The 57,671-nt window shown below is 47.4% G+C and carries 51 protein-coding genes (1 of these 51 running past the window's edge); 28 read left to right on the top strand and 23 right to left on the bottom strand.

Annotated features, from left to right (window positions below):
* The 5 genes from QT996_RS15730 to QT996_RS15710 all read left to right on the top strand — a co-directional run.
* A protein-coding gene (locus tag QT996_RS15730; RefSeq protein WP_333047637.1) for a dynamin family protein crosses the window boundary here: on the top strand, positions 1 to 246 show its 3' portion. The gene continues 2,190 nt to the left of window position 1, outside the view; 246 of the gene's 2,436 nt are visible here — the last part of the coding sequence; its start codon lies beyond the left edge, outside the window; it ends in the stop codon at positions 244 to 246.
* Between the two features lie 204 nt (positions 247 to 450).
* On the top strand, positions 451 to 879 hold the full coding sequence (locus tag QT996_RS15725) for a KGK domain-containing protein (protein ID WP_333047636.1): 429 nt from the start codon (positions 451 to 453) through the stop codon (positions 877 to 879).
* A 40-nt stretch (positions 880 to 919) separates the two neighbouring features.
* Positions 920 to 1,165: an HNH endonuclease gene (locus QT996_RS15720; RefSeq protein WP_015179287.1), complete on the top strand. Its 246-nt coding sequence runs from the start codon at positions 920 to 922 to the stop codon at positions 1,163 to 1,165.
* 91 nt (positions 1,166 to 1,256) lie between these two features.
* A complete protein-coding gene (locus QT996_RS15715; protein WP_333047634.1) occupies positions 1,257 to 1,493 on the top strand; it encodes a toxin-antitoxin (TA) system antitoxin in 237 nt (78 codons plus the stop codon).
* On the top strand, positions 1,490 to 1,876 hold the full coding sequence (locus QT996_RS15710; protein WP_333047633.1) for a type II toxin-antitoxin system VapC family toxin: 387 nt from the start codon (positions 1,490 to 1,492) through the stop codon (positions 1,874 to 1,876). Before QT996_RS15715 ends, QT996_RS15710 begins: the two co-directional genes overlap by 4 nt.
* 2 nt (positions 1,877 to 1,878) lie before the next feature.
* Here the strand turns inward: QT996_RS15710 and QT996_RS15705 are convergent, their stop codons facing one another.
* Positions 1,879 to 5,691: a glycoside hydrolase family 2 TIM barrel-domain containing protein gene (locus QT996_RS15705; RefSeq protein ID WP_333047632.1), complete on the bottom strand. Its 3,813-nt coding sequence runs from the start codon at positions 5,689 to 5,691 to the stop codon at positions 1,879 to 1,881.
* Between the two features lie 229 nt (positions 5,692 to 5,920).
* Here QT996_RS15705 and QT996_RS15700 point away from each other — a divergent pair, with 229 nt between their 5' ends.
* The 4 genes from QT996_RS15700 to QT996_RS15685 all read left to right on the top strand — a co-directional run bounded on the left by QT996_RS15700 (position 5,921) and on the right by QT996_RS15685 (position 17,537).
* On the top strand, positions 5,921 to 11,431 hold the full coding sequence (locus QT996_RS15700) for a PAS domain S-box protein (protein WP_333047631.1): 5,511 nt from the start codon (positions 5,921 to 5,923) through the stop codon (positions 11,429 to 11,431).
* Between the two features lie 300 nt (positions 11,432 to 11,731).
* Positions 11,732 to 11,944 (top strand): hypothetical protein, encoded by a 213-nt coding sequence (locus QT996_RS15695; protein ID WP_333047630.1) that lies wholly within the window; start codon positions 11,732 to 11,734, stop codon positions 11,942 to 11,944.
* Between the two features lie 32 nt (positions 11,945 to 11,976).
* Positions 11,977 to 16,107 carry an ATP-binding protein gene (locus QT996_RS15690; protein ID WP_333047629.1) on the top strand — a complete coding sequence of 1,377 codons (4,131 nt, stop codon included), beginning with the start codon at positions 11,977 to 11,979 and terminating at the stop codon, positions 16,105 to 16,107.
* A gap of 107 nt (positions 16,108 to 16,214) precedes the next feature.
* Entirely contained in the window at positions 16,215 to 17,537 is a 1,323-nt protein-coding gene (locus QT996_RS15685) for a response regulator (protein WP_333047628.1), read from the top strand.
* 145 nt (positions 17,538 to 17,682) lie between these two features.
* Here QT996_RS15685 and QT996_RS15680 read toward each other — a convergent pair whose 3' ends face one another.
* Both QT996_RS15680 and QT996_RS15675 read right to left on the bottom strand, forming a co-directional pair.
* Positions 17,683 to 18,222 carry a GIY-YIG nuclease family protein gene (locus QT996_RS15680; RefSeq protein WP_333047627.1) on the bottom strand — a complete coding sequence of 180 codons (540 nt, stop codon included), beginning with the start codon at positions 18,220 to 18,222 and terminating at the stop codon, positions 17,683 to 17,685.
* A gap of 59 nt (positions 18,223 to 18,281) precedes the next feature.
* Positions 18,282 to 18,608, bottom strand: a complete 327-nt coding sequence (locus tag QT996_RS15675) for a hypothetical protein (RefSeq protein WP_333047626.1) — start codon at positions 18,606 to 18,608, stop codon at positions 18,282 to 18,284.
* Positions 18,609 to 18,981: 373 nt separating this feature from the next.
* On the opposite strand from QT996_RS15675, the gene QT996_RS15670 reads away from it, so the two are divergent.
* The gene (locus tag QT996_RS15670; RefSeq protein WP_333047625.1) at positions 18,982 to 19,782 is read left to right on the top strand and encodes a hypothetical protein; all 801 of its coding nucleotides are present in this window, start codon (positions 18,982 to 18,984) and stop codon (positions 19,780 to 19,782) included.
* 93 nt (positions 19,783 to 19,875) lie between these two features.
* On the opposite strand, the gene QT996_RS15665 is transcribed toward QT996_RS15670, so the two are convergent.
* Together QT996_RS15665 and QT996_RS15660 are read right to left on the bottom strand one after the other, a co-directional pair.
* Positions 19,876 to 20,739, bottom strand: a complete 864-nt coding sequence (locus QT996_RS15665) for a sulfite exporter TauE/SafE family protein (RefSeq protein WP_333047624.1) — start codon at positions 20,737 to 20,739, stop codon at positions 19,876 to 19,878.
* Positions 20,740 to 20,805: 66 nt separating this feature from the next.
* A complete protein-coding gene (locus tag QT996_RS15660) occupies positions 20,806 to 21,648 on the bottom strand; it encodes a pentapeptide repeat-containing protein (protein WP_333047652.1) in 843 nt (280 codons plus the stop codon).
* Positions 21,649 to 21,935: 287 nt separating this feature from the next.
* Here QT996_RS15660 and ilvD point away from each other — a divergent pair, with 287 nt between their 5' ends.
* Positions 21,936 to 23,621, top strand: coding sequence for a dihydroxy-acid dehydratase (gene ilvD / locus QT996_RS15655; RefSeq protein ID WP_333047623.1), 1,686 nt, complete (start codon positions 21,936 to 21,938; stop codon positions 23,619 to 23,621).
* Positions 23,622 to 23,738: 117 nt separating this feature from the next.
* On the opposite strand, the gene QT996_RS15650 is transcribed toward ilvD, so the two are convergent.
* The gene (locus QT996_RS15650) at positions 23,739 to 24,269 is read right to left on the bottom strand and encodes a hypothetical protein (protein WP_333047622.1); all 531 of its coding nucleotides are present in this window, start codon (positions 24,267 to 24,269) and stop codon (positions 23,739 to 23,741) included.
* Between the two features lie 239 nt (positions 24,270 to 24,508).
* Complete coding sequence (locus QT996_RS15645; protein ID WP_333047620.1) at positions 24,509 to 26,440, bottom strand: ATP-binding protein; 1,932 nt, start codon at positions 26,438 to 26,440, stop codon at positions 24,509 to 24,511.
* A gap of 335 nt (positions 26,441 to 26,775) precedes the next feature.
* On the opposite strand from QT996_RS15645, the gene QT996_RS15640 reads away from it, so the two are divergent.
* The 3 genes from QT996_RS15640 (at position 26,776) to QT996_RS15630 (ending at position 29,842) form a co-directional block, all read left to right on the top strand.
* A complete protein-coding gene (locus QT996_RS15640; protein WP_333047619.1) occupies positions 26,776 to 26,940 on the top strand; it encodes a hypothetical protein in 165 nt (54 codons plus the stop codon).
* A gap of 93 nt (positions 26,941 to 27,033) precedes the next feature.
* Positions 27,034 to 28,677: a GTP-binding protein gene (locus QT996_RS15635; RefSeq protein WP_333047618.1), complete on the top strand. Its 1,644-nt coding sequence runs from the start codon at positions 27,034 to 27,036 to the stop codon at positions 28,675 to 28,677.
* A 235-nt stretch (positions 28,678 to 28,912) separates the two neighbouring features.
* Complete coding sequence (locus QT996_RS15630; RefSeq protein WP_333047617.1) at positions 28,913 to 29,842, top strand: phosphoribulokinase; 930 nt, start codon at positions 28,913 to 28,915, stop codon at positions 29,840 to 29,842.
* A gap of 110 nt (positions 29,843 to 29,952) precedes the next feature.
* On the opposite strand, the gene QT996_RS15625 is transcribed toward QT996_RS15630, so the two are convergent.
* Both QT996_RS15625 and QT996_RS15620 read right to left on the bottom strand, forming a co-directional pair.
* The gene (locus QT996_RS15625) at positions 29,953 to 30,465 is read right to left on the bottom strand and encodes an ARC6/PARC6 family protein (protein ID WP_333047616.1); all 513 of its coding nucleotides are present in this window, start codon (positions 30,463 to 30,465) and stop codon (positions 29,953 to 29,955) included.
* A 154-nt stretch (positions 30,466 to 30,619) separates the two neighbouring features.
* Positions 30,620 to 30,826: a hypothetical protein gene (locus QT996_RS15620; RefSeq protein ID WP_333047615.1), complete on the bottom strand. Its 207-nt coding sequence runs from the start codon at positions 30,824 to 30,826 to the stop codon at positions 30,620 to 30,622.
* Between the two features lie 110 nt (positions 30,827 to 30,936).
* On the opposite strand from QT996_RS15620, the gene QT996_RS15615 reads away from it, so the two are divergent.
* On the top strand, positions 30,937 to 31,917 hold the full coding sequence (locus tag QT996_RS15615) for an ABC transporter ATP-binding protein (protein ID WP_333047614.1): 981 nt from the start codon (positions 30,937 to 30,939) through the stop codon (positions 31,915 to 31,917).
* Between the two features lie 200 nt (positions 31,918 to 32,117).
* On the opposite strand, the gene QT996_RS15610 is transcribed toward QT996_RS15615, so the two are convergent.
* Both QT996_RS15610 and QT996_RS15605 read right to left on the bottom strand, forming a co-directional pair.
* Positions 32,118 to 32,357 carry a hypothetical protein gene (locus QT996_RS15610; RefSeq protein ID WP_333047613.1) on the bottom strand — a complete coding sequence of 80 codons (240 nt, stop codon included), beginning with the start codon at positions 32,355 to 32,357 and terminating at the stop codon, positions 32,118 to 32,120.
* Between the two features lie 3 nt (positions 32,358 to 32,360).
* Positions 32,361 to 33,377, bottom strand: a complete 1,017-nt coding sequence (locus tag QT996_RS15605; RefSeq protein WP_333047612.1) for an adenosine kinase — start codon at positions 33,375 to 33,377, stop codon at positions 32,361 to 32,363.
* Positions 33,378 to 33,522: 145 nt separating this feature from the next.
* Between QT996_RS15605 and QT996_RS15600 the strand changes: the two genes are divergently transcribed.
* The 4 genes from QT996_RS15600 (at position 33,523) to QT996_RS15585 (ending at position 36,881) form a co-directional block, all read left to right on the top strand.
* Positions 33,523 to 35,088 carry an AAA family ATPase gene (locus QT996_RS15600; RefSeq protein ID WP_333047611.1) on the top strand — a complete coding sequence of 522 codons (1,566 nt, stop codon included), beginning with the start codon at positions 33,523 to 33,525 and terminating at the stop codon, positions 35,086 to 35,088.
* An 86-nt stretch (positions 35,089 to 35,174) separates the two neighbouring features.
* Complete coding sequence (locus tag QT996_RS15595; RefSeq protein WP_333047610.1) at positions 35,175 to 35,501, top strand: hypothetical protein; 327 nt, start codon at positions 35,175 to 35,177, stop codon at positions 35,499 to 35,501.
* Between the two features lie 210 nt (positions 35,502 to 35,711).
* Positions 35,712 to 36,506 carry a YdcF family protein gene (locus QT996_RS15590; protein WP_333047609.1) on the top strand — a complete coding sequence of 265 codons (795 nt, stop codon included), beginning with the start codon at positions 35,712 to 35,714 and terminating at the stop codon, positions 36,504 to 36,506.
* A gap of 141 nt (positions 36,507 to 36,647) precedes the next feature.
* Positions 36,648 to 36,881 (top strand): hypothetical protein, encoded by a 234-nt coding sequence (locus tag QT996_RS15585; protein WP_333047608.1) that lies wholly within the window; start codon positions 36,648 to 36,650, stop codon positions 36,879 to 36,881.
* A 283-nt stretch (positions 36,882 to 37,164) separates the two neighbouring features.
* Here QT996_RS15585 and QT996_RS15580 read toward each other — a convergent pair whose 3' ends face one another.
* A complete protein-coding gene (locus QT996_RS15580; RefSeq protein WP_333047607.1) occupies positions 37,165 to 37,398 on the bottom strand; it encodes a ferredoxin-thioredoxin reductase variable chain in 234 nt (77 codons plus the stop codon).
* Between the two features lie 273 nt (positions 37,399 to 37,671).
* Entirely contained in the window at positions 37,672 to 40,443 is a 2,772-nt protein-coding gene (locus QT996_RS15575) for a DUF3536 domain-containing protein (RefSeq protein WP_333047606.1), read from the bottom strand.
* 551 nt (positions 40,444 to 40,994) lie between these two features.
* Here QT996_RS15575 and QT996_RS15570 point away from each other — a divergent pair.
* From QT996_RS15570 to QT996_RS15545, 6 genes are all read left to right on the top strand, one after another.
* On the top strand, positions 40,995 to 41,213 hold the full coding sequence (locus QT996_RS15570) for a hypothetical protein (protein WP_333047605.1): 219 nt from the start codon (positions 40,995 to 40,997) through the stop codon (positions 41,211 to 41,213).
* Complete coding sequence (locus QT996_RS15565; RefSeq protein WP_333047604.1) at positions 41,203 to 41,346, top strand: nucleotidyltransferase domain-containing protein; 144 nt, start codon at positions 41,203 to 41,205, stop codon at positions 41,344 to 41,346. Before QT996_RS15570 ends, QT996_RS15565 begins: the two co-directional genes overlap by 11 nt.
* A 109-nt stretch (positions 41,347 to 41,455) precedes the next feature.
* Positions 41,456 to 41,716: a DUF4160 domain-containing protein gene (locus QT996_RS15560; protein ID WP_333047603.1), complete on the top strand. Its 261-nt coding sequence runs from the start codon at positions 41,456 to 41,458 to the stop codon at positions 41,714 to 41,716.
* A gap of 3 nt (positions 41,717 to 41,719) precedes the next feature.
* Positions 41,720 to 42,001: a DUF2442 domain-containing protein gene (locus tag QT996_RS15555; protein ID WP_333047601.1), complete on the top strand. Its 282-nt coding sequence runs from the start codon at positions 41,720 to 41,722 to the stop codon at positions 41,999 to 42,001.
* Between the two features lie 55 nt (positions 42,002 to 42,056).
* The gene (locus tag QT996_RS15550; RefSeq protein ID WP_333047600.1) at positions 42,057 to 42,554 is read left to right on the top strand and encodes a DUF4365 domain-containing protein; all 498 of its coding nucleotides are present in this window, start codon (positions 42,057 to 42,059) and stop codon (positions 42,552 to 42,554) included.
* A complete protein-coding gene (locus QT996_RS15545) occupies positions 42,551 to 43,093 on the top strand; it encodes a hypothetical protein (RefSeq protein WP_333047599.1) in 543 nt (180 codons plus the stop codon). Before QT996_RS15550 ends, QT996_RS15545 begins: the two co-directional genes overlap by 4 nt.
* 27 nt (positions 43,094 to 43,120) lie before the next feature.
* On the opposite strand, the gene QT996_RS15540 is transcribed toward QT996_RS15545, so the two are convergent.
* The 7 genes from QT996_RS15540 to QT996_RS15510 all read right to left on the bottom strand — a co-directional run bounded on the left by QT996_RS15540 (position 43,121) and on the right by QT996_RS15510 (position 48,979).
* Positions 43,121 to 43,936: an alpha/beta hydrolase gene (locus tag QT996_RS15540; RefSeq protein ID WP_333047597.1), complete on the bottom strand. Its 816-nt coding sequence runs from the start codon at positions 43,934 to 43,936 to the stop codon at positions 43,121 to 43,123.
* A 32-nt stretch (positions 43,937 to 43,968) separates the two neighbouring features.
* Entirely contained in the window at positions 43,969 to 45,168 is a 1,200-nt protein-coding gene (locus tag QT996_RS15535) for an FAD-dependent monooxygenase (protein ID WP_333047596.1), read from the bottom strand.
* Positions 45,169 to 45,712: 544 nt separating this feature from the next.
* Positions 45,713 to 46,054: a hypothetical protein gene (locus tag QT996_RS15530; protein WP_333047594.1), complete on the bottom strand. Its 342-nt coding sequence runs from the start codon at positions 46,052 to 46,054 to the stop codon at positions 45,713 to 45,715.
* Positions 46,054 to 46,413 (bottom strand): hypothetical protein, encoded by a 360-nt coding sequence (locus tag QT996_RS15525; RefSeq protein WP_333047592.1) that lies wholly within the window; start codon positions 46,411 to 46,413, stop codon positions 46,054 to 46,056. The genes QT996_RS15530 and QT996_RS15525 overlap by 1 nt, the downstream gene beginning before the upstream one ends.
* Before the next feature lies 1 nt (position 46,414).
* Positions 46,415 to 47,629 carry a divalent metal cation transporter gene (locus tag QT996_RS15520; RefSeq protein WP_333047590.1) on the bottom strand — a complete coding sequence of 405 codons (1,215 nt, stop codon included), beginning with the start codon at positions 47,627 to 47,629 and terminating at the stop codon, positions 46,415 to 46,417.
* Complete coding sequence (locus QT996_RS15515; RefSeq protein ID WP_333047589.1) at positions 47,626 to 48,021, bottom strand: hypothetical protein; 396 nt, start codon at positions 48,019 to 48,021, stop codon at positions 47,626 to 47,628. Before QT996_RS15515 ends, QT996_RS15520 begins: the two co-directional genes overlap by 4 nt.
* A 163-nt stretch (positions 48,022 to 48,184) precedes the next feature.
* Positions 48,185 to 48,979 carry an SDR family oxidoreductase gene (locus QT996_RS15510; RefSeq protein ID WP_333047587.1) on the bottom strand — a complete coding sequence of 265 codons (795 nt, stop codon included), beginning with the start codon at positions 48,977 to 48,979 and terminating at the stop codon, positions 48,185 to 48,187.
* A gap of 312 nt (positions 48,980 to 49,291) precedes the next feature.
* On the opposite strand from QT996_RS15510, the gene cax reads away from it, so the two are divergent.
* Together cax and QT996_RS15500 are read left to right on the top strand one after the other, a co-directional pair.
* On the top strand, positions 49,292 to 50,413 hold the full coding sequence (gene cax / locus QT996_RS15505; RefSeq protein ID WP_333047585.1) for a calcium/proton exchanger: 1,122 nt from the start codon (positions 49,292 to 49,294) through the stop codon (positions 50,411 to 50,413).
* 1,099 nt (positions 50,414 to 51,512) lie between these two features.
* Positions 51,513 to 53,579 carry a serine/threonine-protein kinase gene (locus QT996_RS15500; protein WP_333047583.1) on the top strand — a complete coding sequence of 689 codons (2,067 nt, stop codon included), beginning with the start codon at positions 51,513 to 51,515 and terminating at the stop codon, positions 53,577 to 53,579.
* Between the two features lie 105 nt (positions 53,580 to 53,684).
* On the opposite strand, the gene QT996_RS15495 is transcribed toward QT996_RS15500, so the two are convergent.
* The 3 genes from QT996_RS15495 to QT996_RS15485 all read right to left on the bottom strand — a co-directional run bounded on the left by QT996_RS15495 (position 53,685) and on the right by QT996_RS15485 (position 56,667).
* A complete protein-coding gene (locus QT996_RS15495; protein WP_333047581.1) occupies positions 53,685 to 54,236 on the bottom strand; it encodes a GUN4 domain-containing protein in 552 nt (183 codons plus the stop codon).
* A gap of 45 nt (positions 54,237 to 54,281) precedes the next feature.
* Complete coding sequence (locus QT996_RS15490; RefSeq protein WP_333047579.1) at positions 54,282 to 55,955, bottom strand: calcium-binding protein; 1,674 nt, start codon at positions 55,953 to 55,955, stop codon at positions 54,282 to 54,284.
* A 79-nt stretch (positions 55,956 to 56,034) separates the two neighbouring features.
* A complete protein-coding gene (locus QT996_RS15485) occupies positions 56,035 to 56,667 on the bottom strand; it encodes a transaldolase family protein (protein ID WP_333047577.1) in 633 nt (210 codons plus the stop codon).
* A 437-nt stretch (positions 56,668 to 57,104) separates the two neighbouring features.
* Here QT996_RS15485 and QT996_RS15480 point away from each other — a divergent pair, with 437 nt between their 5' ends.
* Positions 57,105 to 57,332 (top strand): hypothetical protein, encoded by a 228-nt coding sequence (locus tag QT996_RS15480; protein ID WP_333047575.1) that lies wholly within the window; start codon positions 57,105 to 57,107, stop codon positions 57,330 to 57,332.
* The last annotated feature ends 339 nt before the right edge of the window (positions 57,333 to 57,671 follow it).

Here is a 57,671-nt window from a genome sequence, read left to right as displayed (position 1 = left end):
AAGCAAGCTGATGATATTTTGCAGAAATACAGTCAAGCCCGCGATTATTTGGAGCAAACTTTAGCACAGGAAGCGGAGGAGAAAATTGCCCGCAACCAGCGGCTGCAAGGGGAGAATGAAGAAAAGATCGAAAAGTACGATCGGGCGGTTTCTGGGATTAATAGTTGTTTGCAGGCGATGAAGTTGCACGAGCATTTGTTGCCTGTAATTGCACAAAATGATAGCGTTTCGGTGGATGGTGAATGATTGCAATTTTGGCGATCGGAAATCGGCGATCGGAAATCGCAGCTACACAGACAAAACCCGCCGATGCGGGTTGAAGACATTCTTAGTGCGCGGAAGCGGACATCGTTTGTATAGCCACCAATTCTATTCGCCGGGATTCTTGTCAAAAATGAGGCAATACCCGATAATCGTTAATAGAGTATTTTGAAAAAATCAACCATAAATATGCAACAACATATCTTTCTAGAAAATTACGAAGATGATGATGTTTGTTCCTTTGACTCTACGATGTTCAAAGTAGGTAGGCTTAGGCAAGTAATGAACTCAGCAATTTCTCTTCAGCTAGAATCTGCACTTGAGGAGGCATTCAAAACTCAAGGATTACAAATCAATACCACTAAATATGATACGCAGTTAAGGTGTAGAGTTGAACAAAAATGGCTTGGTAGCGGTATAGGCTGTGAAACCTTAAAAATAGGGGGCAAAGGCTGGCAAAAAGGTAAAGTTAAAATCAGAGTCAGTGTAGAATTTTGCCCCGACGAACCAGAATTAAAAGAAACACCAGAAAACAACGAGTCAGAAGCTAGCCAACCAGAATCCCCCCTCGATGATTTGCGTCGCCAATTTCTCAATCAAGAAAACTCACCCAGCTAGTCCATCAAACATTCGCGTTCATCTGCGGTTAAAAATCATCATGTCTAAAACCCCCAGAATTCCCATTCCCCCAGAAGTCAGAAAATATGTATTTACTCGCAATAAATACCAATGCCAAAGCTGCGGCCAAACCAAACTAGAAACCCAACTGACGATCGATCATATCATCCCCCTAGCCCGCGGCGGCAGCAACGACATCAGCAACTTGCAAACCCTCTGCGGCACCTGCAACCAAAAGAAAACCGACAAACTAGATCCCCGCTTCCGCCGTCACTTTGACCTTTGATTTTTAACAGTATAATAAAATCAGCAATTTAACATTGAAATTGCTAACCTCTGTTCGATCGCACTTTTAATCCCTAGCTTGGATAACTGCAATGGTGACAAAAACAGTTGACGTGCAAGAAGCACAGACAAATTTAAAAGAGTTATTATCTCTAGCACTTAAAGGCATAGAGGTTGTTCTCACAGAAGGTGGTATTCCCCTTGTCCGTTTAGCGCCGATAGCCTCCCCAACTAAGCAGCGTATAGCGGGATTGCACGCAGGATCGACCTGGACAAGCGACGATTTTGATGAACCATTACCCGACGAATTTTGGACAGGGAATCTATGAAATTACTGCTGGATACTCATACATTTATTTGGTGGGATAGTTCCCCCCAAAAGCTTTCAGCAAAGGCTTTGGCCTTGTGCCAAAATCCAGAAAATATTTTGCTTTTAAGCATTGGCAGCATTTGGGAAATGCAAATCAAGCTTCAACTGGGGAAGCTGAGTCTCAATCTGCCTTTACCAGAACTTATAGAAAGTCAGCAACTGACTAATAATATAGAAGTTTTACCTATTAATTTAACTCATCTTTTCACCTTGGATACCCTACCCAACCATCACAAAGATCCGTTCGATCGCCTGTTGATTTCTCAAGCAATTGTAGAAAACGCTGTGCTGGTGAGTGGCGATTCCATACTAGCCAACTATCCCGTAAAAATAGAGTGGTAAGTCTACCATCGATAATACCGATAAGGATCGTCCCCATTATCAAAATCTGTCTTGTAATCCCAGTGATAAAACTCCCGACTCGAACCGTTAAACACAGATTCATCCGCCTTAAAACTCGCCCCTAAATTAGCCAAAATCTGAGCAGTTGCCCTGGTTTGCCGCCAGCGAGTAAAACGCAAATAAGTCTTAGTATCAGCATTCAAACTGTCCGGTTCAATCTGAGAGAAAATCGCCACACCTTTGCCCACTTGTACCCGACTTAACAAACCGTCAGCGCCGATTTCTCCCCCAGACTTAATCAACCAAGTATCATAAAAAGAGCGCGATCGCAAATCTGAGGCGCTAATCCCCTTCACCTCATCCCAACTCGGAACCGCCAGCGAACCGCCGAAATCCTGCGCTTGCTGCAAACCCACGCCCAAACCCGCAGCAGGCACTTGACGCGGCAAGAAAAATGCCTTCCCGCCAGCATTCAAATAACCGCGTAAATCTGCATCTTTCAGATTCGCTTGTGTCCCCACAATTGCCAAACCAACATCATTAGAAAGCGAACTAGCGCGCTGATAAATTACCCCCAAACTGTCCAACTTTTGGGCATCTCCATCTCCCCCAATTAAAACCACTTGATCCGGTTTTCCAAGTACCGGATAATTCATCCCGTAACTCACAATTTGTTGTACTAGCTGCGCCGCCCCAGCATCTACAGAATAATGGTCTTCCAAATCCAACTCGTTTAAAATCAGCCGCCCTTTTCCGTAATCCAATTCCATCAGCGGCGAATAAGCTAAATCAAACTCAGATTCCAAAATGGGGCGCCAACCGCTGCGGTGCGGCTTCTCAATTGAAGCGCTACTGACACCGCCGCGATTTCCCCAACGCCAGCCGTACCAAGGTTTATTTGCCGGGTTCAAATTAGGGCCAGTTTGGATCGTATCTGGATAAGGTTCAACCAGAGTGCTTTCCCCCACCCAATCCCGCAAATCTTCACTGTCTAAACCGCTAATTGCCGGGTGGTTGCTGTCAACTGGATAAGCGCGGCGGCTGACGTGGGCAGCAACCCGGAAACCCGTATTTTTCAGCCATTCCCGGCGCTGAGGAAACACAATTGCTTTGCCGCCATTTCGTACAAAACTTTCTAAACTTCCCGGCAACTTTTCCCCACTCGAAAACGCTTCCCTACCGATAATTAATAGCGATGAAACTTGCGAACCATTCCACGGTACAAGCTGATGACCTAACTGTTTTAACATTGCCGAGGTTTTGCCCGCTGGATCGAAAATTGCAACCGAATCTTTGATGTTAGATTGTTTGGGAAAAACGCGGAAAGCAAATGTATCAGAATGCGATCGCTCGCCCACCCGTGCCGTCAAGCGAATTTCGCCCTCAGCCTTGCTAGAAATGGTATTTGGCAATTTTACGTCTATTGGGAAAAACAGCGTTTCTGCCGACTCAATCGTCCCTTTTTGCTCGCCTTTTTTTACTTCTTTCCCACCCACCAAAACTCGCCAATTAAACGCAAATTCTTGCCTCGCCCGCGTATCGTTAAGTAACACTACTTGCTTTGCCAGTTTTCCGCCCACAAACAAATTGTGATCTTTCGCAGTAAAAACCGGGTTAGCACCAGCAATCCAAGCCAAAGTCGAGCTATTATTATTCATAATTGCCTCGCCCCCAGGATGAACAGTGTAAGCTTCGGGCTGCAAATAATTCAAAAGATTATTAGAGACTTGCTTCAAATAAACTCCCCGACGACCCGGTTGAAATGCCCCAATATCCACCTTTTTTCTGCCAGCTTCGGAAATTTCCCAACCATGTCCGTCATTCCAAGGAATCATCCCCCCAGACATTCCAAAAGTCCGCCAACTCCGCCAAGTATTTGTGCTGAATAACTGCTGCAACTTTTGAAAAGCGGGTGCAAAATCTAACTCTTTTTTTAAATGCCAGCTTTGATACTCCTGACCCTTGACAAATTGCTCGCGAATTTTAGATTTATAAGCGGCAGTTTCCAAATCGTAAGCCTGCTTGCCAAAATAAATTGCCGCAAACTCAGTCATCCAAGGTTCGCTGAGAATCGCCTGACCAAAACCTTTGCGGTTCCGCATCATCGTTGCGTGCAGAGGAGTGCCAAACTCGACGGCCATGTAGGGCATGTCCCCGGTTTTGCTCCACTCAGAAATCCACTCTTCCCGTTCTTGCAAGGGAATCATATTTAAATAAGAATTCAGCGCATAAACATCGCCGAAGTTTGCGCCTTGGTGTACCATCACAGGTCTAGTTGGGTCTGCCGATTTAATCGCAGCTATAGCGTCATTTCCTAGGGGAGTGTTCACCCGCAAACGCTCGTTTTCGGAGGGACTGAGAGTTCCTTCTACTTTTCTTTTGCCGATGCGACGGGGATTTTGGTCGTCAGCGTTGCCGAAAAAATTAGGACTTGTCGCCCACATTAATACTGATGGATGATTGCGGTAGCGGCGCATTTCAGTCACCATTCGGTCTTTCCAGCGGCTTTTCCACAGGGGGTTCTTCCACTTGCCGTTCAAAGCGAGACGACTAATGTCTAAAGCGGGAGCCATAATTGGAAAACCTTTGAGGTCTGCTCTTTCCGAAAATAACTCTCGGAAGTGCCACGTACCCCGTTCGTCGTGATTCCAAGGCCACATTTCTGTTATGTTAAAACCTGCTTTTACGTAGCCATCAATTAGCCTGTCAGAAACTTCTAGTATCCCGCCTTCCCAAGACTCGGAGTGTAAGTTGGGTCGCAGCCGAATTTCTGTTCCGTTTAAGAAAAATTTGCGCCCTTCTATCCAAAATTCGCGGAAGCCAAAAGGTTGGTCGTATTGCGTGTCAATGCCGCTGCCTTTTACTTGTAATTGCAGGGTGTAAAGGTTTGGTTGCCCGACATCCCAAAGACTGGGATTTGGCCAATTCCACTGAACTTGTACGGTTTGAATTGGTTTAGCTTTAACGTTGGCACTTGCGGTGAAATTTTGTTGTACTTTGCCTTTTTCGTCGAGCATTCGCGCGATTAATTCAACTTGACCGTTTTGGGCAACGTCTTTGAGTTCAACATCTAATTTAACTTGCTTTTTTCTGGTGGAAGTTTGGACGAATACGTCGCTAATTAGCGGGCCTGGGGGAACGCTCAGAAGTCGCACTTCGCCGATGATTCCCCGCGATTGCAATTTGGATTTTTCTGTGTAGATTTCTGTGGGGCCCATGATGACGGCTTTTTCCTTTTCATCGGATACTGCCACGACTAAAATAGATAGGGTGTTTTGACCGGGTTTTGCGGCTTTGGTAATTTCAATAGTGCCGTAGGGCCATGGGATTTGACCGCAGTTAATGCCGTTGATAAAGATGACTGCATCGGTGCTGACTCTGGCTAAGTCGATAAATATGCGGCGGTTTGTCCAGTCGCCGGGAATGTCTATATTTCTCTGATACCAAGCTTTTGATAGTTGTTGGCTGTTGAAGTTTTCCCACTCTTTGCCCCTGCCGCGAGTGATGATTCCGGGTACGGATTCCTTTTTTTCTTTTTGCCAGTCTCCGGGTACTTGGATGGAACCCCAACTTGGAGAGACGGGGGGGTTTTGGAGGTTGCCAACTGCGGGCACAAATTGCCAAGTTCCGTTGAGATAGATTTGGGATCGTTTGTTGTCGATCGCCCCGACGGCCGCGATGGTAAGATTGGGGAAGCCGATCGATATCGCTGAGTTGCTGGCAAAGTTAAAATTTTGAACCGCGTAACCTATGAATCCGAAGACGGTGGCGGCTGCGAAAAATAATCCGATAATTTTGGCCAGCTTGTGATTCACTCGCTTATTGCTCCCAGAAATTAGATAATCTAATTTGTCCCTGGATCTATGATAGCAGTTGTTCCAGCACCAATCCCGCAGCCAATCTGTCTCTGGGAAGATGGCATCCGGCAGACAACTGTGGTTTTGTAAATAAAAAATAGATACTTAGTTTTAAGTTAGTTTTCACAGGGTTGTTTCATCGACATCAGCAATAGTGCGATCGCGCCATCGCTACAGGTCAACAAAAATGAGTCGCTTTCAGGTCTGGCCCTTACCTATTAAATCTTATAGTATTGCTACCTTTAGTGCCGGCATGGCTTTACTGCTGACAACTCTGTTACTGTTGGCACTCACGGCAACTCCTACAATCTTCTTACTTTTTGGGCCCGCAATGTTTAGCGCTTGGTATTCTGGCTTAAAGTCCACAGAAAAAAGACTAGAAATAGAACGTAAGATTATTTCAAAAGCAATTGAGACGACTGCTTGCTTGATTGTAGTTCTCGACAGCCAAGGACGGATTGTCCGGTTTAACCAAGCTTGCGAAAAAACTACAGGCTACTCGACAGCAGAAGTGATCAATAAATATGTTTGGGATTTGTTCTTAATTTCCGAAGAAATAGAGCCAGTTAAAACAGTTTTTGCTAAGCTGAAGGTCGAAAATTTTCATAGCGAATATCAAAACTATTGGCGCACTAAAAATGGGGATAAGCGCTTAATTTCTTGGTCTAATACTGTGAGCCTAGATGGCGAAGGCTTGGTGGAATATGTGATAGCAACTGGCATCGATATTACTGACCGCAAAGAAGCAGAAATAGCCCTGGCATTATCCTACACTAAGCTAGAAAGCCGCGTCAAACAGCGAACAGCAGAACTGACAGTAGCTAAAGAAGCGCTGCAAGCTCAAGAAGAACGATTTCGCTGTTTAAGTTCCTGTTCGCCAGTCGGCATTTTTATGGCAGATTTTGAGGGGCGCTACACCTATGCAAACCCTCGCTGTCAGGCTATTTGCGGCTTGAGTTTACCAGAACTTTTAGGAGAAGGTTGGGAAAATTGCATTCACCCGGAAGACTGCGATCGCGTATTGGCCCGATGGTGGGATTATACTCGGCAAGGTGGGGAATATGCGATCGAGTATCGCCTGCAAACACCAGAGGGGATTGTGCGCTGGATTAACGTTTGTTCCTCGCCGATGTTCTCCGACTCCGGCGAACTCATCGGGTACGTGGGCACGATGAGAGATGTCACCGAAAGACAACAAGCGCAAACAGCTTTGGCAAGCAGCGAACAGCAACTGAGAAGGCTGCTAGAAAATACGCCAGACCTCATTATCCGCACGGACAAAGAACTGCGCTATATGTATGTCAATCAAGCAGTTGAAAGAAGCCAAGCAAAACCGCTTTCATTCTTCCTGGGTAAAACCAGTCAAGAAATAGGAATGCCGCCGGAACTGTGCCAGATGTGGGATGAAAGCCTGCACAAAGTGTTAGAAACAGGTCAAGAAGAAATTATCGAATTTCAGGCTTTATCAATCAACGGCCTCCGAAGTTATCAATCCCGCGTAGTTCCCGAATTGGACAAAAATGGCGTAGCAGAATCGGCCTTAATAGTCGCCCGCGATATTACAGAAATAAAACTTGCAGAAACTCAAAGATTGCAGTTAACAATCGAGCAAACAGCGAGGGAACAAGCGGAAATAGAACAGCAGCGATCGGCATTTTTAGCAGAAGTCAGCAAAATGCTGGCTGATGCGTTTGACGGGGAAACGGCGCTGCAAAAGGTAGCAGAATTAGCAATAAATTCGATCGCAGACGGGTGCTGCATTCATTTGACCGAAACCGACTCAAAAGTGCGCCAAGTCGCTGTGGCTCACGCAGAAGCCTCTATAGTTGATAGTCTGAATAACTTGAGAATCCGCAATCCGATCGCCGACAATGCTGTTAACGGCTATCCGCTGGTAATCCGCACCGGAAAATCCGAACTACTTGCCGAAGTGGATAAGGAAATTTTAGCAGCAGTCGCCGACAATGCAGCAGAAATGGAAATATTGCGATCGCTCAATATCGGATCTCACGCTTGCGTACCGCTAAAGGCACGCGGGCGGGTAATGGGTTCCATCACTTGCTTTACCTCAAAGTTGGGCCGCCGCTACAGTACAGAAGACATGGCAATGCTAGAAGATTTAGCATATCGCGTGGCGATCGCCCTAGACAACGCCAGACTTTACGCAGAAGCGCAGCAAGCACTATCTCAAACATCGCAATCCTTCGCCTTAATTGACTCGCTGTTAGAAGCATCTCCCCTAGCGATTTGCTTTATGGATCGCGAAATGCGCTTCATCCGCATCAATCAAGTATTAGCAGAACTCAACGGTTTGCCGATAGAACAGCATCTCGGCCAAGACTTCCGGCAATTGTTGCCAGAACATGCAGCCAAATTTGCGCCGATTATTCAGCAAGTTTTAGAAACTGGCCAGCCTGTCTTAAACTTAGAAATGAGCGGCGAACCTGATGGGAAACCGGGATATTTTGGTTACTGGCTTGCCAACTACTACCCAGTGAAAAATGAAAGGGGAGAAATAATCGGAGTCGGCCTAATTATCACCGACATTACCGCAGCCAAACAAACAGAATTAGCATTGCGGGAAAGCGAAATGCGCTTCCGCAGCGTGGTAGAATCTAACATGATCGGCATCGGCTTCTGGGATGTCAGCGGCGAAGTTACGGACGCTAACGACGCTTTGCTGGAAATGATTGGATATACGAGGGAAGACTTAGTTTCAAGAGAGATCCGCTGGCTCGAACTTACGGCGCCGGAATATCTAGAACTCGATCGCATCGCCGTCGCGCAAGTCGAAGCAGAAGGAAGTTGCACACCTTTTGAAAAAGAATATCTCCGCAAAGACGGCACGCGGTTCCCAGTTTTAGTCGGTGGCGGACACTTCCAAGGGTGCAAAGACAAAGGAGCATTCTTCGTGCTCGATATCAGCGCTCGCAAACAAGCCCAAAATCAACTTCGAGAAAGCGAAATACGCATTCGCCGCCAACTAGCAGAACTCGACTTAGTTTACAACACCACACCAGTCGGGCTGTGCTTTGTAGATACCAATTTGCGCTACATCCGCATCAACGAATGCCTCGCTGCCATCAACGGCCGATCGATCGCAGATCACCTCGGGCGCACCGTTAGAGAAGCGAGTCCCGAAATCGCCGATATGGTAGAGCGGATTTACGGCCAAGTGCTGGCGACGCAAACCCCCGTGCTCGACTTGGAAGTTAAGGCCGCAACCAAGCAACAGCCGGGAGTTTGGCGGGATTGGCAAATCAGCTTTTACCCCGTGATCGATGAATCAGGAACACTGCTGGGAGTCAGCACCGTGGTTGCCGAAATCACCGATCGTAACCAAGCAAAACGGGTAATGCAGCAAAGCGAAGCCATATTCCGGCGGCTGTTCGAGTCAAATATTTTCGGAGTCGCGATCGGCGATTTTAGCGGTCGCATCGCCTACGCCAACCAATCCCTGCTCAACATGGTCGGCTACACCCGCTCAGACTTGCTCTCAGGTCAAATGCGGTGGGACAGGATGACCCCCCCCGAATACCTGCACCTCGACGCCTTAGCGGCCGGGGAACTGCGGGCTAAGGGAGTGGCAACTCCTTTCAAGAAAGAGTACATCCGCAAAGATGGCAGCCGCGTGCCGATTCTGATGGGCGGGACGACTCTGAACCCGGACGATCGCGAACCGGAAACGATCGTCGCATTCTTCATCGACTTGACCGAGATATCGCGGGTGGAAGCAGAACTCAAAAACAATCAAGAACGGCTGCAAATCGCTCAGCAAGCAGGCAAAATCGGAACTTTTGAATTGAACATCCAAACCTGCGAGGTCGCGTGTACGCCGGAGTTAGAGGCTTTGTACGGGCTGCCTGTCGGCAGTTTAGACAGCTATCAACGTTGGGCCCAAATGGTGCATCCAGACGATCGCGCTGTTACCGAAAAGCAGGTGCAGGCTGCGGTGGCCTCCGGGGAGGAATTAAACATTGAGTTCCGCATCTGCCGCCCGGACAAAAGCGTGGGCTGGATTGCTTGCAGGGCTAAGGTGTTTCAGGACGATCGCGGTTTGCCTTGGCGGATGATCGGGGTGAACGTCGATATCAGCGATCGCAAAGAAGCAGAAGCAGCGCGATCGCACATCAATCAAACTTTAGAAGCCTTGATTCAGGCTTGTCCTCTGTCAATTACCGTTTTCAGTGCCGACGACGGCACTGTGAAAATGTGGAACCCAGCCGCCGAGAGGATTTTTGGCTGGTCCGAATCAGAGGCGGTAGGTCAATTTGTGCCCAGCATTCCCCCAGACAAGCGGGAGGAATTCATGGCGAACTTGGAAGGAATTCGCGAAGGAAACCCGCTCGCCGGCATGGAAACCCAGCGCCAAAGGAAAGACGGCACTTCGATCGACCTCGCTGTGTGGGCAACTCCAGTCCGCGACAGCAACGGCAACATCCACTGTATGTCGATCGTCGCCGACATCAGCGATCGCAAGCAAGTCGAAGCACAACGCGCTCAGTTGCTCGATCGCGAACAAGCCGCGCGCGCCCAAGCAGAAGCCATCAACCGCCAGAAAGACGAGTTTCTAGCTACTCTTTCCCACGAACTCCGCACGCCTATAAATGTGATTCTGGGGTGGGCGCAGAGGCTGCGCGCCCTCCCGTACACGGAAGATGATTTAGTTTGCGGTTTGGAGGCGATCGAGCGTCAGTCGAGGGTGCAGGTGCAGCTAGTGGAAGATTTGCTCGACGTTTCCCGGATTATTCAAGGCAAGCTGGATCTGAAACCCGGCTGGTTGATCATGAGAAAGACGATCGAGGTTGCTCTGAATTCAGTTCGTTTCGCCGCCGAGGCCAAGTCTGTCAAGGTTTCCTCAGAATTTGACCCCGCAGTCGGCTTGATGTGGGGCGACGCCCAGAGGTTACAGCAGATAGTGTCGAATTTGCTGACTAACGCCGTGAAATTTACGCCTTCGGGGGGAACTGTGGAAGTGCGCTTGTCTGCGCTAGCTGTTAACGATTCCTCATCACCTAATTGCGTGCAAATTACTGTCAGCGATACCGGAAAGGGCATTTCCAAAGAGTTTCTGCCCTACGTGTTCGATCGCTTCCGACAAGCAGACGGCTCGATTACTAGGGATGACAGCGGTTTGGGACTGGGATTGGCGATCGTCCGGCACTTGGTGGAACTCCACGGCGGCACTGTGACTGCGGAAAGTCCGGGTAAAAACAAGGGTGCGACATTTACCGTGAAACTGCCGCTCAAACAGCGTCGGAGTAAGCAGCCACAGTTGAGAGGGGAAAAGAAATCCGATCAAATGCGTCCGGGTATTTTGGCAGGTTTAAAAGTGTTGGTAGTTGACGACGAACCCGACAACCGCCAGTTTTTGATTGTTGCGCTTGAACAGTTGGGGGCGACTGCGACTGCGGCTGCTTCGGCTGCGGAGGCGATCGACATTTTACAGCAGTCGCCACCGGATATTTTAGTCAGCGATATCGGTATGCCCGTTGAGGACGGCTACTCGCTGATCCGCAAAGTGCGATCGTCCGCATCCGACAAAATCAAGCGCCTGCCGGCTGTGGCGCTGACAGCTTATGCTAGCGAACAAGACCGCGATCGGGCGATCGCCGCCGGTTACAACGAACACTTAACAAAGCCGATCGAAAGCGCTCTATTCGCCGCCGTTTTAGCCAAGTTAAAAAATTTGCATTAGGGCGATCGGGTTCGATGAACGCACAAATAAGATCATTTCCGTTTGATTCGGATTTTTATGATATTAAATCTTGTAAGGGCGGCTTCACCAATAATAATTGCCCATAATCCAATACGGTTCAGATAAGACCGATTCCCCCTAGCCCCCCTTAAAAAGGGGGGGACAAGAAGTTGCTCAAAGTCCCCCAACAACCAGGGGGATTTAGGGGGATCTCCGGGGAATTAACAGTGTTAACTGAACCGTATTGACCCATAATCTACAATCTCATAAACCCGCCCCCGCTGGCTTTTCATTAACAACATGATTGCCGATACACACAAAGAAATTAGAAAAGTTATCACAGTTTATGTAAGTAAAAATCAGTCAAATGCCAAACAGCTAGAAACAGAACTGACAGAAGCAAATTTTGACAGCCGCGCCCAATCCTCGCTAGTAGTTGGTTATATTGAAGCGGGCGCAAAATTCACAGTTTTTGCGCGCCAATTGCCGGGAAAGGCACGCTACAGCAGTTAAAATACGATTGTCAGCGCAATTGGTTCACACCCATGCCCATTTATCACTTCAACCGCCTAACCGCAAAATTTTTCAGCAAACTTCCGCTGCGAACGGTTCTGATTGTTCCGTTTGTTTTGCAAACGGTGAGTGTAGTTGGGCTAGTGGGCTATCTTTCTTTCAAAAGTGGTCAGGAATCAGTCGAGGATGTGGCGCATCAGTTAATCGAACAAGTAGGAGAGCGAATTAGCGATCGCCTCACCGATAATAATGGACTGTCAGCAATCAATACCTTTTTGGCTAGGCTGCATTTCTCGGCATCGGGACAAACTTTTATTATGGATCGATCGGGCAATCTGATTGCCACATCTACACGAGAAACACCCTTGGTGACGCCAGCAAAAAAGCAACCGACGCCATTGCTAGCCACCAACAGCAAGGATGCCCGAACGCGAGATATTGCTCGACAACTCGCCAACCGATTTGACCACTTTCGCACGCTGCAAACAACCCAGCGATTTACCTTGACGAGCAAGCGCGATAGGCAGTTTGTCCGCGTCACTCCCTATCGAGATGCCCGTGGTTTGGATTGGTTAATTATCGTGGTGGTGCCAGAGTCTGATTTCATGGCTCCGATTCAAGCAAATACGCGCAATACATTGTGGTTATTGGCCGGTACACTGCCGCTGGCGATCGCGATCGGATTGTTGACTTCCCGTTGGGTAACAAAGCCAATTATGCGTTTGAATACCGCCGCCAAAAATGTTGCCAAAGGAAAATGGGATCAACCTTTAGAAATTAAACGCTTGGATGAAGTCGGAGAACTGGCCAATTCCTTCAATCTTATGGCAGCGCAACTGCAACAGGCTTTTGCAGACCAAAAATCTTTAAATGAAGCTTTAGCGCAGAGGGAGAGCCAACTCCAGCAATTTATCGAAGCCATACCTGCGGGAGTATCTATCCACGATGCCTCGGGTAAAGTCGTGTACTTCAACGAAACTGCCAAGCATTGGCTCGGCGTAGAAACTATCCCCGATGCGACTTTAGAAGAAGCAGTAGAAGTTTATCAAATGTACCGCCAAAACCAGCCGTATCCAATTGAAGAACTGCCTGCATTCCGAGCACTGCGCGGCGAAACGGTATTTCTTGAAGATATAGAACTTTATCGAGATGGGAAATTTATTCCTTTTGAGGTACGCGCCACACCCATTTTCGACGAAGGCGGAAACATTATTTATGCCATCATTACTTTTTCTAACATCGCACAGCGCAAACAATATGAAAAAATATTAACTGACTACAATCGCACTTTAGAAGCCGAAGTTGCCCAACGTACCTGGGCTTTAGCTCGTGCTAGCGAACTATTACAATATGAAATGGCAGATCGCAAATTGCTCGAACAAAAACTTTACACTTCTGCCGAGCAAGTTGTAAAAATATTTGAGTCGATAACTGATGTTGTATTGATTTTTAACCATGCAGAAAAAAGCATCCAAATTTTACCTACAAAGGGGATTTTTCAATACAACTATCAGACTAATCAGATCGACTCCATTCTCGAACAATTATTTCACGAGGAAGGCGAGGAGATTTATTTCGGTCAAGTTCGACAGGCATTGGAAACCAAACAAACTATTAGTTTTGATTACAGCCTGCGGATTAATAACAAAGAAGTTTGGTTTGCTGCTAAAATTTCGCCACTGTCCGATAGCTCCGCTGTTTGGGTAGCCCGCGATATTAGCGATCGCCAGTTTGCCGAAGCCCGACTGCTGGAAGCCCAAAAAATTGCCCGTATTGGCAGTTGGGAACACGATATCGCCACAAAAACCACTACTTGGAGCGAGGAACTATATCGCATTTACGAGCTCGATCCGACTCAAAAACCGCTGCCAACCGAACAATTAATCGAGCATTTTCATCCCGAAGATCGATCGCGCTATGTCAAAATGGTTCGCGATCAAGCTATGTCGGGGCAAAGCTTTGAAATTGATCTGCGGCTAATCCGAAGAGATGGCTCGCTCAGTTACATTGAAGTTCGAGGGAAACCGGTTTATGATAAAAAAGGCGAGTTGATCCGTTTGTTCGGCACTGTTTTGGATATTAGCGATCGCAAACAAGCGGAGTCAGCTTTGCGAGAAAGCGCCGAGAGGGAACAAGCCATCGCCCGATCGATCGAGCGCATCCGTCAATCCTTAGATATTGACACAATATTCAAAACCACCACCTCTGAACTGCGACAAACCCTAAAATGCGATCGTGTCGGTATCTATCGCTTTAATCCTGATTGGAGTGGGGAATTTGTTGCCGAATCAATGGCTCCCGGCTGGATATCACTGATGCAACAACCCGACGATTTTAATGTGCCCAACACTCTCGTCGAACACTCTCGCTGTACCGTAAAAACTATGCAAGCCGGCGGTACACCAGTGCTGGATACCTATCTACAAAAAAATCAAGGCGGTATGTACGCTAGAGGCGTTCCTTACCGCATAATTGAAGACATCTACAGCGCTGGCTTGAGTCCTTGTTACATAGAACTGTTAAAACAATTTCAAGCTAGAGCCTACGTTATTTTCCCCATATTTTGTGGCACTCAACTTTGGGGTTTGCTCGCCAGCTATCAAAATTCTGAACCCCGCACTTGGCGCGAAGCAGAAATCAATATTGGGCTGCAAATTAGCACCCAATTGGGAGTCGCCTTACAACAAGCTCAATTGCTCGAAGCCACGCAACAGCAAGCAGTACAGCTTCAACAAGCCGCCTGGGCCGCAGAAGCCGCCAACCTTGCCAAAAGCACTTTCCTGGCAAATATGAGCCACGAACTCCGCACCCCGCTAAACGCAATTCTAGGCTTCTCTCAATTGATGCAGCGCTCTACCAACCTCACTCGCGAACAACAGGAAAATATCCGCATCATCAACCGCAGCGGAGAACACTTGCTCGCTCTAATCAATCAAATATTAGATTTAGCCAAAATAGAGGCGGGACGCATTACAATCAACCCAACAGACTTTCAATTAAGCAGCCTGTTGAACGATTTGGAAGAGATGTTTCAACTCCAGGCAAGGGAGCAACAATTGCAGTTAATATTTGACTGCTCTCGCGAAGTTCCCGAATACGTGCAAACCGATCAACTTAAGTTGCGCCAAGTCTTAATCAATCTCCTCTCTAACGCCATTAAATTTACGAAACAAGGAGTAATTAGGTTAACAGTAAGTGCGGTTAGGGAGGGTGAATCTCAGCAATTACTAATGAGTAATTACCAATTACATTTTGAAATAGAAGACACTGGCTCCGGCATAGCTGCTGATGAGTTAGATAAACTTTTTCAAGCCTTTGTGCAAACCAAAACAGGAACAAAATCTCAGCAAGGAACAGGCTTGGGACTGGCTATCAGCCAACAGTTTATCAACCTGATGGGTGGCGTGATTACTGTACGCAGTGAAGTAGGGCGCGGCACCACATTCGCGTTTGATATCCCCGTCAGCGCCGTTGATGCCCCGGCGACTCAACCCGTACAGCCACTGCGTCGGGTGATAGCGCTCGAACCCAACCAGCCACGCTATCGTATTTTGATTGTGGACGATCAATCGGACAACCGCCAACTGCTGATCAAACTCCTCGCTGCCTTTAACTTTGAACTCCAAGAAGCCACCAACGGCATAGAAGCTATTGAAATGTGGTCGAGTTTTGAGCCACACTTAATTTTTATGGATATGTGGATGCCCGTGATGGATGGACATGAAGCGACCAAGCGCATTAAAGCCACTGTTAAAGGTCAAGCTACCGCAATTATTGCCGTGAGTGCCGGTAACGCCGAGGAAGCGCAAACCGTTACTGTATCAGATGATTGCGATGACTTTATCCACAAACCCTTTCGAGATACAGAAATTTTTGCCACCCTGCACAAACATCTGGGAGTGCGTTACATTTACGGTGAATCGGAGAGTGTTCCCGAGTCAACTCAAATTGAGGCTGCGACTCCAGAGACTCTAGCAGCTTTACCCGCAGATTGGCTGGCAGCTTTAGAGAAAGCCACAATTGAGTGCGATTTAGAGTTAATTCTGATCCAAATTGAGCAAATTCGCGATCGCAATGACGCTTTAGCTAGCGCTCTAGCCACATTGGCTAACGAGTTTCAGTTCAATCAAATACTAGCTCTCATCCATCCCGAACCAAAATAATAAGGATATGAGATAGGTTTGTAGTGAGTACGCGATCGTCCTCATAAAACCCGATCGGGCGATCGTACTCACTACAAACCTATAAAGGTTATTTTACCGAAATAGATATGAATTACGAACCAACTCCCGTCATAAAAGGGAATATTTTAATTGTTGATGATATTCCGGCTAATTTGCAACTTTTAGCTCAAATACTCTCGCAGCAAGGGTACAAAACACGCACCGCACCCGACGGCAAACTAGCGCTGCGGTCGATCGAATTAACTCCTCCTGACTTGATTTTGCTCGACATCATGATGCCCGGTATGGACGGCTACAAAGTCTGCGAAGTATTGAAAGCTTCTCCCACAACCAAGGATATTCCAGTTATTTTTATCAGCGCTTTGAATGAAGTATTAGATAAAGTCAAAGCATTTGAAGTTGGTGGTATAGATTATATCACAAAACCATTTCAGGAACAAGAAGTTCTCGCCCGCGTCTCAAATCAACTCGTGCAGCGCCAGTTGTTCCAACAAACACAATCCTATGCCAAGGAACTAGAACAAACCGTAACTGAACTCAAAAAGACTCAAGCTCAGTTAATACAGAAGGAAAAAATGGCTTCTTTAGGTCAGCTAGCGGCAGGAATTGCTCACGAAATCAACAATCCCGTCAGCTTTATCTACGGCAATATTTCTCTAGCGGCGGAGTATGCGCGAGATTTGCTTCGCCTCGTTGAATTGTACCGACATTACTACCCCCACCCCGTTGCAGAAATTCTCGGCGAATTGGACGAGATTCAACCCGAATTCATCGCAGAGGATTATCCAAAACTGCTGAATTCGATGACAGAGGGTGCTTCTCGGATTAGCGAAATTGTGATGTCTTTGCGGAACTTCTCCCGCCTTGGCGAACAAAAGTACAAGCCAGTGGATATTCATGAAGGCATTGACAATACTTTAGTTATTTTGCAACATCGGCTAAAGGGAGCAAACAAAGCTGGTGAGATAGAGGTCATTAAAAACTACAGCCAACTGCCAAGAGTCACCTGTTACGCCAGTGAGTTAAATCAGGTGTTCATGAATCTGCTAACTAATGCTATTGATGCCCTGGAAAATCAATCGTCCCCCCGAAAAATTACTATCAGCACTTCAGTAGGTTTTGAGTCAGAAGCTGCGCTGCACAATCACGATTCAATATTAGCCACTCAAAACAATCAATCCGTTGTGATTAACATTGCCGATAACGGTTGTGGCATGAGTGAGGAAGTGCGCCACCAGATATTTGACCCATTTTTTACTACGAAGCCTGTAGGCCGCGGTACTGGATTAGGGTTGGCAATCAGTCACGATATTGTAGTGGAAAAACATCGAGGTCAAATCAGTTGTATTTCTGCTCCGGGCCGAGGAACAGAGTTAATTTTGCAGATTCCGATATGTGTTAAATCTTAACTGTTAAAATCTTAACAGACGGAGATGATATATCAGATAGATTGTAGCCGAGCATCTGTAGGGAAACGGCAATGCCGTTTCCGGCGCGGGAATGAGGGAAACGGCAATGCAGTTTCCCTACGGTTCGCATTAAGGACTATTGTATTTACTTTAAATCGAGCAATCCGCTAGTTTTTAGCTTGGGATTAAACCGGATTTCTTCAGTTACACCGCGAGCTTTGAGGAGCGATAAAATTTCATTTTCCACCCGCCGCGCGACATTTTTCAACAATTTATCTTTGGCAATTTCATCGGCGAAGATACCTTCATAATTTGCCGTTTCTTGGGCGGTCATCACAGTTTTGGTGTCGATGGGGTCGTTCCACTTGGCAGCATCGGCACCGTTACCCTGGGGTTGGGAACCGTTTTCGGCAATCCAACTTGATCGGATGCTTTCTAGGATAGTGCGGCTGGGCTTGTCAATAGTTTGGACTTTCAGCCAGTAGCAATATTGGGTTTGGCGTACCAAATGCTGTTTGAGGCTGAGGTAAATGTCGCGAGAATAGCCGACAAATTGCAGCACTTTCTCGCTGTCAAAAATCGCGTAAACGCCGATTTTTCCCTGGACAAAATCGGGCAATTTTCCCTCGGAGTCTATGTATGGAATGAATTCTAAGCTGGCGAGAGAGTGAATGTCTTCTGTCATCCGATTTTAGATTTTAGATTTTAGATTTTAGATTAAACCACAGATTAGCCAGCCTTTACCTAACTCTTAAAAACTCGATAAACGGCACAGAGGCGGCTGGGTTTAAATATTTTGGCTTGGAACATGAAATTAGGGGGGACGTTGACGATCGCAAAATCGCTCGATTCATGATACTTTTCAAATTCAGCAGGCATTCCCTTCGGCGTCTCGCTGCTGTAAGGGACTGGCTGAAAAAGTAACTCGGCAAACTCAATGCGCGAGCACTGCAATTGTAGGGCTATTTGTTGGACAAAGCTTTCACCTGTTAATAAACCGAACAGTGCAGTTTTAGCCTCTGGTTCGAGGACAAAACTGCTATCGTAGCTTTCAATAATCTTAAGACCCATTTTCTGTATACTCCTGACAGATGGCGGTTAACGGTTATTGGTTAACTGTTGATCGATCGACTTAATCCTGAATTTTACCTGAGATTGACCGTTTTGAAGGCAGAAGGTATTCGCCAGGAGGTCAATCGATTTTAGATTTGAGATTTTAGATTAAAGAATTGAAGCCTTGACCCCAGGGATAAATTCGGGGGGCAAGTTTCATGGGATACAGGTTTTTTATTTCTCCAGGGATGAATCCGGGGGCTTGTATCCTGGATGATTTCGGTCAATAAAAATACCACAATCAGGAAATTTTGACAAATAGCCCTGATTTATTTGCCGATCGCTTTTATCATGTCCGTATCGCCATCTATCCGACTACGACTAAAAGGCTATGCAGAAGATTGAAAAAGCATCATTCCCAGCTTCCAGAAGTGCCCCGAACCAGCCGGACTGGCTAGAATTGGTAGAATACGCCTCTGTGGCTGGTTCAGCGATTGGCACGATTGCTGCTGGATTGTCTGGCCAAATTCTCTACGCTGCCGCCCCCTTAACCGCAGCACTCTCGCTGAATATCGCCAATCGCCAGCGTTTCGAGCAACAAATGCAACAAAAGGCAAATTCTGCGATTACGGACGTACAGGCCGCAGTAGAACGTCGATCGCAGCAAGTTCAGATACTACCTGGACAACCTGCGGAACTCTACACCGCTGTCTCCGACTTGCAGCAAAAACTCCTGGGCTTGGAATCCGGCGTCATCGCCGAGGTACAAGCTGCCGTAGCCTCCCTCGAACGCCAAGCCCAGGCGCTGCCGGCAGATTCTCAGGATTTCAACACGCAACTGTCGGATTTGCAGCAAAAACTCCGCATTTTGGAAAATAGCGCCCTGAGAGAGCATGATTGGGAAAATGTCAACGTCCGATTTTTATTGATGGGCGAACAGTTAACTGAAGTTAAAACTATTACGACTCAGTTACAGGAGCGATCGAACGAAGTAGACTTCGATACAATCCAAGGTTCTCTCAAGCAATTGCAGGATTTGCTCGATCGACCCACAATAGACACAGGGATGTTGCAAACCGAGATTCAGCGTTTGCAGCAGCAAGTTTCCGAGTTGCAGCGGCAAAATCAAGAAATTGTCAAGCCTTATTTGCAGCGTCTGACTCGCGCCGTGAAGAAACTATCCGCAAATTAGTCTTACTTATTCGTTTTTCGTAGGGTGCAGCGCGGGCATCTTCCCGCAGTCTTTTGTAGGGTGCGCCGGGCCGCGCACCTTACCAATTACCAATTACCCGTTACTAAATTTTTGCCAAGCTTGCCAGAAAACATAAATCGATAAGATTGCCAAGAGCGATCGAAAAGCTAAACTAATAGTGCGATCGGGCAATCTCGGCAAAAACCGCGTGCTCACCTGCGCGCCCAACAAACCGCCGCCCCCCAGAATTAACCCCACAACCCACAAAACATTGCCGCGCGCCGCGTGTCCCGCCGTCGCCGAAATTGCCGTGATGACGATGACGCCCAAGCTGGTTTGAATTGCGGTTTTAATGCTTTCTCCTAACAGCAAAATTTGCAGGGGAACCATAATCACGCCGCCGCCTACGCCGAACAAACCCGCTAATAACCCCGCAGCACTGCCTGTAGCAATTTTAGCAAAAGTTGGATTGAATAAAATATTTGAATTATTGGGTAATTCGTGATTGGTAATTGGTAATTGAGCCTTGTCTCCTTGTCCCGCTTCTCCTCTTAGTTCCTCTTGTTCTGCTTCCGCTTTCTTCTTAGCTGTCAGGTGCTTGCGAACTTCAATCAAATAAATATTGAGCCACAGCAACAACCCAAAAGTAAGTAACAGCAAGTAAGGCGGAAATATCCCCGCCAAATAAGCACCGATTTGTGCGGTAATGACGGCTGGAAATCCGATGCCTGCGACTTGGCTCAAGCTGAGGTAGCCCATGCGCCAATTCTGGATGCTGCCAGAAATAGCTGTAATGACGATCGACAAACCGCTAGTAGCAACCGCCTGTACCGGAGCGTACTTGAGAGCCACCAACAAAGGCACGAGCACCGTACCGCCACCAATACCCAAAAATCCAGCTAGAATTCCGGCAAAAATTCCGGCCGCACCCAACATCAATAATTCACTGATAGTCATTAGTCATTACTCAGTAGTCAACAGTTAACAGTCAACAGTCAACAGTTAACAGTCAACAATCAAATTTTAAGAATCATTAGTTGTGCCGTCGGGCATAATTGCCCGCCTCAAATCTGCATCGCGGAAGTTAGTTCGATTGAGATTAGCGTCAATCAAAACCGCTTCCACCAAAACAGCCCCGCTAAAATTAGACCAGCACAGCTTAGCCCGGTACAAATTAGCACCGCTCAAATTAGCTCTTGCCAGGGTTGACCAACTCACATTAGCAACTCTCAAATTAGCATTGCTCAGATTAGCGTCGGTGAGATTAGCTCCCACCATCGTTACTTGGCGCAAGTCTGCACCAGCCAAGTTGGCCCCGCTCACCATCGCCCCGCTGAGAATTGCCTGAGTCAGATTAGCTCTTTCTAAAAGCGACTCGCTGAGGATGGCATTTGTCAGGTTTACCGCCTTGAGAGTTGACCAACTCAAATTTGCCTTCATCAAATTAATGCGAATCATGCTAGCGTCCGTTAAGTTGGCCGCAAACAAATTCGCTTCGGTAAAGTTGGCTTCGGTCAAATTAGCTTCGGTCAAATTAGCCTTGGTCATGTTGACTTCTCTGGCCATTGAGCCGCGCAGGTTGGCTCCCATCAGGTTAGCCCCGCTGAGATTGGCGCGGCTCAAATCGGTACCGATGAGATTTGCTTCGCTGAGGTTGGCTTCCGTCATATCCACCCCTGCCAATTTCACCTCGCGCAAGTTCGCTCCTGTCAGGTTAGCGCCTTTGAGGTTTGCGTCTTGGAAATTCGCTCTGGTAAAGTTAGCCTCGCTGAGGTTTACCCCTTTTAAGTCGGCCCCGGCGAGGTTAATTTCTCGAAAATTTCTTTCTCCGGCCGCATATTGCCTCAGAATTCGATCGGCCTCCATGTCATTCGCCTCGCAATTTTTTTTAAACGTTAGAGTGATGGGTGTTACCACATCATCCCAGATAACCACGGTATTCACTCTGCACGCTGTAGTATCTGTAGAATCTTTGCATTGCTTTCGGGGCACTGCAGTGCCACTGCCTCCTAAAAGGTCGGACAAATATCAACGCTTCTGAGAAAATTAGAAATAGCGTAAAACTCTCGGCACTGGGCAGTCAACAGCCAGCAGCAAAGAAAAACAGACAACTGACAAGTCAACAACAGACAACTGACAAAGGAAATTTTAAAATGCCTGAAAATTTGAGAAGCCAAGCTGTGACTGGGGGCGTGCAGCGCGCGCCCAACCGCGCAATGCTGCGGGCAGTCGGTTTTGGCGACGGCGATTTCACTAAGCCGATTGTGGGGATTGCCAACGGGTACAGCACGATTACGCCCTGCAATATGGGATTGAACGAGCTCGCTTTGCGGGCTATTGCGGGTGCAAGAGAAGCCGGCGCGATGCCACAGATGTTCGGTACGATTACTATCAGCGACGGAATCTCGATGGGAACTGAAGGGATGAAATATTCTCTGGTGTCGAGAGATGTGATTGCTGATTCGATAGAAACTGTTTGCAACGGTCAAAGTATGGACGGTGTGCTAGCTGTCGGCGGTTGCGATAAAAATATGCCGGGGGCGATGATTGCGATCGCCCGCATGAACATTCCTGCTATTTTTGTTTACGGCGGCACGATCAAACCGGGACACCACAACGGACGCGATTTAACCGTTGTCAGCGCTTTTGAAGCAGTCGGTCAATTCAGCGCGGGCAAAATTGACGAAACAGAACTCAATGCAGTGGAAGAGAAAGCTTGTCCGGGTGCGGGTTCTTGCGGCGGAATGTTCACAGCAAATACGATGTCGAGCGCTTTTGAAGCGATGGGCATGAGTTTGCCTTATTCTTCGACAATGGCTGCTGAGGATGCCGAAAAAGCTGACAGCGCTGCTGAATCTGCAAAAGTTCTGGTGGAATCTGTCCGCAAACAGTTGTTACCGAGCAAAATTTTGACTCGCAAGGCCTTTGAAAATGCCATCGCGGTAATCATGGCAGTCGGCGGTTCAACCAACGCTGTGCTGCATTTATTAGCCATTTCCAATGCGATCGGCGTTGAACTGTCCCTCGACGATTTTGAAACTATTAGAGCGAAAGTGCCGGTGCTGTGCGACCTCAAACCCAGCGGCAAATATGTAGCAACCGATTTGCACAAAGCCGGCGGCATTCCTCAAGTAATGAAAATGCTGCTAGAAAAGGGTTTACTACACGGAGACGCCCTGACAATTACCGGTCAAACTGTTGCTGAAGTGTTAGCAGATATTCCAGCCGAACCCCGCACCGACCAAGATGTCATCCGCCCTTGGAACAACCCGATGTACGCCCAAGGACATTTAGCAATTCTGAGAGGAAATCTGGCAACCGAAGGAGCCGTTGCTAAAATTACTGGCGTTAAAAAACCGCAAATTACCGGCCCGGCGCGGGTATTTGAATCTGAAGAAAATTGTTTGGATGCAATTTTAGCGGGCAAAATTCAAGCCGGAGATGTGATTATCATCCGCTACGAAGGGCCCAAAGGCGGGCCGGGAATGCGCGAAATGTTAGCACCAACTTCGGCAATTATTGGCGCAGGTTTGGGCGATTCTGTAGGGTTAATTACTGACGGTCGCTTCTCTGGCGGAACTTACGGAATGGTTGTCGGTCACGTTGCACCAGAAGCACAAGTTGGCGGGACAATTGCTCTGGTAAAAGAGGGCGATTCAATTACGATTGATGCTAACAATCGCTTGTTGCAGCTCAATGTTTCTGACGCAGAATTGGAGCAGCGACGCGCTCTTTGGCAGCCTCCTAAACCTCGCTATACTAGAGGGGTTTTGGCTAAATATGCTAAGTTGGTTTCTTCTAGTAGTATCGGTGCTGTGACTGATTTGGGTTTGGGTTAAAGTAGGAATTTTTTTAACCGCCGATGAAGGCAGATAAACGCAGATGAACGCAGATAAAATCTTATCTGCGTTCATCTGTGTTCATCCGCTGATATGTGCGGTTACAAAAATCCCAAATTAACTGCGCTGATTCAAAAAGCGGCTAGCCATCGACATTGCATCAGTAATATCTACATCACCGTCTCCATCTCCATCTAAAAACGTATTCAAAACGGGATTTCCGCCGTGGGCTGGATTTTGGGCGTTGCCGCCGGTTTGTAGCAAATTCAGTACGAGCGGCACCAAAACAGGTATCATCGCTTGCACTGTGGCGTTATTTAAACCGGTTCTTTGGGCGATATCGGCTACTATTTGCGTCAGTTGGCCTGCTCCGAACAAACTCTGTACCGCTTGGGGATTGGGATTTGTACCGCTAAATTGGTTGACAAGTTGTTGAGCTTGTGCGTCTCCTGACTGCGATCGCACGTCTTGTAATGCCGATCGCACGTGTCCGCCCAAAACCGACATTGCTAGCTGAGTCGTACCCGCATCGATGCCCTGGTTGCCACTCAACTGCTCTACCGCACCGAGAATGTTGCCCAACTGATTGGGACTTGCTTGTTGGTTGGGATTGTCGATCGCGCTCAAAATTTGGTCAAATAGTCCCATACTTTTCGCTCCGTACAGTGATTGCTCAACTTTAAATTATAGCAAATCCTGTTTTTAAAGATTACTGAAAATAGTTTTTAGTTGGGTATTCTCACTCAGCGAGTGGGGTAGCAACAGCCAGTCAGTAAGCAATCTCATACCATTTTAGATTTTAGATGTGGAATAAATTATGACATTAGAGTGGGGAGCTTGCTTGCAGTTGCATTCTTTTTTCAAACAGGGATAAAAACGGATAATTTTTAACTTTTTACAGTTCCTCTTTTTTCGGCATTGGTTGGCACTTTCTCGTTGCCTCGGGAATTATATTCGGTAGCAAGTGGAGGTTGTAAGAGCGTCTTTTGCATTAAATTCTCCTGCTTAATCGGCAGGGCGATCGAAAATTCTGTCCCCGTTCCTACCTCCGACCAAAAGTTAATCGTCCCGCCGTGTTTCTGGACTATAATTTCGCGACCAATTGCCAATCCCAAACCAGTACCTACACCTCTCGGTTTAGTCGTAAAGAATGTTTCAAACATTTTTTCTTGACTCTCTGGGGCTATTCCCATACCGTTATCTGAAATTCGCACTACCACTGAGTCGTCGTCCAAGTATTCTGTAGCAATGACAATTCTCGGCGAAAAACTCGGTTTTTTCTGTTTAAGTGACTCCGAAGCAGATTGTTTTTTCGCCTCCTCAGAGCTGCTTTTCTCAATTTTTGCTTTTTCTTCCACAGCATCTAGTGCATTGTTCAGAAGGTTCACAAATACCTGGTACAGCAAACCCATATAGCCTTCAACAGTCGGGATGTTCCCGTAATTGCATACCACTTCAATGCCCTGTTTGATGCGGCTGTTGAGAATCAGCAAACTGCTGTCTATGCAGGCGTGCAAATCGACGGGATGAGGGGTCGCCTCGTCGAGGCGAGAAAAATCTTTCAAACTTAAGATAATAGCTTTGGCTCTTTCCGCCCCTAGCTGCATCGAGTCAAATATTTTGCTCAAATCTTCTTTGAGAAAATCGATGTCTATTTCTTCGCCTTTGGCGATAACGGCAGCAGGCTGGTTGGGGATTTCTGTTTCGTAAGTTTTGAGCAAATCTAAAATATCTTCAACATAATTTCTGGCTGGGTCGATATTGGCATAAATAAAATTGATTGGGTTGTTAACTTCGTGAGCAACACCGGCTAACATCCGCCCCAAAGTTGCCATTTTCTCGTTTTGAAGTATCTGGGTTTGTTGTTCAGATTTCAATTCTTCTAGCAACTGATTTACTTTCTGAATCAGTTGATTCAGCGAAGCTGCCAATACTCCCACTTCATCGGTGCTGGTAACTGGTACTTGCAACTGAAAATTAGATTCTTGAGTCACTCGCTGAGCGATTTTAGTGACAGTGGCGAGGGGTTTGGCGATCGCCCGACTGGTGAAGCCCGCCAGCAGTGCTGCAACGACGATCGACAGTGCCATACTACCCAAAATTATTTGCACCCGCAGCGCCTGGGCTCGCAGCAGATCCTCCCGCCCTGCATCTTCTTGCTCTTGGGCGCGATCGATAATTTCTGTTATATCATTGACCGCCCTATCTAGTTGCAACCCCATTTTATCTCGATCGAAATTCAACAGCAACTTACGTTTAATACTTTGTTGAGCGGGGTTATTTGGCAGGTTACTAATTTTTTTATTAACTATTTCTAGTCTAGCAATATAATTAGACAATATCGAATCGCAAGTTTTTTTAAATTCTTCTATACCTTCTATGTCTTCCATGTAGTGAGATTTTTTTACTTTCGATAACAAAAACTTCAAATTGTAAATATTGTTTTGTATTTGTTCGTATTTCCTATCAAATAATTGGGGTTTTTCTAGCCCGTAAATCAGCCCCTTTTGGCTGTTTTGCGTTCGCAGTAAAGCCACCTGCAACTTATTTAAAAGCTGAGTTTCTCGATCGATGTGTACTTGATTGTTAGTTCTGCGATAGTAATGAGTGCCCACCAACATCCCGAGAGTCGTTCCCCCAATCGCAACACAAAGAGCCAGTGCGTACCCACTGCTGATTTTGTCGCGAATAGTGAGGTTGCCCAAGGAATAGGCTATGTGAGCGAAATAATTGAGCTTAAGTGGCGGGCTGTCTTTGATGTTATGCTCGCAAGAGGTAGAGAGTTCTTGTGAAGGCTGATTCTGATGTTTGAGCTGCATAGATGCTAACCTGTGAATAATTCACGCACTGACAATTCAGTCTAACTTAACTCGCGGCTAATTTGACAGTAGTGCCGTGATATTTAATGTGATAACTTTTGTAAATTAGGATGCTCTTAGCTTGCCTAAAAAACCCCGTTTCTCGTTTCTACTTTCGGAGCTTCCAGGAGCCACTGGTTTTACAAAACCGGGTTTCTCTGTACTGAATGCCATATTTGTTTCTTAATAAAAAAGTATTGCTAGACTCGCGAGCGAATAAATCACCGAATAAATAAGTAGGTAGATGCAAATAAACCAGCCTACGGTTCGGGCGGGCGATAAGCTGTAGCTGAGTTATGGTGCAAGCTACAATTGCAGGAAGAGGGCGATCGCACTTGTCCGTCCCGCTGGCGCTCAAACTCCGCAAACCGCGCCTGCTGGACAAGCAGAATCGGGATTTGGGGGCTAGCGCAGTACGATCCTCTTCGTTGGCTTCGCTAACGGGCGCTTCGCCATTTTAGATTTTAGATTTTAGATTTTAGATTTGCCATGACTGATGACTATCGGCGTAATGTAAAAATCAAAGCATAACCCTTTTATTTGCCACTCCCCTCATGCCTTTGCCACGCCTGTTAACCTTAATTGCTGCTTTCTGCCTTGCCCTGGGGCTGATTATTGGGCTGGTGAGTTCCTTAACGGGGCTTTACAGTCAAGTTGCGTGGTCTGCCTCTCCGCTGTTGGCTAATTTGCTGATTTTCCTGATAATTGTACTTTTAGGAACCCTAATTTTTGCGCTATTTTATTATTTTAGGCTGCTGCAACGCCCCCAGAAAGTTAAGGGAAAACGGCCGATTACTCCGAAGGTTCCTGTTGTTAAAAGTGAAGCTGCTTCGGAAAATCTCAAAGCAATCAGGCAGCAAGTCGATCGCATTCAAGATGAAGTAGCGCGCCAAGCTTTGCTGTTGAGAGCCCGCGAAATTGAAGCTAGCATGGCTCGCGGCAGCGTTAGAGTAGTGGTTTTCGGCACCGGTTCTGCGGGCAAAACTTCCGCTGTCAATGCGTTGGTGGGGCGGATGGCTGGACAGGTGGGCGCGCCGATGGGAACTACCGAAGTTGGAGAAACTTACACTCTGAAATTGAAAGGAATCGATCGAGAATTAGCAATTACTGATACCCCAGGCATCTTGGAAGCGGGAGTAGCGGGAACTTACAGAGAAGAATTGGCGAGGCAGTTGGCGGCGAGGGCAGATTTGATCTTATTTGTTTTGGACGGCGATTTACGCAAATCCGAGTACGAACCGCTGCGGACTTTGGCGGAAATTGGCAAAAGGTCGATCGTGGTTTTTAATAAAGTTGACCTTTATCCCGACAACGACAGAGATGAAATTCTCGATCAACTGCGGCAGCGAGTCAAAGGTTTTGTATCAGCAATGGATGTAGTCGCCATTAGCGCCAACCCGCAAAAAGTTGTACTAGAAGACGGCACAATTTTTCAGCCAGACCCGGATATTATGCCATTAATTCGGCGCGTCGCTGCGATTTTGCGAGCTGAAGGCGAAGACTTAATTGCGGACAATATTTTGCTGCAATCTCAGCACTTGGGTGACCAAGCGCGCAAGTTAATTGATGCTCAAAGAAGGCGGCAAGCTGATAAGGCAGTAGAGCGATTTCAGTGGATCGGAGCCGGAGTAATTGCTGTCACGCCTTTGCCCGTTGTGGATTTGTTAGCGACAGCAGCAGTTAACGCTCAAATGGTAGTAGAAATTGCCAAGATTTACGGCTGCGAATTAAATATCGATCGCGCGAAAGAATTGGCATTGTCTCTAGCAAAAACCCTAGCAAGTTTGGGCATAGTTGAAGGCGTAATTCAAGTAGTATCAAGGGCGCTGCAATTAAGCGTAGCCGGGTTTGTACTTGGCAAAGCAATTCAAGCAGTCAGTGCCGCTTATTTAACCAGAATTGCTGGTAAAAGTTTTATTGAATATTTCCGCCATGACCAAGATTGGGGCGACGGCGGCATCACCGAAGTCGTGCAAAGGCAGTTTCAGTTAAATAGGAAGGACGAGTTTGTAAAAGCATTTGTCAAAGATGCGATCGCCCGCGTTGTCGAACCTCTGAACATTTATCAGCAGGAATCGGAACCAGAATTAGAAATGTCAGCCGAATTGGAACCAGAAATAGAACCAGAACCTTTGTATCAGCCGCCGCAACAAGACGATTGGGAAACTTACAGTAACAAGCGAAAGGATGACTGGTAATGGGGAATTGGCCAAACAGGGAAGTAAGAATTGGGTAATTACGATCGTTCAATGAGATGTTCCCTGAGTCTGCTTTGTTGAATTTTATTAAGAAATTTTACAATAATTTTACACATGGGGGAAACTCCGGGGGGGATCAAGTCAAACTATCCGAGAGATCGATCGAACCCAACACAATTTTGATAAGATTGAAGATTCACAACAAAATTTGCTATTGTCCGTCCGGGTAAAAACAATGAGCGATCGACCAATTATTCTCGGTATTGTCGGAGACAGCGCAGCGGGCAAAACCACCCTGACGCGGGGAATTGCCCAAGTATTGGGGCCAGAAAATGTTACTGTGATTTGCACTGACGACTATCACCGCTACGACAGAAAGCAGCGGGCAGAAATCGGACTCACAGCTTTGCATCCCGACTGCAATTACCTCGACATCATGCAGCAGCACCTCAGCCTGCTGCGTACCGGACAAGCAATTCTCAAACCCATCTACAACCACACGACAGGTACATTCGACCCGCCGGAATACATCAAGCCCAGCAAATTTGTAATAGTTGAAGGTTTGCTGGGTTACGCAACCCGAACAATTCGCGATTCTTACGACGTAAAAGTGTATCTTGCTCCCCCAGAAGAGCTGCGAACTCAGTGGAAAGTTAAGCGCGATGTCATGAAGCGCGGTTATACTGAAGAACAGGTGCTTGCAGAGATACAAAAACGGGAACCGGATTCAGAAGACTTCATTCGCCCCCAGCGCAAAGTTGCCGACGTTGTAGTTAGTTTTTACCCGCCCGAAGTGGACAAAGAATCAAATTTGAGCGTCCGTTTAGTGCTCAGACCGACAATTCCTCACCCTGATTTTACTGAAATTTTAGGTAGAGGCAGCGATAGTTTTCAACCTGCAATTCGCTTGGGACTCGATCGGGATATGGGCAAACCTGTTGACGTTTTGGAAGTAGACTCCCACGCTACTAGCGATCAAGTAAACGAACTGGAAATGCTCTTGTGCGGCGAGTTGCCACACCTGCGGGGATTTTGCACCGCCCAAGGCAACCCGGAAATTGGCAAACTGATCGGCACAACTGGCGAAGTTTTGCAAAGTTACCCGCTAGCTTTGACGCAGTTGCTAGTTGCATATCACATGATGAAAGCAATTCATGTGTATTAGTTAGTTGTTAGTTGTTATTTGTTATTTTTTAATTGTTATTATGTTTTTGGTCATTAGCTTCAATTACTATTACCAATTAGAATTAGTAACAAATAACAACTAACCCATGACTAATGGCTCATAATTTGAGAATCTGCAATTTTCCAGATGCCATCCCAATACTCTAAGGTATAGCGAACTACCTTAGTATTAAAACTGCTAGTCTCGACTCTGCCATTTCGGTACACTGTGGCGTCTTCGGTGACTTTGACTTCAATAGTGGCTTTGTTTCCCGATGCTGCAAAGCGTTCGACCGATTCAACTTTTTGGACACCGTATCGGTACTGAGAATTGCTGTTTATCAGATTGTCCATCGCTTTGACGGTATCGGTATACAAAATACCTGTAGTCATTTTAGCCAGCAATTGGCGATCGAATGGAGGAGCAAATATTTGCTGCTTTGCATCCAGCCACTTGCTAATTAAATCCGAAGCTTGTCCGAGAGTAATATTCGGAGCTTCACTAATATAATTTTCGCAGTAATTTGTTGCTAGCGGTTGTCTGCTACAAGTAATATTTTCCGCTTTCGCGGGCGGAGTCAACCACAAAGGAGTTAAGATAGCGAGTAGGATTATCGGTTTCATATCTAAATTCCTCAATCATCCTAAATTGACTGTGTTTAGCCAAAATTTAAGTGAGAATTATTAGAAAATAATCTCAACCTATCATTAGTTGGTCAGTAATTGGCTCTACATCATGTACTGGGGGAATTTCGGAATTTTAATTGTATTATTTTTGTCACAATTGAGAATAAATCCTCGGTGCTCGCCAAGTCGGGTTAGCCGTGCCTAATTGTTGAATTGGGGTGGAGACTGGCAATTGACTTTGAGGTGCGGGCACCATTTCGCCTCGGAAGTCCAGGAGGGTGACGAGCAGCAGATAGGCAACTGCTAAAATTATAGAAATCACCCCTGTGATAATAGCAATAATTTTGGAACGATCCATATTCAGAAAGTTTTAAGTTCAGCTAAGATCAGTTTAACATTAAAAAGAGCAATTATTACTGAACTTATGCAATAGAATATAATCAGGTGCTAGTTATTTCTGTGACAAAAATGGAACCTCTTGTAGATGCGCCAAATCCCACCGAGATGCACGGAGCTACCCCAGTGGTGGAAACATTTAATCTGGGGAAGTTCTACCGTACCGGCTTCTGGATGAATGAAAAAATTGAATCGCTCAAAAATTGCACTCTGACTGTCTCTGAGGGCGAAACTTTCGGGTTGTTAGGGCAAAATGGAGCGGGGAAAACTACGCTGCTGAAAACTTTGCTAGGTATAGTGCGCCCCACTTCTGGCCGGGCGCTGCTGTTGGGGAGGCCTTTGGGCGATCGCACCGTGAAGCAGCGAGTCGGCTATTTGCCAGAAAATCCCTATTTTTACGATTATCTCACGGGCTGGGAATTCTTGCAGTTTGCGGCGGGCTTATTTCAAATTCCCCCGTCCATTCAGCGGCAGCGAATTCCGAATTTGCTAGACTTAGTTGGGCTATCTCAATCGGCGGCAATAAAAAAACAGTTGCGCCAGTATTCTAAGGGAATGCTGCAACGGATCGGCATGGCTCAAGCTTTGATTAACAATCCCGATGTGGTATTTTTGGATGAGCCGATGTCTGGTTTAGATCCGATGGGACGCTATCAGATGCGGGAGATAATTTTATCGCTGAAAAATCAAGGAAAAACAATTTTTTTTAATTCGCATATATTGTCGGATGTGGAGAAAATTTGCGATCGAGTGGCAATTTTGGCCAGAGGTGAGTTAATCTGCATTGGTGCGATAGATCAACTCCTGGGTAATACTGAAACTTACCGGGTTGAAGGTAGGGGCGGCCACTTGAATATCCTGAAAAAGTGGATACCGGATATGGAAGTTGATAATGATTTGTGGTACGGTCATTTGCAGGGCGATCCGAAGGAGTTTATTTCGAGTCTGAGCGGTACGGGAGGGCAGCTAATTGGGATGAATTTGGCTAAGCCTAGTTTGGAAGAGTTTTTTATGCAGCAACTGCAAGAAAGAGGAATTTATTCTAGTGGTTGAAGTCAATACATCAAGTTTATTGTGGGGTTGGGCATCTTGCCCGCCCTGACTATAGAAACGGGATCTTCGGCCCGTTCCACAGCAGATCAAGTTTATTGTGGGGTGGGCATCTTTCCCGCCCAAACTAATAAGAAAACTGCCTCTTCGGCCCGTTCCACAGGACATCAAATTTATTGTGGGTTGGGCATCTTGCCCGCCTTTTAAAGGCTAATGTTTTTTACTTCCGTTAACAATGGCAACTGTAGATTTGCACATACTAACTCTGCACAATTCCACTGCCACAAATACTCATAGACTTCAGAAATAATCGCACTTGCCGCATCTAAATCTCCTGCTTGAGAAGCATGATAGTGTGCTCTGATTAGGGGCTTAACGCCTTCATCTGCGGTGCAAAAAAGTGCGATCGCCCTTACGACAAAAAGTGCGATCGCCCCTTTCAATTCCTAACCAGAAATCACCTCACTCAACAGATGAGCCTGAGAACCCTCCAGACGCGGCCCGTGAATCTGCACCACCCTAGAAGCCAAGAAATTGCCCCAGCGCGCCGCTTGTACAGAACTCAAACCATTAGTAATTCCAAACAAAACACCGCCCGCAAAAGCATCCCCAGCACCCACAGTATCGATCGCCTTTACCGGAAATCCAGCCACATCCACAATCTGTTTGTTCTCCACCACCATGCAGCCTTTATCCCCATTAGTGATAAAAGCCAAATCCGAAATCTCGCTCATTTTCCGAGCGCACTCTTCCAGAGATTCCTCCTTGAAAAAGCTCCGAACTTCATCAGCATTGCAAAAAATTACATCACAATATTCCGAAACCACCTTGTGAAAATCATCAGCAAATCGATCGACTAAAAAGCCATCCGAAAAAGTAAAAGCCACCTTTACACCCAGACGCTTAGACTGTTCCATCGTCTCAATGCTAGCCTTTCTCGGATCGGGAGCATCCCAAAGATAACCCTCAACATAACTATACTTGCAGTGAGCCAGTCGATCGACATCAATATCAGTCGCAGCCAAAGTAGTAGAAACCCCCAGATTAGTACACATCGTGCGTTCCGCATCCGGCGTAGTCAGCACAACACAAGTACCAGTGGGTTCCTTAGACTCAGCAGCAGGATGCACGTTAAAATCAATCCCCGCCGCCAGCAAATCTTGCCGATAAAATTCGCCGTTAGTATCCTTAGCAACCTTCCCCGAATAATACGCTTTACCGCCGCTCTGAGCCAAACCAATTATCGTATTTGCCGCCGAACCTCCCGATCGCATTTGCAGTGAATTGTGCTCTAAATCGTGCAAAATACCCCCCTGCGTTTCCGAATTCATCAGGGTCATCCCGCCGCGATTCAGCCCGTGGCCGAGTACAAATTCATCTTCTACCAATGCTAGGATGTCTACCAGGGCATTTCCCACGCCAAACACATCCACGGAACGGGAATCTTGATTGTTTTCTGTCATCAGTAATTTTTGGTTTACACTAATTATCAACTTTATAATAAATCGACTTCAACTCAACATCTATTTTCTTTAAGTTATCTTTATCTAAATCCCCAAGCCCAAATCGATCTAATCCAAAATCCAAAATCTAAAATCCCAAATCGATATGACTGATACTTGTCTCCCACCTCTGATTCAGCAAATGTTGCAGCCCGGGTTTTACCCGCACGGCGTCACAGAACCAGTGCAGCTAATTCAGACTCATGCTTCCTTTGTTTTGCTGACAGGAGATTATACTTACAAACTCAAGAAGCCAGTCAATTTTGGCTTTTTGGACTATTCAACTTTCGAGAAACGGCAGCATTTTTGTAAGGAAGAATTGCTGCTGAACCGACGCACTGCTCCCGAAATTTATCTAGAAGTTTTGCCAATTCTTCAAATTGGGGATTCGTTTCAATTGGGCAGCAACTTACCTGCTATAAATTCTACTACAGAAAATGCGGTAGAATATGTGCTAAAAATGCGGGAGTTTCCTCAAGATACGCTGTTGCTTAGTTTGTTGGAACGCGGACTGTTGACCGAGCAAATTATGGCAGACTTAGGGCGCGAAGTTGCCAACTTTCACAGAACGGCAATTAGTAATAGCTACATTCGCACATTTGGCGAAGTCAGTCAGATTCGGACAGCAATAGACAACAATTACCTGATTTCGCAAAAATATATTGGCGGGCCGCAGACTCAGACACAATATGACGAAACTAAAAATTATACAGATGCGTTTTTTGCGGAAAATCAAGAGTTATTTAACCTGCGGATTGCGAATAAAATTCGCGAGTGTCACGGAGATTTGCACTTGCGTAATATAGCATTCTGGCACGATAAAATATTACTGTTCGACTGCATTGAATTTAACGAGCCTTTCCGCTTTGTTGATGTCATGTACGATGTCGCTTTTACAGTAATGGATTTGGAATCGCGGGGGCGCAGAGACTTGGGCAATGCTTTTCTCAATACTTACATCGAACAAACAGGGGATTGGGAAGGACTGCAACTGTTGCCTCTGTATTTGAGCCGTCAAGCTTATGTTAGAGCGAAAGTAACTTCGTTAATGTTGGACGATGCCGCTATTTCAACAGCCCAAAAAGCAGAGATTTCACAGACAGCAGCTCATTACTATAAACTGGCTTGGGAATACACACAACCGCACCGGGGAAAGTTAACTTTGATGTCTGGTTTGTCGGGTTCTGGCAAGAGTACAGCGGCTCGATATTTGGCTCGCCGCACTGGGGCAATTCACATTCGCTCAGATGCGGTTCGCAAACATTTAGGGGGGATTTCTTTAAATGAACGCGGCGGGCAAGATTTGTACTCGGATGAAATGACGGCACAGACTTATGGTAGATTGTTAGAGTTGGGGATAGTGCTGGCTGACCGAGGTTGGGATGTGATTTTAGATGCAAAGTTCGATCGCCAAAACTGGAGAACCGATGCGATTAATCAGGCTCAATCCCACGGCTTGCCGCTGGAAATCATTTACTGCACCGCACCAATAGAAGTATTGCGAGAACGACTGCAACAGCGCAGGGGCGATATTGCCGACGCGACAGCAGAACTATTGAGTTCGCAGCAAGCAGCTTTTGAACCTTTTACAGAATTAGAGCAAATTTCTGTAAACATTCTAGATACCCTGCAAGACTTAGAGGTACAATTAAATGTGATTTGTGGGGAGTAGTTGCAGAGCGATCGCCCTTGCCAATTTGATTGTCTGCTAATATTGTCAATATCTTTCTGTGTTATTACAAACACAACTTGCAGCTCATGCCAAAATTTACCGGAGACTCCAAGGGGTTTAGCCCCGCGCTGATATGGTTTGTGTTGTTTACCGTTGGGTTTCGCTTAGTAGGATGTAAGCTGCCCGTGAGTCTCGGCCTTGGTGTCATAGGCGGCGTGGCAGCAGGTTTAATTGTCGCTTGGTGGCACAACGAACTACTACTAAACCCGAATATGAGTTCCAAGGAAAAAACCTCGGATGCTATCCTCAATAAAGAAGTAGTGGAAACGGAGGGCAGACAATATAGCAAAACCTCTAGGCGTGAAGCTGCTACATTCTTTGACTGGTTGTCTGGGCCAGAGGATCGTCGCTAGCACGGAAAAGAGTTTTTAGTATTGAGATTGCTTCTTTCCTCGTAACGCTGCGCGGTTTTAAGTTAAAGAGTTCAGAATTCAAAACTCAATACTAAAAATTAACAAGTCCCGCCAACTAAAATACTAATTACTGATTAGCGATTAGCGATAATCGCTGACCGATTGCGGATTATCCATTCCCGCTAACGAGCAATTTGAATTACTTGCTGAATGTTTGTATTTCTGTCGAAGCTTCTGCCGCTGTTTATTTATCCTTTGGGGTTGAGTTGCCTGTTAATGATGGCGGCTTTAATAACACTTTGGAAGCGTCCCAAATGGGCGGCGGCGCCAATTGCTGCGTCTCTAATTATTTTACTGCTCGGAAGTAGCGGTTGGGTTTCAAAATCGTTAGTTCGATCGCTCGAATGGCAAAACTTACCAACCGCCGAACTCCCCCAAGCTGAAGCTATTATCGTCTTGGGCGGCGGTGTCAAAGCTGCTTTGCCACCCCGTCCTTGGGTAGAATTAGGGGAAGCGGGCGATCGAATAATCTACGGTTCCCGACTTTACAAGCAAGGCAAAGCTTCCCTGCTAATTCTCAGTGGCGGTAGAGTAGATTGGAAAGGCGGCGGGCCTCCCGAATCGGCAGACATGGCAGAAATTGCCCAAACAATGGGTGTACCGGCATCAGCAATTCTGCAAGACCCCGATTCACATAACACTTATCAAAATGCTCTCAACGTGCGGAAAATTTTAGATGCTAAAGGCATAAAAGGGCCGGTTTTGCTAGTGACATCGGCGATGCACATGACTCGATCGCTCTTAATTTTCCAGCGTCAGGGAATAAAAGCAATTGCCGCACCAACAGACTTTCAGATAACGCAGCAGGATATCGCAGCATCCCAAAGCAATTGGCAAGCAGTCGCCTTGGATTTATTGCCGGATACCTATCAGTTAAACCAGTCAACTAAAGCTTTGAAAGAATACATCGGCTTAATCGTTTATCGTCTGCGGGGATGGCTTTAACAGAATTTTAGATTTGGGATTGTGGATGAAAGAATTTAAGTAGTCTCAACCGTGAAGTCACTTCCAAAATCCAAAATAGATTCAGTGTGTTAGCTTAAAGTCATTACAGCCAATACTAGCCACAGTCGCCCCCAAACAATCATGCTGCCCCACGAGTTGCAAAACATTGCCCCAGAACCGACTCCCGCGGCCGAAATTTTTCAGAGACACCAAATTGTCCGCGAGTTTTACGATGAAATTAAGTACCGTCAAGAACTAGAACTTCACTGCCAGTGGTATTACGCTACAGCCAAGCAGCATCAGCAGGAATTGCAGAAAATGCAGGGAGATTTGAATATCTTCGGTTGGTTTAACCGGGGACGGTCGAAAAATTAAGGTTTAAATAAAAAAGATGGTTTGTAGTAAGGACTTTAGTCCTGCCGATCGACTAAAAGCCACAGAAAAAACTGAAGTCCTCACTACAAACTCTACAACAGCTATATGAATCCCGCCCAAAAACGGATACTTGCGAACCACAGGAGTCGCCATCAGCCCAAAATTTTCGACCCTAGTTCAAGCTTCCAGATTCATCTGTGGAGTAAATCTAAAATCTAAAATCTCAAATGGACTGACCGGATTTGATATTGTCTTTGGGCTCCGGCTTCTACTTGGGAGACAGCTAGACTTCCGAAGATATCAATTCGACCTCATCCTCTTTCAGGTGAGCTCGAAATTTTTTGTCAAATTGTACTAGAACCGGCCAATTAGCACTGACAGGTCGGCCGTGCCATTCGTGAACGATCGCCACGACTTCTCCTTCCATACCCTTAATATCAAATGGTTGACTGCGATTTTGAGGGTGGTGGTAGACAACAACAGAGTTTTTAATGCAAACGCGATCGCCAACTTTCATAGACTTATATTTAGTGTTCTCTCTTCAAAACTCTGCAAAGCTTACGGGTGCTTAACACTTGTACGCTTTGCCGACAGTTTTCTTATCTTCCCACAAGTAGAGCGAAAACTTAAACAAAGTTGGCGCTTCCCTGTCGGTGCTTCGATCCCCAGCCGCTATCCACCTCAGCCGAAATGTTGATCCATTCTCGGTTGCACCCGCAGGCCCGATCGGGATTTCAACCCCGATCGGGCGGATTCTCAAGGGCGGGAATTGAGTTGGCTAATCAGGAAACTATTTACTTAACTGATTTAACCAACACTCAACATCAACACCCAAGGTTTGACCCAACTCCAGCAACTGCCGGATCGAAGGCAAGTCCCAGCCGGCGCCGGAACCTGCAATCCCCAAGGCAACGGCAGCGACCACACTGTCGCCCGCCGACACCTCTTGCAGTTGCAGCCAGCCCAAACACAGGGGCACAATTTGACTGTAAAGAGAATTGAAATACAGTTCCTGCGATCGATCCAGACACAAACCCAAACTCAGCCGATCGCCCACAGCAATCAAACGCTCGATCGTGCGGATATCAGCTTCTAAAGTGACAGGCGAGCGATCCTCCGCGCCCGATCCAGCTTGCAGCAGCGTGTCTAGCGATCGCCAAACCAGCTTTTCCAAAATTTCCTTGACTTCGGGAACGTTCAACCGACAGCGGAGATGGCCGCTTTCAGTGGCGATCGCCTCAATTTCCGCCAGCAGCGACTCCATGTCCTCCGTTTCCACTTCCAGGGCCTTGGCCGCCGTCAAACAGCGGTGTCCCAAAGCCACCTCAGCAGCCACCTGCAACTCTACGGGCACCTGCAGATCGTCGCGGTGGAACGCCATTATCACCCCGTAATTTTCCCGGTAAACCTGAGTGTAAAGCTGATCCAACCGAGTCAAATTTTCCTGACTCAGCAACTGCACGATCCGGTGGCGTTCCTCCGCAAATAAATCCCGCAAGCTAAAGGACTGATCCCCAAACAGGCGCACCATTTCCAGAATCGCGTGGGACGCCGAAGCTTCTTGCATAACTCCAAACAACCGCTCTTTGAGCATAGTGTAAGACCGGCGGCTGCCAAAAGGCTGAATGCAGCAGTGGAAGTCCCAGCCGCCGAGGTGCAACGCAGCAAACACAAAAACCTCTGTTTCCCGCGTAATTTCCGAGGTTAACTGTAATTGACCCACAGCCAGAGTCATCGAGCCCATGCGCTGAATTTGGAAATCTTCCTGCTCGGCCTGATAGCAGTAAAGTCGCTCTTCGCGGGAAAATTTGGCAAACAGAGAACTGATTGCGTAGTGGGCGGCCACTTGTCTGAGACTAATTTGGGCTGTCACCACCAGTTGGCGGTAAACTTCTGCCCCTGTTTTAAAACAGTCAACGTTGCTGGGTACGAGGGCTAGTTGAGCGACAAAATCCTTTTCTAGCTGGACGCCGGTAACTTCGGCCGCCAATTCCAGCGCCCGGGCCGCGTAGCGCAGAATTTGCACGCCTTCTGGCCGCGAGACTTCTTCAAAAAACCAGCCGCAGCTAGTGAACATTAACAGGGCGTGGCGCTGCATTTCCAGCAGCCGCAGGGCGTCCACCTGTTCGGCGTCGTCGAGGGGGCGAACTTGATGGCGTTGAAGGAAACTGTCAACATTACTGGGCGATCGATCGCGGATGACCTCAATATATTCATCTCTGGCTTTCCAGGGATCGCTCAACAGCTTGCGCCCCGCTTCTTCATAAATCGGAATCAGTCGATCGCGCAGCCAATTGAGAGTATCCCGCAGAGGGCGGCGCCATTTGAGGTGCCATCCGCCGCCACCACCGCAGCCGCAATCATCTTGCCAGCGATCGACCCCGTGAGAGCAACTCCAGGCCGTCACGGGTTTTAGTTCAACTTCCCAAGCGCTCGGATTTTGACTTAAATAATGAGCAAAATTCGTCACCGTCCAGCCTCGGCGGGGAAACTCTTCTGTGAAGGCGTAGGCGAGGCATTTTTCGGTACTGTTTTTGTGGTGGCCGAAAGTTTCGCCGTCCGTCGCCACGCAGATTAATTGAGCCGGTCGGTGGTCTCCCCGTACTGCTTGACCCAAGCGCCCGGCCAAGTGGTGGCTGCTGCTGAGAACGTCATTGAAGCCCATATCCCGCGAGATCGGGCCGTCGTAGAAAAAGATATCAATGTAAGGAGTGTTGGCAGGTGGGGCTTCGGAATTTTGGGAGTGCTGGCGGCCAAAATAGTGAGTGCTCAGCGGCGAGAGTTGGTGGTCAGCCATCAACCGCATTTCCGGCTTCAAATAGCAGCGGTACGGGCGAGTCGGATCGATTTGACCCCCGCCGACTTCGTGCCATTCGGAATTTTGCCCTGGTTCCCCTTCGTGGTTTTGCCCGATTAGCGGGCGGCAGCGTTCGGCTTGGGAGGGGGCTAAGACAATGAAACGGATGCCTTCAGCGACTAAAACTTCGAGGGTGGCGTAGTCTACGGCGGTTTCGGCGAGCCACATTCCTTCGGGATCGCGACCGAACCGGGAGCGAAAATCTGCGACCCCCCACCGAATTTGGGTGTATTTGTCTCGCTCGTTAGCGAGGGGCATGATGATGTGATTGTAGACTTGGGCGATCGCGTTGCCGTGACCGTTGAGCCGCTGACAGCTTTTGCGATCGGCCTCCAGAATCCGCTGGTAGACTTCCGCGTCGTAGCGTTCCAGCCAGCTCATCAGTGTAGGCCCGATGTTGAAGCTCATATACTCGTAGTTGTTGACGATCCCCGCGACTTCGCCGCGATCGTTGAGTATGCGGGCAAAGGCGTTCGGGCGGTAGCACTCGATGTCAATGCGTTCGTTCCAGTCATGGGCGGGAGAAGCGCTGGCTTGGCGTTCGATCGCGTCCAGGTAAGGGTTTTCCCGGGGCGGCTGGTAAAAGTGACCGTGAACCGTCACGCAGACCCCAGTTGCTGCTGCCACGCTGGTTTGGGTTGCAGCCGTTACGGTTGGCGAAGACAAAGGTAGCACATCGGATTGAGTTGTAGAAATCGAAACCATGCGGGCAAATCCTCACTCAAGTAGTTAAAGACAATAAAACGAGCCTAATTAGAAACTGAAACCTTACGCAGCAAGAGTTACAGCTAGGCATCTGTTAAGACTAAATTTGGCTGACAAGTTTTGATACATTTGTAGTATTGCGAGCAAAGCATTCGTTCCAAGATGCCAACCGTCGATCCCTGGGTTTTTTGCCAATGCTTTGCTGTTGAAAGAGTTAAAAAATGTAGCTTTTGCTGCTTTTTGGCACTTGCGACCCATTTCGGGTTAGTGCTTGCAGCACTGCTCATTGAGAGTTTCATTTACCTTGCTGGATTGTAAAGTCTTATTCATTAAATAGCAACTTTTGCCGGAAAGATTTAATTTTTGGCACTAAATCTTGGCGGTTGTGGATATCGGTTTAATGCCCGATGAATTTATAGAATAAGAGTATTGCCCGAGTTTCGCATCATACTTTAGGTGCTTTTTACCTAAGTTCTGGAGAAGTTAGGCCAGTTGGGTTAGGGCGGAGCAGATTTGCTGCAAATGTACTTTCCAGAAGAGTTGTAACACTGGTGCGGAGTCAAAAGGCAACAAAAAAGCAAAACGGTAAGTGTTATGTTTTAACTCCTGAGAGGTATGTGGGGGCGGAGGCGGAGGCATTGGAGGATGAGGAGGGTTTGGACGAGAAGATGCTGCATTTGACGGCGAAGTTGGAGAGGCAATTTACCGAGAGTGCCAAGTTAGAGGCAATTATTCAGGAAAATCTGCGGGGGTGGAGTTATGGGAATTGAGGAATTGCTGAAGTCCAAGCGCTCCGATATCCTGAGAATTGCTACTCACCCAGGCGCCTTAAATGTGCGCGTTTTTGGTTCGGTTGCCAGGGGTGAAGCAACAGCAGATAGGGAGGTTGATTTTTTAGTATAATTGGAACCAAAACGCACGTTTTAAGCAATATTAAAGAATGTATTGCGCGGATTTAGTCTTACGAAATCCCGGTAAAAGACGCCGAAAGAATTGTATAGGGGACAATCTAATGCCAGAACTAAGCCGATTTTTAGGCATCATCATCACGATGTACTATAACGACCACCCGCCCCCGCACTTTCATGTCCGCTACAATCAACAAAAAGCCATCATTGATATCGAAACCCTCTCAATTCTAGAAGGCAAACTTTCCCCTCGCATCTTAGGATTAGTTGTAGAGTGGGCGGCCCTTCATCAAACAGAGCTCATGCAAAACTGGCAACTTGCCAGACTTCAAACACCATTAGAACCTATTGCCCCTTTGGAATAAACAATGCTCAAAGATATTAGCTCCGTTCAACCATTAGAAAACTATCAACTTTACCTCAAATTTGAAGATAACCAAGAGGGAGTAGTTGACATCAGCCAATTAATCGAATTTACCGGAATCTTCGCCCCCCTGCAAGACTTGACTTACTTTAAACAAGTCAAACTAAATCCAGAATGGGGGACAATTTACTGGGAAAATGGAGCCGATTTAGACCCCGATGTTCTCTACTCCATTGTCACCAACCAACCGATACAAATCAAGGAAACCATAACCAACATGATGTAATTTTATCTACGAGCTAAAACCAAACAGGTTAACAAGAATAATCGCTACGTAAAAAGTGGACATCAACCAACAAAAAGAACAATTCAGCAACATCTACCTGCAAGCTGTCACCACCGTTGCCGGCTATTCCCTCTACAAACCATTCGTAGACGATGACAGCGTAGACTGGGGAGTAGCTGCGAAAGGCGCGACAGGCCCCATTAGAGCACCTCGCTTAGAATTGCAGTTAAAATCTACATCAAGTGATATCCAAGACGATAACTCCATCCGCTACCCCCTCAAGCTCAAAAACTACGACGACTTAAGAATGGATGACTTCGCCATACCCCGAATTTTAGTTGTCGTTTTAATCCCCGAAACACCCGCAGGCTGGTTAACCCAGTCGGAAACAGAACTCTGCATCAGAAACTGCGGATATTGGAGCTCGCTGCAGGGAATGGCAGACACACAAAATACCAGTGCTGTCACCGTCACCATCCCTAGAACTAACCAATTTACAGTCGCCGCCCTTCAGTCAATTATGGAGGGAATTAGCCCAGGAGTCCAACCATGAAATTCACCGTAAAAGATCGCCAAACTCTCGAAACCATCGAGCTAAATCAACTGAGAAATTACTTACAAACTCACGGCTGGCATCAAGACCAACCTTTTTTAGATAATGCCACACTTTGGCACAAACCAACAACCGACGGAGAAGAATTAGAAATATTGCTACCTAGTCGGCAAAATCTCCGAGATTATGGAGCGCGTATCAGCCAAGCAATTCAAACCCTAGAAAACGCCGAAAATCGCCCTCAAATTGAAATTTTAAGCGAACTACTTACCCGCATTCCCAACACGATAATTAAGGGAATTGTTATGCAAATTCACACCCCAAATACCAAAAAATTAAGTGGCGAAATTACTCTCCTCGGTCTTGTAATTGCCAAATTGCGGAAAATTAAAACTACACTCGCAGACAAAGATTATATCCTGGCGATTAAAGCTTATCAAGAACGCTTACCGATTCTCTGTAGCGGTGACTTAATCAAAGACAACAACGCCTTCATCCTCAAAAATCCCCACAACTTAACCCTCGATGAATTGTCGTAAAACTAACAGATTTTGTCGAAATCTAGATTAAACACCTTCCAAACAGATATCAAGTTCCCTAGCAAAGGCCTCTGGCCCATCCAGCATCAGCCAGTGTCCAGTATCGGCGATCGTAGTTGTCGTCAGTGTGGGACGGAGGATGTGGAGGCTAAACGGAAAAGTGTTTGAGGGAGCAATAATGGCGTGGGCCCGTGTTCCAGGGGCTGCTAGGTAGCGATCGAGAGCATTAACTGCTTCAAAGGGCAACATCCCGCGAGACATTCCACACAGAGAATCCTGTGGAGTCGCCGCCAAGCAAGCGAGTATCCGATCGCGCGTCTGGGCCGTGCTTCCTGTCAGCGCCTCATTGAAGCTGGTTTCCACAGCAGCCCGCCAATCCTCCGTCTCCAGAGCCCTCTGGTAGGGGACGATGCGTTCCTCGTGCACCTCTGCAGGCACCTTGGTAAAGTCTCCAGGTGGGTCTGCCAGGATCAACTGCGCGATGCGGTGCGGTGCGGTGGCTGCTGTCGCCAGAGCAATACAAGCACCGAAACTGTGTCCGACGATCGCCACTCGATCGAGTCCCAGCCCATCCAGTACCGCCAAAACATCCGCTGCACAGGAGGCGGGCGCATAGTTGCCGTCCTCCGGCGGTGCGGAATCACCGTGTCCCCGCATATCAAGGGCGATCGCGCGTCGGGTACGGGCGACATGAGCAAGCTGGGCCTCCCAGATGCTCGCGGAAACCGCCATACCGTGCACGAATACCACCGGCAGCGGTTCCGACTCCCCAGCGGTGACAGGGGGGCTGGCTTCGATGATGTGAATAGTGCCGATCGGTCCTTTGAGAGTTGTCGATCGCATAAAATCTTCTCCTTATTTTGAATTTCCTCTTTTCACACAACCAATTTTACGTCTGTTACTCCTTGGCGCAATTCATACTGTCCTTTCACCCAAAATTGTTTAATTTTTTCACCCAAAAACGGAGCCGTTTGCATCATCAATAAACGCAACAATCCATTTTTTCGCAGTTGTTCGCCTTTCCACGCTTCTTGTGCTTGAAGTTGTTGGGCGCCAATAATTTCTGGTTCGCGTTCTGCCTGAATCCGCGATAATGCTAAGTCAATATCCTGGTAATTAGCCCCTGCTTTCAATAAAGGTACAAGGTGATTGGCGGCAACAATTACATCGCGCAAAGCCATGTTAATTCCTTGAGCGCGAACCGGAGACATGGGATGTGCAGCATCCCCCAAAAGTATGATTCCTGGTCGATGCCAGCGCGGACAGCGACCAACCACAACAGATAATCGCATCGGAGATTCGATCGTATCGGCACAGTTGCGGAAATGTTCTGCCATCCACGCAGGCGAGAGGGATGCGAAAGTTTCTGCCCAGTCTCTGTGTTTCCAATCAGTTTTGTCATCTGCCGATAGCACCCAAGCCAGATGAAGTTTTCCTGATTCTGCCCCATGAAAGACACTGAATCCGCTACCGCCATTCAGGATAGAATAAAATACATTATCCGCCACAAACCGAGGATGATCGGCAAGTTTAAACCACAGAACATCTATACTATTCTGCTGTTTTACTAACTCTAATTCTGCACGTTGTCGTACAACCGAGTTTCTACCATCTGAACCAATGACAAGTGCAGCAGGAATGTCTCGCCCATCTCCTAGCTTTACACCCGCAATGCGATCGTTGCTGTACAGTAAATCTTTTACGGGAACACCTGAGATAAATTCAAACTCTGGATGCAACTGAGCTTCTGAAATTAGTCTTTCTAGCAAAGGCGGTTGCGATACCAATGTACAAGGTCGATTTGACCCCATTGGTTCATCAACTCGAAATAGTTGCCGATCGCCCACAATGAACTCCCAGGCATCAATTTGTCGGTGTGGAACACCTTCTAGCATAGTGGATAAGCCCATTTGTGCGATCGCATCCAATCCGCTGGGCATTAACGCTTCACCCCGAAACACTCGGTAGGAATCTTTTGCAGCCTCAACCAACGTTACAGCAATACCTCGTTTCACCAGCAGTAAGGCAAGTGCCGCACCAGTTGGCCCCGCTCCTACAATTACAACTTGCGTCATTGCCATTCCCCATTGCTTTTTAATGTATTTCTCAGTTTAATTTCCATCCTAAGAGATAAAGCACTGCCCGCAACTATTCATCCACTTCTGCTGAAAAAGATTCTGGTAAAGACCGAATTTGCTAGACTAAAATGTTTTATTAAATGATATCGATTCCGGTTGCACCGTCCGTGATTGTTGACTGTTGACTCATAACTGATGACTAATGACTGATGACTAATGACTCGGGGTCAAAAAACGGAAAATTGTGCGCTATCTTTGTTGGCAGCTTGATTCGACTTTACGCCCGACTTCGGAGCGTGGATTTGATATCAATTCCGGCCTGACTGCCGGAATTGATATGATAAAGTCAAGGTCAATCATTCCTCCTTCCCCAACGGACCACTCCCCATCATTCCGGTGTAACGGGAATTGATATGACTTGCGATCGGGCTGATGCCTCCCCAGCCACAGAAAACATTCAAAGCGCTGCGTGACCGACAACTTGCAGGCTGAACCTCAAATCGATCGCCACGGCCTCCACACTGACGATAAAAATTTATCGCTAATTGGCATCTCTTTCTAACTGTTGGGAAATCTCTTTGAGCGCATCGATCGTGCAAATTAAGCGGGGATGCTCTGGATCGAATAAATCGAGTTGATCCCAGGGAATACGATATCCCTTATGTAGATTGCGGGCACCCAAAAGATGCAGCAAACCTGCGCCTAAATTCCAGGCAGACAAACGCTCCACGATCGCCGGTATGCCCACGAGATATTCTACAATTACCCAATCATCGCCTTGCTGCTGGGCGCGCACCTCTTCAATGCGTCCAACGCGATTGCCCGTTGAATCAAATACGCATTTACCGAGCAGCAGCTCTAAGTGTAGTTCGCGACTTGCCATCAACTTCCTCCTGGAATGTGTTTAATCACATGATCGCGCAGCCAGACTTCGTAGGCTAATGCGGGAGTTTGTTCGGCATCGAGATCCACTTCCACATCAATGCCGATGTTTCGCACCTTCGACCAAGCAATGCGAAACGGTTCGGTGTGTTTAGCACCCCACTTGCTGGCAATCGCGGCAACCCAACGCGAGCAACGGGGATGAACTCGATGCGCTAAAGTGGTGACTCCTGTTTCAAGATACGCCAGTCGCGGTGGCTGTCCCTCTACGAGTTCTACAACAATGCCATCGACCTTGCCCATTTTGCGTTGGTTGCGATCGACAATCTGATTATCTAGGACATCTCGAATAACATCCATATCAACCTCCAAGCACTTCTAGTGGAATGGCGACGATCGCTAGCACAAAAGCCAGAACCATTGTGAAAATGGTGATACTATTACTGATCCAGCCGTTGCAATGGTCGCCCACATACTCGCGATCGTTCATCAAGACCAAGAACGGGATAATCGTCACCGGTAAAATTACGGCAGTCAATGCCATGGAAAATAAGGTCAGTTGCAACGGATCGATTCCCACAACCATCAGCAGTGATGCCAGAAATACAAACACTGTGTAAACAAAGCTGAAACGGGCTGCCTCTTTGGGATGCAAACTTTCACCCCAGTTCCAACCAAAGGCCTGCGCCACAATATAAGCCGTGTCTAAGCTAACTTCCAAAGCCGCTCCAAAACAAGCAATGCCCAGCGATGCAGCAAACAGCACAAATCCCCAATATCCGAATGGTTGGGTCAACATCAAAGCTGCTTGTTCGTAGCTGTCTACTTGAATTCCTCGCGGGTGCAATACCTGTGCCGCCACAATCAGCACTCCCAGCGAGACGACACTACCAAACCCCATCCCTAGCCCAGCAACTGCACGATTTACACCGAGATGCGATCGATCCCATTTATCTTCAACCGCACCAGAGGAGTAGAAGTAAAACAAATACGGACTAATTAATGCGCCGAGGATACTGACAGCAATAAACAGATAATGGGCGGTATCTTGTTGGGGTATGGTTGGCAAAATTCCTTCAGCAACCGCAGGTAATGCTGGACGAAGCTTGAAGGTTGCCACCACAAACGCCAGTGTAATCAGTCCTAGGAAGGAAATGCCGTTTTCAATCAAGCCAAAAGTTCCCTTCCAAAGCAACAGCCAGATTGCAAACGCAACTGGTAGCGCCCACCATTGAAAGCTAATGCCTGTTACGAGTTGCAGCGCAATACAAACGCCGCCAATTTCAGCACCCAGCACTAAAAAATCGACGATGACCTCGGCAATCAACGGGAATATGAAGAAATTGAAGCCCAATCTTTCGCGAACGGCATCTGCCAAAGTGTGTTGGCTGACTGCCGCGAGGCGACCTGACATTTCGACTAAAGCGATGACACAAATCGTGCCTAGAACGATCGTCCAAATCAACTGAAACTCGAAGCTAGAGCCTGCTTCTGCGGCTGTGGCGATCGCTCCCACATCTAGGAAGCCGCCAATACTGGTGACAATACCCAAGGCAATTTCCCGAATCTTGTTCACGACCGGTCTCCCTGCGCTTTGAGCAATGTTTCAAGCTGCTGTTGTTCAGTTGCAAGCTGCACCAGAGGTGTGGCGATCTCCGCTTTGCGGTGCTGCTTCACAGCCGTTGTCATCTGCTGAAGCGTTTGCTGTAACTGGTATATCTGTCTTGGCAAAGCAGGAGGGTCAGTCAAATCTTTGGTTTCCTTGGAAATTTCCTGCTGGCTCTTTTCCAAGGTCTGTTGAGCGTAGAGGTCGGGAATGCTACCCTGTTGCCAAGTCTCTCCCACCATACGAGCGGTCGCTGTCCAAGATTCAACCGTTTTCAGCGTTTTGACCAGCTTATCATGGGAGGACGACTGACTACAGCCTGCTAGCACCAGCAGCAGACTGGCGATTAAAGCTTTTTTCATGGGTGGCGATCGACTCCTCTAAGCAGTTTTACTAATATTTTCCTGCTTCAAATCGGCACTTAACAGCATCCTTAGAGAGATTTATCTCTTAAGAGAGGTTGGAATTAGTCCTAGAAAAGAGGGTGTTCTTAACTGATTTACGATCGCCATCTTACAAATCGGGCTAAACGATTGATCGCACAACACCGCCATCGACTCGCAAAGCAGCTCCGTTAATAGCAGATGATACCGGACTGGCAATAAATGCGACAAGTGCAGCCACCTCCGAAGTCTCGGCAAAACGCTGAATCAGCGAAGAAGGGCGAGTCTTTTCAAAGAACTCTTTCTCCACTTGTTCGCGAGTCACCTTTTGGTTTTCTGCCAATCCTTGAATGAAATCTTCTACTCCTTCCGATCGCGTCGGCCCCGGCAGCACTGAATTAACAGTCACATTGGTGCCAACAGTCGTCTCTGCCAAACCGCGCGCGAGAGAAAGCTGCGCCGTTTTCGTAACTCCGTAGTGAATCATTTCTGCTGGAATGTTGAGCGCCGATTCGCTAGAGATGAAAATAATCCGCCCCCAGTTCTTTGTCAGCATTAATGGCAAATATTGTCGAGCCAGCCGCACCCCGCTGATGACGTTTACTTCCAGAATATTCATCCATTCGCGATCGGAAATATCCTCAAATGCTTTAGCGCCATAAATTCCTAAATTGTTTACCAAAATGTCAACTTCCGGGAATTGCTGAAATAATTCCTCGGCTCCGGTTGCCGTTCCCAAATCGGCAGCGACACCATGAACTTTGGCATCTGGAGCAATTTCTTTGATTTGGTCGATCGCCCTTTTTACCCGTTCTTGAGTCCGTCCGTTAACGATGACAGTTGCACCTTCTTTGGCGAGTTCTGTGGCAATTGCCAACCCGATTCCGGCAGTTGAGCCGCTTACCAGTGAAATTTTACCAGAGAGTTTTAGTTCCATTTTTGTTGTTCTCTAAGAGGTATTTTAGTCGGCGGAGGTGGACTTTATAGTTTTAGTTGCATTTTTGTTGTCTAAGAGTTATTTTAGTCGGCGGAGGCGAACTTTGTTTGTGGATCATCGGGATTCTATTGGGTGGTTTAAAAGTAAATTTTTAACCAGACGTTAACATCACACAGTCCGTAACGAATAGCGATCGCCCTGGATCGGGCGATCGCCGCCCAGCTTTGAAACACCCCCAATTCCCTAACCCAACCCATTTTTAAAATTTTCCCACAGGTTATGATTGACGGTTGGCAGCTTTTGAGAATCTAAATGCTAAACACAAATACAATTATTTCCAGCCTGCTGTTATTTATCCCGGTTTCCATCGCCGGACACTTTCTCGGTTGGGAATCCTCCACAATCTTCATCACCTCGGCCCTAGCCATCATCCCTCTAGCCGCCTGGATGGGTACGGCCACCGAAGAAATTGCCGTCGTCCTCGGCGCCAACTTGGGGGGTTTGCTGAACGCTACCTTCGGAAATGCCACGGAACTGATTATCGGCATCGTCGCACTCAACGCCGGACTAATAGATGTTGTCAAGGCCAGCATCACCGGTTCAATTATGAGCAACCTGCTGCTGGTGATGGGATTTGCCATGCTGCTGGGCGGCTTGCGCTACAAAGAACAAGAATTTCAGCCGATAGTCGCCCGGTTGAACGCTTCAGCGATGAACTTAGCCGTGATTGCCATTTTGGTGCCGACTGCAGTTAATGCCACCTCTACGGGCATCCCTGCAGAAACGATGCAGAACCTTTCTAGCGCTGTTGCTATAGTCCTGATTGTCGTCTACGTGCTGACGCTGCTGTTTTCGATGAAAACCCACAGTTATCTGTACGATGTAGGGGTGGCAGAAATAGAAATGCTCGAAGAATTAGCCGAAAGTAACTTAGCACCAGATAGTCCTGACCACAAAGTCAATCTGCCGCTGTGGATTGGGGTGCTATTGGCCTGTACCCTGATGGTAGCTGTCGAGTCAGAACTGCTGGTGGGTACTCTAGAAGAAGCAACGGCGCGTTTGGGGCTGACATCACTATTTACCGGGGTGATTCTAGTGCCGATTATTGGCAATGCTGCCGAACATACGACGGCGGTGACGGTGGCGATGAAAAATAAAATGGATTTGTCGGTTTCTGTGGCCGTAGGTTCGAGTTTGCAAATTGCTTTGTTTGTCGCCCCGGTGTTGGTTTTGGCAGGTTTTGTCTTGGGCAAACCGATGGACTTGAATTTCAACCCGTTTGAACTTGTAGCGGTTGCCGTGTCGGTGCTGATCGCCAATTCTATCAGTTCTGACGGCAACTCTAACTGGCTAGAAGGTACTTTGCTGTTGGCAGCTTATACGGTTTTGGCGCTGGCGTTCTACTTCCATCCGGTAATTGAGGGACTTGTTTAAAATGCTTTGTTCTGCTGAAGGAAGAGGGAAGAAGGAAGAAAGCAGATTTTTTCACTCCCTCACTCCCCCACTCCCCTACTCTCACTTCTTTCTTCGAGAGTGGTGGTTGCGATCGTACAATTGAAATGTAGCTCCCCTCTGGTTATTAGTTCTGGTGTGTTTGTACATTATGTGCTCTCACCAGGGATTTGTGACCTCGATCGGCTCTGACAAACAACAAAACCTTTGGCGTCAACCCGATCGTTAGATCGCAGTGCCCCCGGTTATAAAAAAACACGGGATGCTGAAGTCAAGCGAGACTAAAACCTCTCTTGACTTCAGAGACGCTGCAAGATTTAAATAAAGGGTGCTCATGAGTCTTTTACTAGGTGTGCTACGATCGTCATAAGTTGAAAATTGAGTTGGACTAAATAGCCAAAAAGTTCACCAAAGTTAGTCATACTTAACTTGACTGATTAACATTCGGGGAAGTATGATTAAATCAATGCCGAAAAAAAGGCTTAATTATCTGGGAGAGTAAACCGAGCGTGCAAGTCAAAAGTGACCAGCCTGTAAAAGGTCGAACGGGAGCCCGCGTTTCGTTAAATTGGTTGAAAATAGTGGATGACTCCTGGCTAAAAGCTTCAACTAAAATTAATTCAATTAGGGTGGGCTACATCCGAATTAACGCCTGTGGACAAGAAAGAGCCGACTCCCTTGGGTGAAGCAGGAAACAGACCCTTCAGGAGTAATTCTGATTGAATGGTGAGGCTTAAATAAGTTTAACCAAGTTTTGTGTAGCAGTAAACGACGGTCGATTTAAAACTGACCAGCCTATAAAAAGGTCGAACGGGATACCACGATTCGTTAAATTGGTTGAAAATAATGGTTAAACAATGGCTAAAAGCTTCCACAAATAAATACAGACTGCAAAAATAGGGTGCTGCTCCACCCGAATTTACGCCTGTGGACAAGTAAGAGCCGACTCTCTTGGCAGAAGCAGGAATCAGACCCTCTAGAAAATACTTCTAGTTGAATGGTGAAGCTTAGATAAGTTTACCCAAGTTTTGTAGAGCAGTGTCAAAGTAAAACTTGATAGAGCAACCTCAATCAGGGTTATGTGGCTTCTGTGAGTTATTGCCTCAATCCCAAATGCCCGAATCCCTCCGATCCAGCCAACTCTGGCAAATCCGCGTGTATCCACTGCGGGTCAGAACTTTTGTTGCAAGGTCGATATCGGCTAGTCGCCCCTCTCGGAGGCGGCGGCTTTGGCAGAACATTTGAAGTGGACGACAACGGCGCCCGAAGAGTGCTCAAAGTCCTGCTCAAAGAACATCCCAAAGCTGTAGAACTGTTTAAGCAAGAAGCCGACGTATTGGTCAGGCTCAGACATCCAGGTATTCCAAAAGTCGATCGCGACGGTTATTTTATATTTACGCCAGCTCACAGCACAGAGTCTTTTCACTGTCTGGTGATGGAGAAAATTGCTGGGGCCAATTTGCAAGACTGGCTGAAACATCGGGGCCGCCCCATCAGTCAAGAACAAGCTGTGAACTGGCTCAAACAACTGTCGGAAATTTTAGACCAAGTTCACCGCCTCAACTATTTTCATCGGGATATCAAGCCGCACAATATTATGTGCAAGCCAAACGGGCAGTTAGTGCTGATTGACTTCGGGACTGCTCGGGAAGTTTCGGCGACTTATTTCGCTAAGGTGGGCCAGGGGCAAAATGTGACTGGTATTGTTTCCCCGGGCTACACGCCGCCGGAACAAACTAATGGCAAGGCTGTTCCGCAGTCGGATTTTTTTGCTCTGGGGCGCACTTTTGTTTATTTGCTGACTGGAAAGCCGCCGACTGCGTTTCCAGAGAACCCGCGCACGGGCCGATTAATGTGGCGCAAAGGAGCTCCTCAGGTTTCCGACGCCGTGGCTAATGTAATCGATTACCTGATGGCGCCTTTTCCGGGCAATCGGCCTCAAAGTCCCCAGATGGTTCTGCAGTGCTTGGAGGAAATTAATCTCGACGGCGCGGAAAGTCAGTTGCCTACTCAGTTGCCGACGACGGGGCAAACTAAACTTCGCGCAACTTCCGGGGCGCCTGATGCGAAGAAGCAGACTTCTGTAAACCGCCTCAGACCTCTGAATTCGGGATTGAACAAGGCCGAGAAAGATGTTTTTGATTGGAAAAAGAAGTTGCTGGCGGGCACGGCTGTTTTGATGGTGAGTATTGGCGCGTCTCAAATTTACGGTTCGCTGCGTTATGGGGTGTTCCCGGCAAACCCGGTGTGGCTGCTTTCTAGTTTACCTAGCAGTCAGTTTTTGCAAAAAAGTTTGGATAATTTGGAGAGTGTAAATGCGATCGCCCTGTCGCCTGACGGCCAAAATTTGGTGAGCGCAAGCTTAGGGACAATTAGAATTTGGGATTTGAAGACGGGACGGGTGCGGACTCTCCATTCGGTGCATTCTAAAAAATCGGTCAATACGGTGGCGGTGAGCCCAGACAGCTCGATTTTGGCCAGCGGGGGCGACGACAATAATGTGATTCTCTGGGATTTGAAGACGGGGCGGCGGACGCGGACGATTCCCGCTCACAAAGCCCCCGTCAACGCGATCGCTTTTAGCAGGGACGGTCAAACTCTGGCTAGCGGCAGCGATGACAAAACTGTTCGCTTGTGGAATGTCAGAACCGGCAGCAGGTTGCGGACTTTGATCGGCCACGCCGGAGGAGTAAACGCGATCGCTTTGAGCCGGGACGGTAACACTCTGGCTAGTGGCAGCGATGACAAGACTGTGCGTTTGTGGAATCTCGATACCGGAGAAGTCAGAAGAATTATCACAGGTCACGGGGGCGCGGTTAATGCTGTGGCTTTTAGCCCAAACGGGAAAATTGTGGCTAGCGCTAGCACCGACAATACGATCCGCTTGTCGAACGTGCAAGACGGGAAGCGCACCCGCACTTTTAAAGGGCATTCGGGCGGGGTGAGGACGATCGCCTTTAGCGCGGACAGCCGCACTTTGATCAGCGGGGGCGAAGATATTATAGTGTGGGATTTGAAGACGGGAAAAGAAAGAAGCACTCTTTCTGGTCACAGTCAGTTTGTGAGTTCTGTAGCTATTGCCAGAGATAGCAAGACTTTTGTGAGCGGCAGTCCCGATCGCACTATTAAGATTTGGCGAATGCCATAGTCCTACTATTTTAGATTTTAGATTTTAGATTGAAGAGGCGAGGCGATCGAGAAATCCCATCCCGACTCCGACGTGGAAGTCTGGGCATTCCCCGCCCTACAACTGTTACTTGCCGCAATTGGCAAAAGTAGAAAACAGGTTAAATTCTGTAACCCTCCACGCTTGCCATGTTTGCGCGCCCGCAAAAAGACTGTACCTAGTTATGCTTTTATCGCTGTCAACATAACTTTGCCAACTTAATGAAGCAACAGTTGGATACTGGGCAGGAAACTCCCCTGGTATAGGACTTACTTGCGAGCTCATGTTCCATCCTACTTGCTTGCTAAATTCTTGAATTTGACCTTCGCAAGTGCGACAGCTAGAACCGCCCACTTTCTGCCAAATCTCTAACTGTGGAGTCAATCCATATTTGCCATTGCTCGATTGCATCCACAGCCGATCGATCGCGCGGAGGTTCGGACAAGACAGATTGGCGGAGTTGTTGCGGATCAGAGAGACTGTTTCTTGATCTGCTTCGTACCATTTTTTTGCTTCTAATAAGGATTGAAGTTTGCTGAATTCGCTGTTGCTTTCTTGTGAATGAGCGGTAAATGCTGGTTGCAAAACTGCAAGAAATGTGCCTATTAATGCGAGGGATTGTTTGCCAAGTTTAATCATGTTCCCTGAGTAAAAGTGGTTTAACAAGTAATCAGTTTACCATCTCTAGACCGAGATGAAATCTTCAGAGCCGATGAGATTGGGAGCAACGCCTGTCAAAGCAGCTAAAACTTCACCGCTGCTGGCTACTCTAATTAATGTGCCGTTAGTTCCAGGGGAAATTGATAGCTGTCCGAAGGTCAAGCCATTAATTAATTGAATGGTATCTTGACCATTGCCGAAATCAGAGATTGTATCAACTCCCAACCCAGCACCTAAAACAAACACATCCTTGCCCACGCCACCCACTAGATTATCGTTGCCCAAACCGCCGTTGAGAGTGTCAGAACCTTTGCCGCCATACAGGATATCGTTGCCGTCGCCGCCATTTAAGACATCATTAGCCCGCAAACCGGTCAGCACGTCATCACCTTCCACACCGTTGATGATATCGTTGCCACTGGTGCCAGTCAGGTTGTCGTTGCCGTCCGTGCCGTTGATGACGTTTGGAGTGCTGCTGGTGTCAGCAACAAAAATGTTTCGGTAATTGCTAGTCTGCCCCGGCACGAGGTTGGAGGAATTTGAATCAAAAGCTACAAACCGCCCGTCGCCTGAGATGGAGGGATTAAATGCCTCCCCCGGATTGCCTGCTGAGTCTACAGAGACGTTGGTGGTGGTATTGGTGAGCGTGTCCCGCACCAAGATGTCGCTAAGGGGAGCCCCCACTATGTTGAAGGCATATGACTCAAACGCCACAAACCTCCCGTCGGCTGAGATGGAGGGGTTGTCGGAGTCAATGTTCCTGTGATTGCCTGCTGAATCTACTGACACGCGGGTGGTGGTATTGGTGAGCGTGTCCCGCACGAAGATGTCTCTCTCATCGTTGGTATCCCCCGGCACAAGGTTGGAGGCAAAAGACTCAAAGGCCACAAACCTCCCGTCGGCTGAGATGGAGGGGCTGTAGGAGACACTGTTCCCCTGATTGCCTGCTGAGTCTACTGACACGCGGGTGGTGGTATTGGTGAGCGTGTCCCGCACGAAGATGTCTGTCTTATCGTTGGTATCCCCCGGCACGAGGTTGGAGGCATCAAATTCAAACGCCACAAACCGCCCGTCGGCTGAGATGGAGGAGTCGTTGAAGAAGCTAATACCGTTCCCCTGATTGCCTGCTGAATCTACTGACACGCGGGTGGTGGTATTGGTGAGCGTGTCCCGCACGAAGATGTCGTTTCTCTGGTTAGTATCCCCCGGCACGAGGTTGGAGGCCTCAGAAGTAAACGCCACAAACCGCCCGTCGGCTGAGATGGAGGGGCGGTCAGAGAAACGGTTCGCCTGATTGCCTGCTGAGTCTAATGACACGCGGATGGTGGTATTGGTGAGCGTGTCCCGCACGAAGATGTCTTGGCTCGGGAAGGAGTCTGGGCTACTGTTAGTATCCCCCGGCACGAGGTTGGAGGCATAGGACTCAAACGCCACAAACCGCCCGTCGGCTGAGATGGAGGGCCTGCTGGAGCCATTGTTCGCCTGATTGCCTGCTGAGTCTAATGACACGAGGGTGGTGGTATTGGTGAGCGTGTCCCGGACGAAGATGTCTGTCTCATCGTTATTATCCCCCGGCACGAGGTTGGAAACACCAGAATCAAACGCCACAAACCGCCCGTCGGCTGAGATGGAGGGGGTGTAGGAGTTACTGTTCCCCAGATTGCCTGCTGAGTCAACAGAGACGGGAGTAATAGTCATAAGCTCTCACATTTAAGAGTATAAGAGTACAAGTTTGGAGATTCCCTAATCTTACTCACAACATACAAGATAGCAAAGCTCATATTCCCAGCCCGTTTTTGGCAAATTCATCAACAGTTTGCTGCGATAATTCATGAAGTGTCATTGCCTGCAACACGTCAAAAGGCAATGTCAAATGATGTGCTCCAGCTAATAAAGTCTTTACCGCTTCTTCCGGGGATTTAATGCTAGCTGCCAAAATCTCAGTATTGCTTTTCTTCAAGACATTTGCCATCTCTTGCACTAAGGCAAAACCGTCTCCCAACAATCTGGTGGCGCGATTCACGTAGGCGATCGCATATTTGGCCCCCGCTTCTGCTGAAACAACGGCCTGGGCGGCGCTGTAAATAGCTGTCACCGCGCAAGGAATGGACGGTGACAAATGCGCTACTGCTTGGAAACCCGCGGCCGTTGCTGGAACTTTCAAAACTGTTTGCCGCCCGATCGACTCAAAAGCAGCTTTTCCTTCTGCTACCATGCCATCTACATCAGATGCCATTAGCTGATAATACACTTCCCCAGGAATCAGTTGTGCCAGTTGTTTAAGGGTTTGCTCAGGAGATAACTCGCTTTTTGCCAAAAGTGTCGGATTAGTAGTAATTCCCGCTATCCATCCGAACTTGCTTGCCCGTGCGGCTTCCGCTACAATTGCAGTATCCACATAAATTGCCATCGGCTCTACACCTTCAGTTTGTTAATAATTTCCAGACACTTGCTTTCAGATTGAGATAAATCCGAGCAAAATTAATTGTTAAGCTTTAACAATATCAGAATCTCGGAAATATTACTGTTAAGTAAATATAACAATTCAGTGATGTGCATCATCGGTAGTAGTGCGTGATTTTTGAATTCAACGAAACTTACGCTCAGCACTCCCGTTTATTACAAAACATTCGTGGAGGACGACAGATCTGCGAATCAACCTCGTTTTTGAGGGGGATTGGGGAAGCGAGATTTAAGATAGCTAACAACTGAAATCACAACTTTTAAGTCAGTTGGTAACTGCGATTGTCGGGTAAGGAATACTTGACTCGCCAAATCCCGGATACAAAGAAATTAGATTTGTATTAAGGGTTATGTATGCAATAACTCCAGGAGGTGACTCAGAAAATGACCGAAGAAAAAAATCAGCAGCCACAAGTCAGCCTTGAGACATCTTCTGAACAACCTCAGTTGGAAAATTCAGCAGAAACCGCTGAAGAATTATCGATAAATCTTAAGTCTCCAACTCTGTCTCAAGCGGTTGAAAATAACGCCGAAGAGCGTTTGAAGGCTCTAGGCCGCTTAATGATGGTGAGCCTAACTTGGTCGCTGGCGGGGCTTTCCAAACGCGAGTAATTTATGGAGCGCTACCGCAACGGGCGAGTTATGATTTGTGAGTTTTGTTGTAAGTTTTGTTTAACTCAAAACTTACAACTCCCGGACTTACATGATGTCCGGTTAATTGTAATAAAACCAGTTTTTAGTGAGGAATAAAGTCCTTGCTTTAAAGACTAAAGTCTTCAACAGATCACTCATAACTTTTATTTAATTCCTTCAAAGGGCCCCAAAAAAGTCGGTTTCGGACGGGTAACGCGCACTTGCCAAAGCGCTTTAAGCACCAGGGTAAGAGCATCTCAATCAGCCTTGACAAAAGCACTTGAGAATTTGCATCATATAGTCATTGTTCATTGCGGC

This window comes from Microcoleus sp. S13C4, assembly GCF_036700865.1.
Lineage (GTDB): Bacteria > Cyanobacteriota > Cyanobacteriia > Cyanobacteriales > Microcoleaceae > Microcoleus.
This window is presented reverse-complemented; position numbering and strand designations above follow the sequence as displayed.

Coding starts and splice junctions, on each gene's coding strand:
- QT996_RS15685 (WP_333047628.1), top strand. CDS start 16,215: ATGAATTACGAACCAACTCCCGTCATAAAAGGGAATATTTTAATTGTT.
- QT996_RS15530 (WP_333047594.1), bottom strand. CDS start 46,054: ATGGCAAGTCGCGAACTACACTTAGAGCTGCTGCTCGGTAAATGCGTA.
- QT996_RS15620 (WP_333047615.1), bottom strand. CDS start 30,826: ATGGATCGTTCCAAAATTATTGCTATTATCACAGGGGTGATTTCTATA.
- QT996_RS15495 (WP_333047581.1), bottom strand. CDS start 54,236: ATGATTAAACTTGGCAAACAATCCCTCGCATTAATAGGCACATTTCTT.
- QT996_RS15700 (WP_333047631.1), top strand. CDS start 5,921: ATGAGTCGCTTTCAGGTCTGGCCCTTACCTATTAAATCTTATAGTATT.
- QT996_RS15725 (WP_333047636.1), top strand. CDS start 451: ATGCAACAACATATCTTTCTAGAAAATTACGAAGATGATGATGTTTGT.
- QT996_RS15595 (WP_333047610.1), top strand. CDS start 35,175: ATGCCAAAATTTACCGGAGACTCCAAGGGGTTTAGCCCCGCGCTGATA.
- QT996_RS15540 (WP_333047597.1), bottom strand. CDS start 43,936: ATGCGATCGACAACTCTCAAAGGACCGATCGGCACTATTCACATCATC.
- QT996_RS15645 (WP_333047620.1), bottom strand. CDS start 26,440: ATGCAGCTCAAACATCAGAATCAGCCTTCACAAGAACTCTCTACCTCT.
- QT996_RS15490 (WP_333047579.1), bottom strand. CDS start 55,955: ATGACTATTACTCCCGTCTCTGTTGACTCAGCAGGCAATCTGGGGAAC.
- ilvD (WP_333047623.1), top strand. CDS start 21,936: ATGCCTGAAAATTTGAGAAGCCAAGCTGTGACTGGGGGCGTGCAGCGC.
- QT996_RS15525 (WP_333047592.1), bottom strand. CDS start 46,413: ATGGATGTTATTCGAGATGTCCTAGATAATCAGATTGTCGATCGCAAC.
- cax (WP_333047585.1), top strand. CDS start 49,292: ATGCTAAACACAAATACAATTATTTCCAGCCTGCTGTTATTTATCCCG.
- QT996_RS15715 (WP_333047634.1), top strand. CDS start 1,257: ATGGTGACAAAAACAGTTGACGTGCAAGAAGCACAGACAAATTTAAAA.
- QT996_RS15555 (WP_333047601.1), top strand. CDS start 41,720: ATGCTCAAAGATATTAGCTCCGTTCAACCATTAGAAAACTATCAACTT.
- QT996_RS15660 (WP_333047652.1), bottom strand. CDS start 21,648: ATGGAGGCCGATCGAATTCTGAGGCAATATGCGGCCGGAGAAAGAAAT.
- QT996_RS15680 (WP_333047627.1), bottom strand. CDS start 18,222: ATGACAGAAGACATTCACTCTCTCGCCAGCTTAGAATTCATTCCATAC.
- QT996_RS15535 (WP_333047596.1), bottom strand. CDS start 45,168: ATGACGCAAGTTGTAATTGTAGGAGCGGGGCCAACTGGTGCGGCACTT.
- QT996_RS15710 (WP_333047633.1), top strand. CDS start 1,490: ATGAAATTACTGCTGGATACTCATACATTTATTTGGTGGGATAGTTCC.
- QT996_RS15720 (WP_015179287.1), top strand. CDS start 920: ATGTCTAAAACCCCCAGAATTCCCATTCCCCCAGAAGTCAGAAAATAT.
- QT996_RS15510 (WP_333047587.1), bottom strand. CDS start 48,979: ATGGAACTAAAACTCTCTGGTAAAATTTCACTGGTAAGCGGCTCAACT.
- QT996_RS15605 (WP_333047612.1), bottom strand. CDS start 33,377: ATGACAGAAAACAATCAAGATTCCCGTTCCGTGGATGTGTTTGGCGTG.
- QT996_RS15615 (WP_333047614.1), top strand. CDS start 30,937: ATGGAACCTCTTGTAGATGCGCCAAATCCCACCGAGATGCACGGAGCT.
- QT996_RS15575 (WP_333047606.1), bottom strand. CDS start 40,443: ATGGTTTCGATTTCTACAACTCAATCCGATGTGCTACCTTTGTCTTCG.
- QT996_RS15675 (WP_333047626.1), bottom strand. CDS start 18,608: ATGGGTCTTAAGATTATTGAAAGCTACGATAGCAGTTTTGTCCTCGAA.
- QT996_RS15585 (WP_333047608.1), top strand. CDS start 36,648: ATGCTGCCCCACGAGTTGCAAAACATTGCCCCAGAACCGACTCCCGCG.
- QT996_RS15600 (WP_333047611.1), top strand. CDS start 33,523: ATGACTGATACTTGTCTCCCACCTCTGATTCAGCAAATGTTGCAGCCC.
- QT996_RS15635 (WP_333047618.1), top strand. CDS start 27,034: ATGCCTTTGCCACGCCTGTTAACCTTAATTGCTGCTTTCTGCCTTGCC.
- QT996_RS15625 (WP_333047616.1), bottom strand. CDS start 30,465: ATGAAACCGATAATCCTACTCGCTATCTTAACTCCTTTGTGGTTGACT.
- QT996_RS15515 (WP_333047589.1), bottom strand. CDS start 48,021: ATGAAAAAAGCTTTAATCGCCAGTCTGCTGCTGGTGCTAGCAGGCTGT.
- QT996_RS15640 (WP_333047619.1), top strand. CDS start 26,776: ATGGTGCAAGCTACAATTGCAGGAAGAGGGCGATCGCACTTGTCCGTC.
- QT996_RS15545 (WP_333047599.1), top strand. CDS start 42,551: ATGAAATTCACCGTAAAAGATCGCCAAACTCTCGAAACCATCGAGCTA.
- QT996_RS15670 (WP_333047625.1), top strand. CDS start 18,982: ATGCAGAAGATTGAAAAAGCATCATTCCCAGCTTCCAGAAGTGCCCCG.
- QT996_RS15665 (WP_333047624.1), bottom strand. CDS start 20,739: ATGACTATCAGTGAATTATTGATGTTGGGTGCGGCCGGAATTTTTGCC.
- QT996_RS15690 (WP_333047629.1), top strand. CDS start 11,977: ATGCCCATTTATCACTTCAACCGCCTAACCGCAAAATTTTTCAGCAAA.
- QT996_RS15580 (WP_333047607.1), bottom strand. CDS start 37,398: ATGAAAGTTGGCGATCGCGTTTGCATTAAAAACTCTGTTGTTGTCTAC.
- QT996_RS15565 (WP_333047604.1), top strand. CDS start 41,203: ATGGGAATTGAGGAATTGCTGAAGTCCAAGCGCTCCGATATCCTGAGA.
- QT996_RS15480 (WP_333047575.1), top strand. CDS start 57,105: ATGACCGAAGAAAAAAATCAGCAGCCACAAGTCAGCCTTGAGACATCT.
- QT996_RS15485 (WP_333047577.1), bottom strand. CDS start 56,667: ATGGCAATTTATGTGGATACTGCAATTGTAGCGGAAGCCGCACGGGCA.
- QT996_RS15590 (WP_333047609.1), top strand. CDS start 35,712: ATGTTTGTATTTCTGTCGAAGCTTCTGCCGCTGTTTATTTATCCTTTG.
- QT996_RS15695 (WP_333047630.1), top strand. CDS start 11,732: ATGATTGCCGATACACACAAAGAAATTAGAAAAGTTATCACAGTTTAT.
- QT996_RS15630 (WP_333047617.1), top strand. CDS start 28,913: ATGAGCGATCGACCAATTATTCTCGGTATTGTCGGAGACAGCGCAGCG.
- QT996_RS15650 (WP_333047622.1), bottom strand. CDS start 24,269: ATGGGACTATTTGACCAAATTTTGAGCGCGATCGACAATCCCAACCAA.
- QT996_RS15560 (WP_333047603.1), top strand. CDS start 41,456: ATGCCAGAACTAAGCCGATTTTTAGGCATCATCATCACGATGTACTAT.